This is a genomic window from Ottowia sp., assembly GCF_047601385.1.
GTDB lineage: Bacteria > Pseudomonadota > Gammaproteobacteria > Burkholderiales > Burkholderiaceae_C > Ottowia.
Genome location: NZ_JASGJP010000001.1, coordinates 450098 through 503260 on the forward strand (window position 1 = coordinate 450098; position 53163 = coordinate 503260).

At 68.7% G+C, this 53163-nt stretch carries 63 protein-coding genes and 1 pseudogene (1 of these 64 running past the window's edge); 30 read left to right on the forward strand and 34 right to left on the reverse strand.

Translation table 11 applies throughout. From position 1 onward, the window contains the following. Positions 1-1799, reverse strand: partial view of a chromosome segregation protein SMC gene (gene smc, locus QM772_RS02120; RefSeq protein WP_415133689.1) — the 5' portion only. It extends 1717 nt beyond the left edge of the window; the window shows 1799 of its 3516 coding nt (coding positions 1-1799); the start codon lies at positions 1797-1799; its stop codon lies off the left edge, out of view. A gap of 273 nt (positions 1800-2072) precedes the next feature. On the opposite strand from smc, the gene QM772_RS02125 reads away from it, so the two are divergent. Next, entirely contained in the window at positions 2073-2333 is a 261-nt protein-coding gene (locus QM772_RS02125; protein ID WP_415133691.1) for a DUF6364 family protein, read from the forward strand. Next, entirely contained in the window at positions 2330-2743 is a 414-nt protein-coding gene (locus QM772_RS02130) for a PIN domain-containing protein (RefSeq protein ID WP_415133693.1), read from the forward strand. The genes QM772_RS02125 and QM772_RS02130 overlap by 4 nt, the downstream gene beginning before the upstream one ends. 140 nt (positions 2744-2883) lie before the next feature. Here the strand turns inward: QM772_RS02130 and QM772_RS02135 are convergent, their stop codons facing one another. Continuing rightward, entirely contained in the window at positions 2884-3210 is a 327-nt protein-coding gene (locus tag QM772_RS02135) for a type II toxin-antitoxin system PemK/MazF family toxin (protein ID WP_415133695.1), read from the reverse strand. Then, on the reverse strand, positions 3207-3425 hold the full coding sequence (locus tag QM772_RS02140; protein ID WP_415133697.1) for an antitoxin MazE family protein: 219 nt from the start codon (positions 3423-3425) through the stop codon (positions 3207-3209). The genes QM772_RS02135 and QM772_RS02140 overlap by 4 nt, the downstream gene beginning before the upstream one ends. A 178-nt stretch (positions 3426-3603) precedes the next feature. On the opposite strand from QM772_RS02140, the gene QM772_RS02145 reads away from it, so the two are divergent. The 4 genes from QM772_RS02145 to QM772_RS02160 all read left to right on the forward strand — a co-directional run bounded on the left by QM772_RS02145 (position 3604) and on the right by QM772_RS02160 (position 4801). Next, a complete protein-coding gene (locus tag QM772_RS02145; protein WP_415133699.1) occupies positions 3604-3858 on the forward strand; it encodes a DUF4258 domain-containing protein in 255 nt (84 codons plus the stop codon). A gap of 3 nt (positions 3859-3861) precedes the next feature. Then, positions 3862-4059 (forward strand): DUF2283 domain-containing protein, encoded by a 198-nt coding sequence (locus QM772_RS02150; RefSeq protein ID WP_415133701.1) that lies wholly within the window; start codon positions 3862-3864, stop codon positions 4057-4059. A gap of 212 nt (positions 4060-4271) precedes the next feature. Further along, entirely contained in the window at positions 4272-4499 is a 228-nt protein-coding gene (locus tag QM772_RS02155; RefSeq protein WP_415133703.1) for an addiction module protein, read from the forward strand. A 5-nt stretch (positions 4500-4504) separates the two neighbouring features. After that, on the forward strand, positions 4505-4801 hold the full coding sequence (locus QM772_RS02160) for a type II toxin-antitoxin system RelE/ParE family toxin (RefSeq protein WP_415133705.1): 297 nt from the start codon (positions 4505-4507) through the stop codon (positions 4799-4801). A gap of 256 nt (positions 4802-5057) precedes the next feature. Here the strand turns inward: QM772_RS02160 and QM772_RS02165 are convergent, their stop codons facing one another. Further along, complete coding sequence (locus tag QM772_RS02165) at positions 5058-5450, reverse strand: DUF86 domain-containing protein (RefSeq protein ID WP_415133707.1); 393 nt, start codon at positions 5448-5450, stop codon at positions 5058-5060. Further along, on the reverse strand, positions 5447-5737 hold the full coding sequence (locus QM772_RS02170; protein WP_415133708.1) for a nucleotidyltransferase family protein: 291 nt from the start codon (positions 5735-5737) through the stop codon (positions 5447-5449). Before QM772_RS02170 ends, QM772_RS02165 begins: the two co-directional genes overlap by 4 nt. 314 nt (positions 5738-6051) lie before the next feature. Here QM772_RS02170 and QM772_RS02175 point away from each other — a divergent pair, with 314 nt between their 5' ends. Continuing rightward, positions 6052-6348, forward strand: a complete 297-nt coding sequence (locus tag QM772_RS02175) for a type II toxin-antitoxin system RelE/ParE family toxin (protein ID WP_415133710.1) — start codon at positions 6052-6054, stop codon at positions 6346-6348. A 153-nt stretch (positions 6349-6501) separates the two neighbouring features. Here QM772_RS02175 and QM772_RS02180 read toward each other — a convergent pair whose 3' ends face one another. Together QM772_RS02180 and QM772_RS02185 are read right to left on the reverse strand one after the other, a co-directional pair. Then, a complete protein-coding gene (locus tag QM772_RS02180) occupies positions 6502-6825 on the reverse strand; it encodes a hypothetical protein (RefSeq protein WP_415133712.1) in 324 nt (107 codons plus the stop codon). A gap of 114 nt (positions 6826-6939) precedes the next feature. Beyond that, positions 6940-7386 carry a pilin gene (locus tag QM772_RS02185; protein ID WP_415133714.1) on the reverse strand — a complete coding sequence of 149 codons (447 nt, stop codon included), beginning with the start codon at positions 7384-7386 and terminating at the stop codon, positions 6940-6942. Positions 7387-7637: 251 nt separating this feature from the next. On the opposite strand from QM772_RS02185, the gene QM772_RS02190 reads away from it, so the two are divergent. Further along, complete coding sequence (locus QM772_RS02190; RefSeq protein ID WP_415133716.1) at positions 7638-8141, forward strand: hypothetical protein; 504 nt, start codon at positions 7638-7640, stop codon at positions 8139-8141. A 14-nt stretch (positions 8142-8155) separates the two neighbouring features. Here the strand turns inward: QM772_RS02190 and QM772_RS02195 are convergent, their stop codons facing one another. Beyond that, a complete protein-coding gene (locus QM772_RS02195; protein WP_415133718.1) occupies positions 8156-8440 on the reverse strand; it encodes a HigA family addiction module antitoxin in 285 nt (94 codons plus the stop codon). A 14-nt stretch (positions 8441-8454) separates the two neighbouring features. Next, entirely contained in the window at positions 8455-8733 is a 279-nt protein-coding gene (locus QM772_RS02200; RefSeq protein ID WP_415133720.1) for a type II toxin-antitoxin system RelE/ParE family toxin, read from the reverse strand. Between the two features lie 167 nt (positions 8734-8900). On the opposite strand from QM772_RS02200, the gene QM772_RS02205 reads away from it, so the two are divergent. From QM772_RS02205 to QM772_RS02240, 8 genes are all read left to right on the forward strand, one after another. Next, positions 8901-9323 carry a DUF2501 domain-containing protein gene (locus tag QM772_RS02205; RefSeq protein WP_415133722.1) on the forward strand — a complete coding sequence of 141 codons (423 nt, stop codon included), beginning with the start codon at positions 8901-8903 and terminating at the stop codon, positions 9321-9323. A gap of 37 nt (positions 9324-9360) precedes the next feature. After that, on the forward strand, positions 9361-9600 hold the full coding sequence (locus tag QM772_RS02210; protein WP_415133724.1) for a hypothetical protein: 240 nt from the start codon (positions 9361-9363) through the stop codon (positions 9598-9600). An 82-nt stretch (positions 9601-9682) separates the two neighbouring features. Further along, positions 9683-10888 carry a succinyldiaminopimelate transaminase gene (gene dapC / locus QM772_RS02215; RefSeq protein WP_415133726.1) on the forward strand — a complete coding sequence of 402 codons (1206 nt, stop codon included), beginning with the start codon at positions 9683-9685 and terminating at the stop codon, positions 10886-10888. Positions 10889-10899: 11 nt separating this feature from the next. Next, positions 10900-11733 carry a 2,3,4,5-tetrahydropyridine-2,6-dicarboxylate N-succinyltransferase gene (gene dapD, locus QM772_RS02220; protein ID WP_415133728.1) on the forward strand — a complete coding sequence of 278 codons (834 nt, stop codon included), beginning with the start codon at positions 10900-10902 and terminating at the stop codon, positions 11731-11733. A gap of 25 nt (positions 11734-11758) precedes the next feature. Then, a complete protein-coding gene (locus QM772_RS02225; RefSeq protein WP_415133730.1) occupies positions 11759-13045 on the forward strand; it encodes a PilT/PilU family type 4a pilus ATPase in 1287 nt (428 codons plus the stop codon). Positions 13046-13074: 29 nt separating this feature from the next. Beyond that, positions 13075-14244: a succinyl-diaminopimelate desuccinylase gene (gene dapE, locus QM772_RS02230; RefSeq protein ID WP_415139422.1), complete on the forward strand. Its 1170-nt coding sequence runs from the start codon at positions 13075-13077 to the stop codon at positions 14242-14244. Positions 14245-14418: 174 nt separating this feature from the next. After that, entirely contained in the window at positions 14419-15297 is an 879-nt protein-coding gene (gene prmB, locus QM772_RS02235; RefSeq protein WP_415133732.1) for a 50S ribosomal protein L3 N(5)-glutamine methyltransferase, read from the forward strand. 112 nt (positions 15298-15409) lie between these two features. Then, complete coding sequence (locus QM772_RS02240) at positions 15410-15832, forward strand: hypothetical protein (protein ID WP_415133734.1); 423 nt, start codon at positions 15410-15412, stop codon at positions 15830-15832. 8 nt (positions 15833-15840) lie between these two features. Here the strand turns inward: QM772_RS02240 and QM772_RS02245 are convergent, their stop codons facing one another. Further along, positions 15841-16173 (reverse strand): type II toxin-antitoxin system RelE/ParE family toxin, encoded by a 333-nt coding sequence (locus QM772_RS02245; RefSeq protein WP_415133736.1) that lies wholly within the window; start codon positions 16171-16173, stop codon positions 15841-15843. Further along, positions 16170-16469 (reverse strand): type II toxin-antitoxin system ParD family antitoxin, encoded by a 300-nt coding sequence (locus QM772_RS02250; protein ID WP_415133738.1) that lies wholly within the window; start codon positions 16467-16469, stop codon positions 16170-16172. Before QM772_RS02250 ends, QM772_RS02245 begins: the two co-directional genes overlap by 4 nt. Before the next feature lie 194 nt (positions 16470-16663). Here QM772_RS02250 and QM772_RS02255 point away from each other — a divergent pair, with 194 nt between their 5' ends. From QM772_RS02255 to QM772_RS02285, 7 genes are all read left to right on the forward strand, one after another. Further along, on the forward strand, positions 16664-17698 hold the full coding sequence (locus tag QM772_RS02255; protein WP_415133740.1) for an ABC transporter ATP-binding protein: 1035 nt from the start codon (positions 16664-16666) through the stop codon (positions 17696-17698). A 33-nt stretch (positions 17699-17731) separates the two neighbouring features. After that, positions 17732-18991: an ABC transporter substrate-binding protein gene (locus QM772_RS02260; RefSeq protein WP_415133742.1), complete on the forward strand. Its 1260-nt coding sequence runs from the start codon at positions 17732-17734 to the stop codon at positions 18989-18991. A gap of 16 nt (positions 18992-19007) precedes the next feature. Continuing rightward, on the forward strand, positions 19008-19895 hold the full coding sequence (locus QM772_RS02265) for an ABC transporter permease (RefSeq protein WP_415133744.1): 888 nt from the start codon (positions 19008-19010) through the stop codon (positions 19893-19895). Positions 19896-19898: 3 nt separating this feature from the next. Then, positions 19899-20780: an ABC transporter permease gene (locus QM772_RS02270; protein ID WP_415133746.1), complete on the forward strand. Its 882-nt coding sequence runs from the start codon at positions 19899-19901 to the stop codon at positions 20778-20780. Continuing rightward, on the forward strand, positions 20777-21523 hold the full coding sequence (locus QM772_RS02275; protein ID WP_415133748.1) for an aspartate/glutamate racemase family protein: 747 nt from the start codon (positions 20777-20779) through the stop codon (positions 21521-21523). Before QM772_RS02270 ends, QM772_RS02275 begins: the two co-directional genes overlap by 4 nt. Before the next feature lie 32 nt (positions 21524-21555). After that, positions 21556-23535, forward strand: coding sequence for an ABC-F family ATP-binding cassette domain-containing protein (locus QM772_RS02280; RefSeq protein WP_415133750.1), 1980 nt, complete (start codon positions 21556-21558; stop codon positions 23533-23535). Positions 23536-23629: 94 nt separating this feature from the next. Beyond that, entirely contained in the window at positions 23630-23878 is a 249-nt protein-coding gene (locus QM772_RS02285) for a GlsB/YeaQ/YmgE family stress response membrane protein (protein ID WP_415133752.1), read from the forward strand. A 20-nt stretch (positions 23879-23898) separates the two neighbouring features. On the opposite strand, the gene QM772_RS02290 is transcribed toward QM772_RS02285, so the two are convergent. Beyond that, positions 23899-25119, reverse strand: coding sequence for a urate hydroxylase PuuD (locus QM772_RS02290; protein ID WP_415133754.1), 1221 nt, complete (start codon positions 25117-25119; stop codon positions 23899-23901). Positions 25120-25345: 226 nt separating this feature from the next. Between QM772_RS02290 and QM772_RS02295 the strand changes: the two genes are divergently transcribed. Then, positions 25346-25498, forward strand: coding sequence for a hypothetical protein (locus tag QM772_RS02295; RefSeq protein WP_415133756.1), 153 nt, complete (start codon positions 25346-25348; stop codon positions 25496-25498). Positions 25499-25713: 215 nt separating this feature from the next. On the opposite strand, the gene QM772_RS02300 is transcribed toward QM772_RS02295, so the two are convergent. Beyond that, positions 25714-26724, reverse strand: coding sequence for a helix-turn-helix transcriptional regulator (locus tag QM772_RS02300; protein ID WP_415133758.1), 1011 nt, complete (start codon positions 26722-26724; stop codon positions 25714-25716). A 200-nt stretch (positions 26725-26924) separates the two neighbouring features. Here QM772_RS02300 and QM772_RS02305 point away from each other — a divergent pair, with 200 nt between their 5' ends. The 3 genes from QM772_RS02305 (at position 26925) to QM772_RS02315 (ending at position 31950) form a co-directional block, all read left to right on the forward strand. Then, positions 26925-28430: a DUF1566 domain-containing protein gene (locus tag QM772_RS02305; protein WP_415133760.1), complete on the forward strand. Its 1506-nt coding sequence runs from the start codon at positions 26925-26927 to the stop codon at positions 28428-28430. Beyond that, a complete protein-coding gene (locus QM772_RS02310) occupies positions 28430-30958 on the forward strand; it encodes an Ig-like domain-containing protein (RefSeq protein ID WP_415133762.1) in 2529 nt (842 codons plus the stop codon). The genes QM772_RS02305 and QM772_RS02310 overlap by 1 nt, the downstream gene beginning before the upstream one ends. A 62-nt stretch (positions 30959-31020) precedes the next feature. After that, positions 31021-31950, forward strand: coding sequence for a DUF1566 domain-containing protein (locus QM772_RS02315; protein ID WP_415133764.1), 930 nt, complete (start codon positions 31021-31023; stop codon positions 31948-31950). A gap of 194 nt (positions 31951-32144) precedes the next feature. Here the strand turns inward: QM772_RS02315 and QM772_RS02320 are convergent. From QM772_RS02320 to tolB, 10 genes and pseudogenes are all read right to left on the reverse strand, one after another. Then, a pseudogene (locus tag QM772_RS02320) lies at positions 32145-32459 on the reverse strand (AraC family ligand binding domain-containing protein); the annotation flags it as partial. 79 nt (positions 32460-32538) lie between these two features. After that, positions 32539-33408: a 3-hydroxyacyl-CoA dehydrogenase family protein gene (locus QM772_RS02325; protein WP_415133766.1), complete on the reverse strand. Its 870-nt coding sequence runs from the start codon at positions 33406-33408 to the stop codon at positions 32539-32541. Between the two features lie 78 nt (positions 33409-33486). Then, positions 33487-34902 carry a replicative DNA helicase gene (gene dnaB, locus QM772_RS02330; RefSeq protein ID WP_415133768.1) on the reverse strand — a complete coding sequence of 472 codons (1416 nt, stop codon included), beginning with the start codon at positions 34900-34902 and terminating at the stop codon, positions 33487-33489. Positions 34903-35046: 144 nt separating this feature from the next. Next, positions 35047-35499: a 50S ribosomal protein L9 gene (rplI, locus tag QM772_RS02335; protein ID WP_415133770.1), complete on the reverse strand. Its 453-nt coding sequence runs from the start codon at positions 35497-35499 to the stop codon at positions 35047-35049. A 13-nt stretch (positions 35500-35512) separates the two neighbouring features. Next, a complete protein-coding gene (gene rpsR, locus QM772_RS02340; RefSeq protein ID WP_415133772.1) occupies positions 35513-35794 on the reverse strand; it encodes a 30S ribosomal protein S18 in 282 nt (93 codons plus the stop codon). Then, positions 35795-36133: a primosomal replication protein N gene (gene priB, locus QM772_RS02345; RefSeq protein WP_415139424.1), complete on the reverse strand. Its 339-nt coding sequence runs from the start codon at positions 36131-36133 to the stop codon at positions 35795-35797. Continuing rightward, positions 36130-36495: a 30S ribosomal protein S6 gene (gene rpsF, locus QM772_RS02350; protein ID WP_415133774.1), complete on the reverse strand. Its 366-nt coding sequence runs from the start codon at positions 36493-36495 to the stop codon at positions 36130-36132. Before rpsF ends, priB begins: the two co-directional genes overlap by 4 nt. A 107-nt stretch (positions 36496-36602) precedes the next feature. Then, the gene (gene ybgF, locus QM772_RS02355) at positions 36603-37397 is read right to left on the reverse strand and encodes a tol-pal system protein YbgF (RefSeq protein ID WP_415133776.1); all 795 of its coding nucleotides are present in this window, start codon (positions 37395-37397) and stop codon (positions 36603-36605) included. 12 nt (positions 37398-37409) lie between these two features. Next, complete coding sequence (gene pal / locus QM772_RS02360) at positions 37410-37949, reverse strand: peptidoglycan-associated lipoprotein Pal (RefSeq protein ID WP_415133778.1); 540 nt, start codon at positions 37947-37949, stop codon at positions 37410-37412. A gap of 55 nt (positions 37950-38004) precedes the next feature. After that, positions 38005-39303 carry a Tol-Pal system beta propeller repeat protein TolB gene (tolB, locus tag QM772_RS02365; protein WP_415133780.1) on the reverse strand — a complete coding sequence of 433 codons (1299 nt, stop codon included), beginning with the start codon at positions 39301-39303 and terminating at the stop codon, positions 38005-38007. Positions 39304-39468: 165 nt separating this feature from the next. On the opposite strand from tolB, the gene msbA reads away from it, so the two are divergent. Continuing rightward, positions 39469-41274 (forward strand): lipid A export permease/ATP-binding protein MsbA, encoded by a 1806-nt coding sequence (gene msbA / locus QM772_RS02370; protein WP_415133782.1) that lies wholly within the window; start codon positions 39469-39471, stop codon positions 41272-41274. 63 nt (positions 41275-41337) lie between these two features. On the opposite strand, the gene rng is transcribed toward msbA, so the two are convergent. From rng to QM772_RS02415, 9 genes are all read right to left on the reverse strand, one after another. After that, complete coding sequence (rng, locus tag QM772_RS02375; protein WP_415133784.1) at positions 41338-42828, reverse strand: ribonuclease G; 1491 nt, start codon at positions 42826-42828, stop codon at positions 41338-41340. 33 nt (positions 42829-42861) lie between these two features. Further along, a complete protein-coding gene (locus QM772_RS02380) occupies positions 42862-43458 on the reverse strand; it encodes a Maf family protein (RefSeq protein WP_415133786.1) in 597 nt (198 codons plus the stop codon). Between the two features lie 102 nt (positions 43459-43560). Next, the gene (locus tag QM772_RS02385) at positions 43561-44229 is read right to left on the reverse strand and encodes a phytanoyl-CoA dioxygenase family protein (RefSeq protein ID WP_415133788.1); all 669 of its coding nucleotides are present in this window, start codon (positions 44227-44229) and stop codon (positions 43561-43563) included. A 91-nt stretch (positions 44230-44320) separates the two neighbouring features. Further along, a complete protein-coding gene (gene rlmH / locus QM772_RS02390) occupies positions 44321-44791 on the reverse strand; it encodes a 23S rRNA (pseudouridine(1915)-N(3))-methyltransferase RlmH (RefSeq protein ID WP_415133790.1) in 471 nt (156 codons plus the stop codon). Further along, positions 44788-45459, reverse strand: coding sequence for a ribosome silencing factor (rsfS, locus tag QM772_RS02395; protein ID WP_415133792.1), 672 nt, complete (start codon positions 45457-45459; stop codon positions 44788-44790). Before rsfS ends, rlmH begins: the two co-directional genes overlap by 4 nt. Then, complete coding sequence (gene nadD, locus QM772_RS02400; protein WP_415133794.1) at positions 45460-46077, reverse strand: nicotinate (nicotinamide) nucleotide adenylyltransferase; 618 nt, start codon at positions 46075-46077, stop codon at positions 45460-45462. Positions 46078-46248: 171 nt separating this feature from the next. Next, a complete protein-coding gene (hemF, locus tag QM772_RS02405; protein ID WP_415133796.1) occupies positions 46249-47154 on the reverse strand; it encodes an oxygen-dependent coproporphyrinogen oxidase in 906 nt (301 codons plus the stop codon). A gap of 1 nt (position 47155) precedes the next feature. Next, positions 47156-48442, reverse strand: coding sequence for a phosphoribosylamine--glycine ligase (purD, locus tag QM772_RS02410; RefSeq protein WP_415133798.1), 1287 nt, complete (start codon positions 48440-48442; stop codon positions 47156-47158). Next, positions 48439-49167, reverse strand: coding sequence for a YebC/PmpR family DNA-binding transcriptional regulator (locus tag QM772_RS02415; RefSeq protein ID WP_415133800.1), 729 nt, complete (start codon positions 49165-49167; stop codon positions 48439-48441). Before QM772_RS02415 ends, purD begins: the two co-directional genes overlap by 4 nt. 66 nt (positions 49168-49233) lie before the next feature. Between QM772_RS02415 and QM772_RS02420 the strand changes: the two genes are divergently transcribed. Together QM772_RS02420 and QM772_RS02425 are read left to right on the forward strand one after the other, a co-directional pair. Then, entirely contained in the window at positions 49234-50754 is a 1521-nt protein-coding gene (locus QM772_RS02420; RefSeq protein WP_415133802.1) for a helicase HerA-like domain-containing protein, read from the forward strand. Positions 50755-50850: 96 nt separating this feature from the next. Continuing rightward, on the forward strand, positions 50851-51666 hold the full coding sequence (locus QM772_RS02425) for an esterase/lipase family protein (protein WP_415133804.1): 816 nt from the start codon (positions 50851-50853) through the stop codon (positions 51664-51666). Between the two features lie 22 nt (positions 51667-51688). On the opposite strand, the gene rsgA is transcribed toward QM772_RS02425, so the two are convergent. After that, positions 51689-52642, reverse strand: a complete 954-nt coding sequence (gene rsgA / locus QM772_RS02430; protein ID WP_415133806.1) for a ribosome small subunit-dependent GTPase A — start codon at positions 52640-52642, stop codon at positions 51689-51691. Beyond that, positions 52639-52980, reverse strand: coding sequence for a 4a-hydroxytetrahydrobiopterin dehydratase (locus tag QM772_RS02435; protein WP_415133808.1), 342 nt, complete (start codon positions 52978-52980; stop codon positions 52639-52641). Before QM772_RS02435 ends, rsgA begins: the two co-directional genes overlap by 4 nt. Between the last annotated feature and the right edge of the window lie 183 nt (positions 52981-53163).

The following is a 53163-nucleotide window of genomic DNA, read 5'->3' on the forward strand; positions in this document are numbered from 1 at the left end:
TGGCCCGCGTCATTCAGACGGAGCAGATCAGAAAGGCGCGGCAGGCCGCCCGCGCGCTCGGGCACGGCGGCGCTGGGCGGGCTGTAGAAGGCCAGCTTGGCGGGCGGCGCGTCGGCGGCGAAGGCGCGCACCATGTCCAGGCGGCTGACCTCCAGCGCCGACATGCGCTCGCGCAGCGCGGCTTCCAGCGCGTTCTCCCAGCCCGGCTCGACGTGGATGCGGCTCCACAGGCCCTGCAAGCCGTCCAGCCCGTGCCTGGCCAGCCAGGGCTGGAGCTTGCCGTCGGTCTTGACCTTGTCTTGCAGCGCCTTGAGCGCCTCCAGCCGCGCCGTCAAGTCGGCCTGCCTGGCGGACTCGGTGTTGACGGCCTGCTGCGCGGCGCGGCGCGTTTCGTCGAGCTGGGGCACGCTGTCCTGCAACTCGTGCAGGCGCGCATCGGCCACCTCGGCGGCCTCCTGCGCGCCAGCGAGCTGGCTTTGCAGATTCAGCAGCCGCTGCTCGTCCGGCGCGGCCAGCGCGTTGCGGTCGGCGCTCAGGCGCTCGTGCCGCGCGTTCAGCTGGCGCGCCTGCTCCTCGATGCCGCGCTGCTCGGCCGCCAGCACCTGGATCTGCTGCTGCACCTGCGCCACGGTGCCGCGCTGCTCGGCGGACTTGGCCTGCGCCTGGCGCTGCGCGTCTTCCAGGTCGGGCAGCGCCTGCTGCTGCTCTTCGAGCTGCGCGGCCAGCGTCATGGCCTGGTCCTCGGCCTGGGCGCCCTGCTCGGCCAGCTGCGCGATCTCGGCCTCGGCGTCCTGCTTGCGCGTGGCCCACTGGGCGATCTGCTCGGCCAGCTGCGCCAGCCGCGCCTCGGCACGCTGGCGGCCCTCGACGACGAAGCGGATCTCGGCCTCCAGCCGGCCGACCTCGGCGCTGGCCTCGTACAGCAGGCCCTGCGCCTGGTTCACCTGGTCGCCGGCGCCGTAGTGCGCCTGGCGGATGGTCTCCAGGTCGGCCTCGACGTGGCGCAGGTCGGCGATGCGCGCCTCCAGCTCGGTGGCGGCGCGCTCGGCCTCCTGCTTCAGGCGGCCCTGGCCTTCGTCGGCCTCGGCGCGCTTCAGGAACCACAGCTGGTTCTGCTTGAGCTGGGCGGACGATTGCAGGCCCTGGTACTGCTGGGCCACCTCGGCCTGCTTCTCCAGCTTGTCGAGGTTGCTGTTCAGCTCGCGCAGGATGTCCTCCACCCGCGTGAGGTTCTCGCGCGTGTCGGTCAGGCGGTTCTCGGTCTCGCGGCGGCGCTCCTTGTACTTGCTGACGCCGGCCGCTTCCTCCAGGAACAGGCGCAATTCTTCGGGGCGCGACTCGATGATGCGGCTGATGGTGCCCTGGCCGATGATGGCGTAGGCGCGCGGCCCCAGGCCCGTGCCCAGGAACACGTCCTGCACGTCGCGCCGGCGCACCGGCTGGTTGTTGATGTAGTAGCTGCTGGTGCCGTCGCGCGTGAGCACGCGCTTGACGGAGATCTCGGCGAACTGGCTCCACTGGCCGCCGGCGCGGTGATCGGCGTTGTCGAACACCAGCTCCACGCTGGAGCGGCTGGCCGGCTTGCGGCTGGTGGTGCCGTTGAAGATCACGTCCTGCATCGACTCGCCGCGCAGCTCGCTGGCCTTGGACTCGCCCAGCACCCAGCGCACCGCGTCCATGATGTTGGACTTGCCGCAGCCGTTGGGCCCCACCACGCCGACCAGTTGGCCCGGCAGCATGAAATTGGTGGGCTCGGCGAAGGACTTGAAGCCCGAGAGCTTGATCGAGTTGAGACGCACTGGCGCTGAAGGCCCGCAGGCCGTGAATTGCAAGGGACGGAAGGCGCCGATGATACCGTGCGGCGCTGTCGATCAGCCGCAGCGAATTGCTTCAATAAAAATAGCTGCCAGCGCTTGTGCATCAAGCGCTGGAGGCCGATTTGATGCCTGAACTGGCGAGGCACGATGGTACGCAATCACAAATCCTGCGTCTGGCGGGATATGCCCAACCCCGGCGGACACGAGTTCACGTGCCACACTTGTTTTCGTGCCATCATCTCGATGCCCCCCGCCATGACCAACCTGACCATCACGCTCGACGAAGCCATCGTCAAGAAGGCGCGGGTGCGCGCCATCCATGAAGGCACCTCGGTCAGCGCCAAGGTGCGCGAATTCCTGGCCGCCTATGCGCAAGAGGGCGAGGCGCAGCAGGCCGCCGCCCAGGCCTTCATCGCCGCCGCCCGGCGCAGCCAGGCCAACCGGGACGGCGCCCGCTGGTCGCGCGAAGACGCCTACGACCGCCCCTACCCAGGCCAGAGCGGCGGCGGCGCGTGATCTGCTTCTTCGACACCCACGTGCTGGTGTACGCCGTCGATGCCGGCGACCCCGCGCGGCGCGAACGCGCGCTGAGCCGCCTGGCGCGCGCCGCCAGCGAAGGCACCGTGGTCCTCAGCACCCAGGTGCTGCAAGAGTTCTACGCCATCGCCACGCGCAAGCTGCAACCGCCCCTGCCCGCGCCGGACGCCGCCGCGCAGGTGCAGCGGCTGTGCGCCTTCCAGGTGATGGGCAGCACGGCGCAGAGCGTGCAGGCCGCCATCGCGCCGGCACAGGAGCACCAATTGCAATGGTGGGACGCGCTGATCCTGGAAGCCGCGCTGCGCGCGGGCGCCGACGTGCTGATCAGCGGAGACGGCCAGGCCGGCCGCCGCTTCGGCCGGCTGGTGGTGGAGAACCCGTTTGCCTGATAGCACCCCTGCCTTGGCCACCGGATAAACCATCAAATCGGTCGGAAGCGTACGCCAGGCAAGCGGCGACAGCTATCTTTTCAGGAGATTCCGGCAATTTGTGTTCATCTGCCCCTCCGACCACTGATTTCCCCGGTCAGCTACTCGGCAATCCCCAAAAACAAGGCCAGGCACCGCTCGACCTCCACCAACGCCTCGTCCTCGATGCGGCCGAACGCTGGCCCGATTTTGGTGCGGAGCACGGTCATGGCCTTGTCCACCATCACCTGCGACGGTTGCCGCAGCCCGTTGGCCTCGCTGGGCTGCACCGCCACGCGCACCAGCGGTGCCGCGAGAAGCGTGCTGGTCACCGGCAATAACGTAACGGTGGGATGCTCGTCGAAGCGACTGGACTGAATGATCAACGCAGGCCGTGGCTTGCCAAAGTCACCCTGCATGACGATGGTGACCAGGTCACCCCGCCTCATGCCGTCCAGCCGTCGCCCAGATCAGCCCACGCCTCGTCCATGAACTGCTGCATGGCAGCGTCGTTCTTCTCGGCCTCCGCGATCAGGCGGCTTTGTCGCCTGCACTCCTCGGCAAAGTTCGGCAGGCGGGTGTCCGGCACCCAGATCTGCACCGGGCGCAGCCCGGCCATGCGCAAGGCATCACGCCTTTTCTGCACCCGCTGATTGACGGTCATGGCTGCCACAGAGGCCACCCCTTTCTGTTGCATGTAACGGTAACACAGGGCGGCATTGCAAGCAACGTCGGCCTGCAACGAGAGGTTGGCGGACTGAAGGGATTGATTTTCATCCGACCCTCATTCTTCTCTTCGATTCTTGCTTGCAATCCGTGAACATTCAATGTGCAATGACATCATGCGCAGTACACGGTTTCAGCGCCCGATCATCGTCACCCGCCATGCGGCCATCCGCATGGCAGAGCGCGGCATCAGTGACGCGCAACTGCTGGCGGTGATCGACACGGGCGAGACCCGCTACCGCGACGAGACCCATCTGTGGGCCTTCAAGCACTTGCCTGAGCGCCAGGACAACCTGATTTGCGCCGTGCTGGTGCTGGAAGATGCGGTGGTGGTCAAAACCGTCATGCACCATTTCGAGATCAAGGACTGAGCCATGAAAACGACCTACTTCGACGACGACGACACGCTGGTCATCCGCCTGTCCGACAAGCCCATCGTGCGCGAGGTCTCGCAGGACTGGAACACCCACATCAGCTACGCCGAGGACGGCACGGCGGTGGAAGTGGTGGTGCTCGAAGCGCGTGCGCGCGGCGCCCTGCCGATGGAAGTGGCGCATGCCGCAGCGCACTGATCTCCAACGCCACCGGCGAGTGCGATTCTCGGCCTTCAGCGGGCACCCAGTCAGCGGAGGCAGCTATTCTTTCAAGAGCGATCAGGATAAATTTTCATCCGACCCCGATTCCCCTCTAATTTTCATCTGACCCTATTTTTTCTTCCCTCATTTCCCGCAGCCTGAATTTCCCGGACAATACCTCATTGCTCAGCCCTCACCGCAAGGCGCCCATGTCCGCAACCGTTGAAGAACTCGCCACCCAGGCCAACGCCCTTTCGGCCGCTGATCGTGCCCGTCTGGTCGGCTTGCTGCTGGCCTCGCTGCCGGACGACGAAGACGCCGAAGCCGCCTGGGAACAAGAAATCCGGCAGCGCGTGGAAGCCATCGAGTCAGGCCACGCGCGCCTTGTTCCCGCGTCCGACGTGCATGCACAGGCCCGCAAGCTTTATCGGCAGTGAGGGCCGTGCGCTACCTCGGCGAAGCACGCGAGGAGTTTCTGCACGAAGTCCGGTACTTCTCGGCCATCAGCGCGCGCCTGGGTGAACAGTTCGACAAGGCGGTCCAGAAGGCAGAAACCCGCGCCGCCGCGCACCCGGAAATGGGTTCTCCCTACAGGAGGGGCACGCGCCGCGTCCTGACAGGAAAGTTCAAGTTCTCTCTCGTGTACCTGACGCGTCCCGATGAGATCGTCATCGTCGCCATGGCGGCGTTCGGCCGCAGGCCGGGCTATTGGCGCCACTGCCTCGGCGGCGACCGCTGATCGCACGAGGGCGCCAGCACCGGGAGCGCCACGGGGGCTGACACCGTATGGCTTTTGGAGCTGTTTCAGGCTCCAGCGCCCGCCCAGCAAGCAGCGGCAGCTATCTTTTCAGAAGCGATCAGAGGTAATTTTCATCTTGCTCTGGTTCTTCTACACCGCTGACACCAATGGAAAGTCATCAGGCTTGGGGAAAATCTTCATCTGACCCCGATTTTCTCCACCAGCGCCCGCCCAACCAGCGGTAGCAGCTATCGTTTCAGGAGAAATCGGAGAAGCCTTGATCCGCTCCCGACTGGCCCTCGGCATCCTGACGCACGGTGGGCAGTTGCTTCAGCAACTCCGGCAAGGCAGCCTGCACCGTGTCCCACACCACGTCGAGGTTGATGTCGAAATAGCCGTGGGCGATACGGTTGCGCATGCCGCGCATGCTGCGCCACGGCACCTGCGGGTGCGCCTGCGCGAACTCGGCATGCCCATCCATCACCTTGGTAACGGCTTCGCCAATGATGACGAGGGACATGATGACGGCCTGCTGGGTTCGCCTGTCGGCAAGAAAACCCTCTTTCGTCAAACCTTGCGCGAAGCCGCACGCCTCGCAAGCGGCCTGCCGCATGTGATCCAGATAGTCGATCAGGCGGCTATCGCTCACACCGGCCGCGCCTCCGCCAGCACCTTGGCCCTGAACTTCAGCGGCAGGTCGCCGGGTGTCAGCAGATCGACGCGCAGGCCCAGCAGCGCTTCCAGCTCGGCTTGCAGCCCCCCAAGGTCGAACAGCGTCGCGCCAGGCAGTGCATCGACCAGCAGGTCGATATCGCTGCCGTCGTGATCGGTGCCACGCGCCACCGAGCCGAAGACGCGCGGGTTCGCGCTGCGAAAGCGCTCCACCGCGTCACGCACCGCGCTTCGCTTCAAGTCAAGTGCAACAGATGGCCGCATGAGCCTATTGTCACCCAAACATGGAAATGCCCAATGTCCAAGCCCAGACCATGTGGCAAGCGCGCGCTGGCTGAGCCCCGTTCCCGGCGGCGCCCGTTGGGCATACAACTAATCTTCTTCTGACCCCGATTTCCGATTTCAGGCACCAGCGCGCACCCAGCAAGCGGTGGCAGCTATCTTTTCAGGAGTTATCAAGGAAAAATCTTCATCTGACCCTGATTTTCCCAAAAACCTCATCTGACCCCGATTCTTCACCTTGTTCCCGCGTCCGACGTGCATGCACAGGCCCGCAAGCTTTATCGGCAGTGAGGGCCGTGCGCTACCTCGGCGAAGCACGCGAGGAGTTTCTGCACGAAGTCCGGTACTTCTCGGCCGTCAGCGCGCGCCTGGGTGAACAGTTCGACAAGGCGGTCCAGAAGGCAGAAACCCGCGCCGCCGCGCACCCGGAAATGGGTTCTCCCTACAGGAGGGGCACGCGCCGCGTCCTGACAGGAAAGTTCAAGTTCTCTCTCGTGTACCTGACGCGTCCCGATGAGATCGTCATCGTCGCCATGGCGGCGTTCGGCCGCAGGCCGGGCTATTGGCGCCACCGCCTCGGCGGCGACCGCTGATCGCACGCGGGCACCAGCACGGGGAGCGCCACGGGGGCTGACACCGCCTGGCTTTTGGAGCCATTTCAGGCACCAGCGCGCACCCAGCAAGCGGTGGCAGCTATCTTTTCAGGAGTTATCAAGGAAAAATCTTCATCTGACCCTGATTTTCCTTCAGCCAGCCTTCTTTCGCGAAGGCTTACCAGGGTTGCGATAAGGCACTACTTCTTTCGCTTTTGATACCGCTCCATCGATCACACCAAATGCCTTCCTAGCTCCATCCTTCAGACCTTGCATATAAACAGCCTCCATCACCTGGGCAAGGCGTACGCCATGATAAATCGTCATATCCTCCGTGACCTCGGCTAGTGCCTTTGCGATCTTCGGGCTGGCATAAACCGCGACATCTTGCTTGCCAAGAGGAATGGTGTTCCGCACTTGGCGGGGCTTCCCTTTGGAACTCTTTGGCTCCCGGCTCTTATCTTCATTACTAGGCATTAATTTACCTCTTTCGTTAAAAATAAAAGCGGACTGTGCCTATTGGCCAGCCCGCTTCATAGGTTTATTGGAGTCAGAATCCGTCCGACTCCAATTCCTCAAGTCAGAAACCAATCATTGGCATTCTTTCGGTACCAAGCTGGTCTTGGTGACGTTCGAGGTGCAGGCCCAGGTAGCTTGAGCGGCTGCGGTATCGGCCGTGCGGGTCCAGGTGATGGTTTGTCCGTTCACCAGGGTGCTGCCAAGCATCGTGCACGCGATAGTGCCAGCGCCAGTCGCCGCGATGTTGACCGCAATTGCGCTGCAGCGCTTCGTGGAAGACGCCAGTCCCACGTCGGCAGCCGACGTAATAGCCGCAGTCAGACCAGCGGAGACCTTATCCTCGACATTCACCTTGCCGGGGGTGATTTCAGCCAGAGAGGCGGAAATTTGCGACTTGGCAACATAATCCTGATACGCCGGCAGTGCGATGGCCGCCAGAATACCAATGATCGCCACGACGATCATCAGTTCAATCAGGGTGAAACCGGCTTGAGCGCGGCGCAGAGCGGTGGATTTCATTTGACAGGACTCCTTTGAACTTGAATGAGAACTGGCGGTTGCCAGTCGGTTCAAATTCAGCAGTCGCCGTGCCAATGGTTTTCAGGGCGATTTCCGTGATGTATTTGGCATGCCCATCGTGGAATGATTCAAGCGCCGCCATGCCAGCCGCGCCGTGACACGGCATTCGGTGTGTCAAGAAACAGCGGGCGGTGGTTCACCGCATATTCCCCGCGCCCCTAGAATCATGCCGGAGCACAAAGGAAATCGGCATGGACATGATCAGTCTGGACGCGGCGGTGGCCCTCACGGGCATCAGCCGCAGCACGCTCTGGCGGCGGGTGACGGACGGGCGCATCGGCAAGGGCGGCAAGGACGCGCGCGGCCGCGCCACGCTGGCGCTGGCCGACGTGCTGCCATTAGTCAGCGTGCCGCTGGGGCCGGAGGATGTGCAGGTGCTGCTGCAAGCCGACGCCGGCGCGGCCGAGGCGCAGGCGGACCTGGGGGCGCTGTGCTACGTGGCGGGGGCCGAAAAGGCGGCGCTGTACTGGCTGAACGAGGCCGCCGCGCAAGGCCACGCGGACGCGATGCACTGGCTGGGCATCGCCCACTACGCAGGCTCGGGGGGGGGGGGGGGGGGGGGGGGCGAGAGTTTACGCGAGCGCGAGCGGCAGGACAACCTGGCCATCATGTGGATCGCCCGGGCGGCGGCGCTGGGGCACCCGCTGGCGCAGCGGCAGATGGCGGGGCTGCGGGGGCGCGGCGGGCGGGGTTGAGGGCGGCTGCGCGCTCAGGCAGCGGCTTGCAGCGGGCGCACAGGGGGTTGGGGGTGCTGCATGGCGCACCACAGGTCGTAATTGGCCTGCAGATTGGTCCAGAACCGGGCCGTGCTGACGCCGGCTTTTTCCAGCCGCAGCGCCAGATCGGGGCTGATGCCGGCCTTGCCGTTGAGTACGCGCGACAAGGCCACGCGCGACATGGCCAGCCGGGCAGCGGCTTCGGTGACGGACAGATCCAAGGGTTCGAAAACCATGTCCTTGAGCAATTCGCCGGGATGAGGGTGGGTGTGAATCATGGCCTTGGCTTTTGTCAGTGGTAGTCCTGGTAATCGACCAGTTCGACGTCGGTGCCAACGAATGCGAAGGTGACGCGCCAGTTGCCGTTGACCCAGACTGACCAGTGTCCTTTCAGGTCGCCCTTGAGAGCGTGGAGGCGCAGGGCGGGCACGCTCAGTTGCCGCGGCTCGGTGGCTGCTTCTAGCATCGCCAGAATCATGCCCAACTTACGCGCATGTACGGCCTGTATGCCCTTGGTGGTGCCGGTGCGGTAGAAGGCTTCGAGCCCCTTATGGCGGAAACCGACGATCATGACGTGATTGTATCTCGGTACGATACAGAGCGCGACCGGCGGCGAGAAAAATGCCCACCCTGCCGCGCCAGCGTGCCGCCGCGTCACCCAAGCGCATATTCGCGCGCGCCGTGGCGTGCTACCTTGCCGCGCGTCAATTTCCCCAATGCATCGTGAAAGGAACCCTCATGAACAAGATCGCCATTTCCACCCTGCTGGCCGGCCTGTGCGGGTTGAGCGGCCTGGTCGCGCACGCCGCCGGGCTGGGAGACGTGCTCAGGAGCAAGGCGGGCGGCGGCGCGGAGATGTCGGCGCTGTCGGCGGCGGGGCTGACGAGCTCGGGCACGGCGGGCAACGCGGCGGGCGTGATCACCTACTGCGTGAAGAACAACTACCTGAACGCCAACAAGGCCGCGCAGGTCAAGGACCAGTTGCTGGGCAAGATGGGCCTGGGCCAGAAGGAAGAACCCAAGGACGAGGGCTACCTGAGCGGCCTGTCGGGCATGGTGAAGGGATCGGGCGGCCAGACCTTCAGCCTCGGTAAGGTCAAGGGCAAGCTGAAGGAAAAAGCCTGCGACTTCGTGCTGGACAACGCCAAGTCGCTGCTTTGAAACAGCCGCGCGAGCCAGAACCGACTAGACTGCCCCCATGGAAAACATTGAGAACCTGTTGCTGGAGCACCTGAAGCGCTTTCAGGAAGCGCAGGTGCGTGTGGAACGCAAGCTGGAGGAAATCACGCGGCGGCTGTCGAATCTCGAAGCCGGGCAAGGCTCGCTGATCCAGCACATCGGGCACATGGCAAGTTCGATAGCGCAAGGACAGGTGCAGGCCGATCACTTCGACCAGCGCCTGGAGCGCATAGAGCGGCGGCTGGAAATCAGCGGCTGACGGAAACCGCCCTGGGGCGGTTTCTTTTTGTCCGAAGCGGCCCTACGCCGTCGGCAAGGAACCGCGCCGATAATCGCCGGCCATGAACCCCCTGCTCTCCCGGTTGCAGCCTTACCCGTTCGAGCGGCTGCGCAAACTGATGGCGGATGTCACGCCCAACCCCGCCCTGCGCCCCATCAGCCTGGGCATCGGCGAGCCCAAGCACCCCACGCCGCGCTTCATCCAGGACGCGCTGGCGGCCGACCTGCCGACCGGCCTGGCCGGCTACCCGCCCACCGCCGGCGCGCCCGCGCTGCGCGCGGCCTGCGCCGGCTGGCTGCAACGGCGCTACGGCGTGGCGGTGGACGCGGACACGCAGGTGCTGCCGGTGCTGGGATCGCGCGAGGCGCTGTTCGCGCTGGCGCAGACGGTGATCGACCCGACGCGGGCTGGCGCCACCGTGGTCTGCCCCAACCCGTTCTATCAAATCTACGAGGGCGCGGCGCTGCTGGCGGGCGCCCAGGCGCACTACGTGGCGAGCGACCCGGCGCGCAACTTCGCGCCGCGCTGGGATTTGGTGCCTGACGAGGTGTGGGCGCGCACGCAACTGGTCTACGTCTGCTCGCCCGGCAACCCGACGGGCGCGGTGATGCCGCTGGACGAATGGCGGCTGCTGTTCGAGCTGAGCGACCGGCACGGCTTCGTCATTGCGTCCGACGAGTGCTACAGCGAGATCTACTTCCGTGACGAGCCTCCGCTGGGTGGCCTGGAGGCGGCGCACAAGCTGGGCCGCGGCGACTTCCGCCGCCTGGTCATGCTGACCAGCCTGTCCAAGCGCAGCAACGTGCCGGGCATGCGCTCGGGCTTCGTGGCGGGGGATGCGGCCCTCATCAAGCAATTTCTGCTCTACCGCACCTACCACGGCAGCGCCATGAGCCCGGTGGTGGCGGCGGCCAGCATCGCCGCCTGGGACGACGAGGCGCACGTGCAGGACAACCGGCGCCAGTACCGCGAGAAGTTCGCCGCCGTCACGCCGCTGCTGTCGCGGGTGATGGACGTGAAGCTGCCCGACGCCGCCTTCTACCTGTGGGCTGGCGTGCCGCCAGCGTGGAAAAGTAGCGATACCGGCTTCGCCCGGGAGCTGCTCGCTCAATACAATGTAACGGTGCTGCCCGGCAGCTACCTGGCGCGCGAGGCGGGCGGCGTCAACCCCGGCCAGGGCCGCGTGCGCATGGCCCTGGTGGCCGACACCGCCGAATGCGTGGAGGCCGCCGGGCGCATCGCCGAGTTCATCCAATCCAAGACCTGACCCTTTTCTTCATGACCCAACAACTGCAACAGATCATCGACACCGCCTGGGACAGCCGCGCCGACATCTCTCCCACGGCCGCGCCCAGGGAAGTGGCCGAGGCGGTCGAGCACGTCATCGCCGACCTCAACGCCGGCCGCCTGCGCGTGGCCACGCGCGAGGGCGTGGGCCGGTGGACGGTGCACCAGTGGGTCAAGAAGGCGGTGCTGCTGTCCTTCCGCCTGCGCGACAACGAATGCATCCGCGCCGGCGAGCTGGGCTTCTTCGACAAGGTGCCCACCAAGTTCGCCGACCTGAGCGAGGCCGAGCTGCGCGCCAGCGGCGTGCGCGTGGTGCCGCCGGCGGTGGCGCGGCGCGGCAGCTTCGTCGCCAGGGGCGCGGTGCTGATGCCCAGCTACGTCAACATCGGCGCCTACGTCGATGAAGGCACGATGGTCGATACCTGGGCCACCGTCGGCTCCTGCGCGCAGGTGGGCAAGAACGTGCACCTCTCGGGCGGCGTGGGCCTGGGGGGCGTGCTGGAGCCTTTGCAGGCCAACCCGACCATCATCGAGGACAACTGCTTCATCGGCGCGCGCTCGGAGGTGGTCGAGGGCGTGATCGTGGAAGAGAACTCGGTGCTGGGCATGGGCGTGTACATCGGCCAGAGCACCCCGCTGTTCAACCGCGAGACGGGCGAGATCAGCTACGGCCGCGTGCCCTCGGGCAGCGTGGTGGTCAGCGGCAACCTGCCCAAGCAGACCAAGGACGGCCAGCCCTACAGCATGTACGCCGCCATCATCGTCAAGACGGTGGACGCGCAGACCCGCAGCAAGACCAGCATCAACGACCTGCTGCGCCCCTGACCCCCCACCGCACTGGACACACGCCATGAGCGCACAACCCGCCCCGCCCACCACCATGATGGAGCGCATCCTCCACCTGATGGCGGACAAGAAAGCCTCGGACGTGTACCTCTCGTCGCACGCGCCGGCCACCATCAAGATCAACGGCCAGTGCGTGCCCATCAACAGCGCGCCGCTGCCGCCCGACGCGGTGATGAACCTGCTGATCGACGTGGTGCCCCCCAACCGCATCGAGGAGCTGCGCGAGACGGGCGAGCTGAACATGGCCATCCCGATGTACGGCGTGGGCAACTTCCGCCTGTCGGCCATGCGCCAGCGCGGCACCTACGCGGCGGTGGTGCGCTTCATCAGCCCCGACATCCCGACGCTGGACTCGCTCCACCTGCCCGACATCCTGCAGCACCTGGTGATGGAAAAGCGCGGCCTGATCCTGATGGTGGGCGCCACCGGCGCCGGCAAGTCCACCACGCTGGCCGCCATGCTGGACCACCGCAACAGGAACGCGCCCGGGCACATCCTGACCATCGAGGACCCGATCGAATACGTCTTCACCAACCGCCGCTCCATCGTCAACCAGCGCGAGGTCGGCACCGACACCTCGGCCCTGCACGTGGGCCTGAAGAACGCGCTGCGCCAGGCGCCCGACGTGATCATGATCGGCGAGATCCGCGACCGCGAGACCATGTCCGCCGCCATCGCCTACGCGCAGTCGGGCCACCTGTGCCTGGCCACGCTGCACGCCAACAACAGCTACCAGGCGCTCAACCGGGTGCTCAGCTTCTACCCCGTCGAGGTGCGCCCCACGCTGCTGGGCGATTTGGCGGCGGCGCTCAAGTCGGTCGTCTCGCAGCGCCTGATCCGCACCGTGGAGGGCGGCCGCGTGCCGGCGGTGGAGGTGATGCTGAACACCAAGCTGGTGTCCGAGCTGATCGAGAAGAGCGACTTCACCGGCGTGAAGGAGGCCATGGACAACTCCATCGCCGAGGGCTCGCAGACCTTCGAGGAAGACCTGGCGCGCCTGATCGTCTCCGGCCGCATCGACCGCAAGGAGGGCCTGGCCAACGCCGACTCGCCCACCAACCTGCTGTGGCGCCTGCAGAACGACGTCGAGCGCTACAACGCCAACAGCGCGCAGGCCGAGGAGGACAAGCTCGGCGACGAGCCCTCGTTCACCGAGATCACGCTCGACGTGCGCCCCAGCGGCTTCGGCGGGTTCGCGCGCTCGGGCTTCGGCCACAGCGGCTTCCGCAACTCGGGCTTCCAGGATTCCAAGGTGGGCGGCTTCGCGGACTCGCGCATCGGCGGCGCATGAGCACCGCTCGGCCGCGCGAAGGCGATTCCATCACCCCGACCCGCCAACTGGCCGAGGCGCTGATCGCCCGGCCGTCCGTCACGCCGCACGATGCCGGCTGCATCGACCTCATCGCCGCGCGCCTCGCGCCGCTGGGCTTCGCCAGCGAGGTCATCGACAGCGGGCCGCCGGACTTCCGCGTCCACAATTTATGGTCAATTCGGGCTCCAGCGCTTGCTGGGCAATCGCCGGCAGCTATTAAAACCGTAGTATTCGCCGGCCACACCGACGTCGTGCCCACCGGCCCGCTGGAGCGCTGGACGAGCGATCCGTTCACCCCCACCGAGCGCGACGGCAATCTCTACGGCCGCGGCGCCAGCGACATGAAGACCTCCATCGCGGCCTTCGTCGTGGCGGTGGAGGAGTTCCTGGCCGCCCGGCCCGGCGCGCCCCTGGCCATCGCCCTGCTGCTGACCAGCGACGAGGAAGGCCCCGCCCTCGACGGCACCGTGGTCGTGTGCGAGCGGCTCAAGGCGCGCGGCCAGCGGCTCGACTGGTGCATCGTCGGCGAGCCCACGGCCGTCGAGCGCATCGGCGACATGATCAAGAACGGGCGGCGCGGCACGCTGTCGGGCAGGCTCACCGTCAAAGGCATCCAGGGCCACATCGCCTACCCGCACCTGGCGAAGAACCCCATCCACGACCTGGCGCCCGCGCTGGCCGAGCTGGTCGCCATCGAGTGGGACCGGGGCAATGCCTTCTTCCCGCCCACGAGCTGGCAGGTCAGCAACGTGCACGGCGGCACCGGCGCCAGCAACATCATTCCGGGCGAGGTGGTGGTGGATTTCAACTTCCGCTTCTGCACCGAGTCCACGCCCGAAAGCCTGCAACAGCGGCTGGAGGCGGTGCTGCGCAAGCACGGCCTCGACTACGACCTGAAGTGGACGCTGGGCGGCCGCCCCTTCCTCACCACGCCCGGCCCGCTGGTGCAGGCGGTGCAGGCCGCCATCCGCGCCGAGACCGGCATCGACACCGAGCTGTCCACCACCGGCGGCACCAGCGACGGCCGCTTCATCGCCCAGATCTGCCCCGAAGTGATCGAGCTGGGCCCGCCCAACGCCAGCATCCACAAGATCGACGAGCACATCGCCGTGGCCGACATCGAGCCGCTGAAGAACATCTACCGCCGCGTGCTGGAAAACCTGAGCGCCGTGAAATGACCCACCCCCAGGTCTCCACGCGCTGCGCGCTGTTGCGCCTCCCCCCTCAAGGGGGCGCGCCCGCTGACCGGGGGAACCCCGGCCAGGAGCGCACTGGCATGGCCTGCTCCGCGGCCTTTGGGCTCTTGGAATTTGATGCGATGCAGGTGGTATGCAGCGCCATCTACCATTGACATGACCTTTGGCGAAGCGCTGGCCGACGCCGAGCGGCAGTTGCGGGCCGCCGGCGTCGCCTTCGGCCACGGCACCACCAACGCCCGCGACGAAGCCGCCTGGCTGCTGCTGCACGCGCTGGGCCTGCCGCTGGACACCGACCTGGGCGATAAATATTGGTCGAATCGGCCTCTAGCACCCGCCCAGCAAGCGCTGGCAGCTACGATTTTGAAAGCGCGCATCGAGCAGCGCCAGCCCACAGCCTACCTCACGCGCGAGGCCTGGCTGCAAGGCGTGCCCTTCTACGTGGACGAGCGCGCCATCGTCCCGCGCAGCCTGATCGCCGAATGCATCGCCGATGGCAGCATCGACCCCTGGCTGACCGAGCGCACCCACAGCGTGCTCGACCTGTGCACCGGCAACGGCAGCCTCGCCTGCCTGGCCGCGATGGCCTGGCCCGACGTGCGCGTAACAGGCGCCGACATCTCGCCCGACGCCCTGGCCGTGGCGCGCATCAACGTCGAGCGGCACGGCTTGCAGGACCGCATCGCTCTGGTCGAGAGCGACGGCCTGGCCGCCTGCCCCGGCCCGTGGGACCTGATCCTGTGCAACCCGCCCTACGTCAACTCGGGCAGCATGGCCGCGCTGCCGCCCGAGTTCCGCGCCGAGCCCGCGCTGGCGCTGGACGGCGGCGCCGACGGCATGGACTTCATCCGCCCGCTCCTGCGCGAACTGCCCGCGCGCCTGTCCGCCGACGGCGTGCTGGTGCTGGAGATCGGCCACGAGCGCGCCCACTTCGAGGCCGCCTTCCCGCGCCTGCACCCCGTGTGGCTGGACACCAGCGCCGGCGGCGACCAGGTGCTGCTGCTCACGCGCGAGGCGCTGGAGTGCCTTGGCTAGCACCCTCACCGGGACAGGCTCAGGAGAGAAAAGTCTTTACAAATCAATAAGTTAATGAGTAAAACTATGCTCAGCCGCCCGCATTGACGCGCTCGGATTCAGCCCTGATGCGATGGCGCAGCGCCGAGCCGAATTGCTGGCGCTGATTCGCCAGACCGTTCCCGAAGTCGCCAGCGACAACCAGATCGACCTTGAGCGGCTCAAGGATGCCTACGACTGTGTGTTGAGTGACAGCGATGTGGAAAGCCGCTTCGCGCAGGATTGCTCCAACGATGAGCGCGTGCGGTTTTTCTTCAAGCTGCCGGGTAAGTTCAGGATCGACACGCCGCTGGGCACCTACAACCCGGATTGGGCGGTGGTGTTCGAGAACGATGCGCGGGTGTATTTCGTCGCCGAAACCAAGTCCAGCACGGTGGAGGCTGACCGGCTGCGTGATGAGAACCTGAAGATCGAATGCGGACGCAGGCATTTCGCGCTGGCGCAGGATGTGGAATGCAAGGTAGCCACCTCGTTGCAGGAACTGACAGCGCCCTGACTGCCACCTTATTCCGCCAGATGAGCGGCCAAATCCATGCTGTCGTGCAGCAAGCGCAATACGTCAATGGTCTGCGGGTCACCGATACGAAAAACGATGAAGTGGCGGCCTTTGCGCTCGTTGCATGCAACGTGCAGGGTATGGATGCCGTTGCCGAGGTCATCACGCTTTTTGATGCCCACACTATCTGGGCCATTGCGCAAGGCAGCAAGCGCCAGCGCGATGGTTTCGGCGTAAGTTCCAGCCTGATCAGGGCCAAAGTGTTTGATGGTCCAGCGGATGATGGCCGTGCGATCTTGTCTGGCGGGTTGGGTTTGCCTGACTTTCCACGCGCCACTCATGCGTTGATCTCGGCTCTCGCTTCGGCGATGAGGCTCGCGGCCTCCGCTCTGAAATCATCCGCCAGGGCCTGGGCACTTTCAAACTCCGTGAAATCACCCGCCTCGATGGCGTGAATGCCCACCTGAACGGCAGTGCGCAGGGCTTCCAACTTGGCGGCATGTGCGGCGCGGCGTTCTTCCACCAGCCGCAAGCCTTCGCGCAGCACTTCGCTGGCGTTCTGGTATTCCCCGCCGACGACCAGTTGCTCGATGAAGGCCGCCTGACGGTCGGTGATGACGACATTGCGTGTCGGCATGTTCTTTACTCCCGCTGAGTCGATGGCAGATTATGCCAATGATGTCAGTGTCGCCCAGTCCCAGGTGCTGCTGCTCACGCGCGAGGCGCTGACGGGCGCTGCCTGAAGATTCGCATCACTCTGGTGCGCACCACCCTCGAAACAGCCCGGAGTTGGTGCGCCAAGCTGGCACGGCCATTGCATTTAGCCAGGGCATGCCAGATGCCACGCTCTCCCCCGCCGCCATCGAAGTTGTCGCGCTGACCAAGCGCTACGCCCAGGGCCGTCCGGCGGTGGACGGCATCGACCTGCGCATCGACGGCGGCAGCTACTGCTGCCTGCTGGGCCCCTCGGGCTGCGGCAAGAGCACCACGCTGCGCATGATCGCGGGGCACGAATCGGTGACCAGCGGCGACGTGCTGCTGGACGACCGCAACATCACCGACCTGCCCGCCGCCGAGCGCGGCACGGCCATGATGTTCCAGAGCTTCGCGCTGTTCCCGCACCTCTCGGCGCTGGACAACGTGGCCTTCAGCCTGAAGATGAAGGGCATTGCCAAGGCCGAGCGCCACCGCCGCGCGCAGGATCTGCTGGAGCGCGTGGCCATGGGCCACCTGGCGCAGCGCAAGCCGGCCGAGATGTCGGGTGGCCAGCAGCAGCGCGTGGCGCTGGCGCGCGCGCTCATCACCCAGCCGCGCGTGCTGCTGCTGGACGAGCCGCTGTCGGCGCTCGACCCGTTCCTGCGCATCCAGATGCGCGCCGAGCTGCGCCGCTGGCAGAAGGAGCTGGGCCTGACCTTCATCCACGTCACCCACAGCCAGGAAGAGGCGATGGCGCTGGCCGACACCATGGTGGTGATGAACCACGGCGTGATCGAGCAGGCCGGCCCGCCGCGCGAGGTCTACAACCACCCCGTCAACGAATTCGTGGCGCGTTTCATGGGCGGGCACAACGTGATCGACACGCCCGCCGGCAAGGTCGGCGTGCGCACCGACCATGTGCAGGTGCTGCCCCCCGGGCACGCGGCCACGGGCGAGGCGGCCAGCCTGCCCGCCGTGGTGACCGACGTGGAATACCAGGGCACCTACGTGCTGCTGGGCCTGCAGAAGGCGGGTGCCGCGCTGGCCGCGCACGCCACGGCGGAGTACGCCGCCATGCTGCCCGAATCCACCTATGCCGCCCAGCCCTTCCAGGTGGGCGAGTCCGTGCAGATGTGCTGGGCGCCGCAGCGCGCGCACGCGCTGGCCTGACGTTCCCTTTTCTTCACCCAAGGAGTCTTTCCGATGAACGAAACCGAACTCTCCCTCCACCGCCGCACGCTGCTCAAGGGCACGGCGGGCATCCTGGCCACGGGCCTCGCGCCCTTCGTGCACGCGCAGGACAAGGTCGTGCTGCGCTACCTGGGCACGGCCACCAACCAGGACAAGGCCATCGCCGACAAGTTCGAGAAGGACACGGGCATCAAGATCCAGTACGTGGCCGTGACCACGGACGACGTGACCAAGCGCGCCGTCACCGCGCCCAACAGCTTCGACCTGATCGACACTGAATATTTCTCGCTCAAGAAGATCGTGCCCACGGGCAACCTCAAGGGCATCGACGTCAAGCGCGTGAAGAACGCCGGCAAGATCACCTCGCTGTTCACCGAAGGCACCGTGGCCGGCAAGGCCGTGGGCGACCAGGGCATGGCGCCCAAGAAGGTGATGTACCTGCAGGCCGAGCGCAGCAAGGCGTTCTCGAAGGCGCCCACCGGCTGGATGACGCTGATCCCCACCACCTACAACGCCGACACGCTGGGCATCCGCCCCGACCTGATCAAGCGCCCCATCGAGAGCTGGGCCGAGCTGCTCAACCCCGAGTTCAAGGGCAAGGCCGCGATCCTGAACATCCCCTCCATCGGCATCATGGACGCGGCGATGGCCGTGGAAGCCAAGGGCATCCACAAATACGCCGACAAGGGCAACATGACCAAGGCCGAGATCGACCTGACGATCAAGGCACTGATCGACGCCAAGAAGGCCGGCCAGTTCCGCGCGCTGTGGAAGGACTTCAACGAGTCGGTCAACCTCATGGCCTCGGGCGAGGTGGTGATCCAGTCGATGTGGAGCCCCGCCGTCACCGCCGTGCGCAGCAAGGGCATCGACTGCGTGTTCCAGCCGCTCAAGGAAGGCTATCGCGCCTGGGCCTCGGGCTTCGGGCTGCCCGCCACGCTCTCGGGCAAGAAGCTGGACGCGGCCTACGAGTTCATCAACTGGTTCCTCGACGGCTGGGCTGGCGCCTACCTCAACCGCCAGGGCTACTACAGTGCCGTGCTGGAGACGGCCAAGGCCCACATGGAGCCCTACGAGTGGGCCTACTGGATGGAAGGCAAGCCCGCCGCGCAGGACATCAAGAGCCCGCAGGGCGCGGTGATCGCCAAGGCCGGCAGCGTGCGCGACGGCGGCAGCTACGAGCAGCGCATGGGCGGCATCGCCTGCTGGAACGCGCTCATGGACGAGAACGAGTACATGGTGCGCAAGTGGAACGAGTTCGTGGCCGCATGACGCACGGATGAATGCCATGAACACCGCCGCTCCAACCCAGCAAGGCATCGCCGCCTGGTGGCAGGCGCTGCCGCTCACGGCGGTGTTCGCGCTGTTCTTCATCGTCCCGCTGGGGCTGATCGCCATGGTCAGCCTGTGGAACTTCAACGACTACGAGCTGCTGCCCGCCTTCAGCCCCCGGAACTACCTGACGGTGTTCGAGGGCTGCGGCAACCTGGCCGAGCCCTGCGTCACGTTCAAGACCTACCTGTCCACCCTCAAGTTCAGCCTGCTGGTATGGGCCATCACGCTGGTGCTGGGCTTCGCGGTGGCGTACTTCCTGGCGTTCCACGTGCGCTCCTCCAGCATGCAGACGCTGCTGTTCGTGCTCTGCACGGTGCCGTTCTGGACGTCCAACGTCATCCGCATGATCTCGTGGGTGCCGCTCTTGGGCCGCAACGGCCTGGTGAACCAGACGCTGCAGGATCTGCACCTGATCGACACGCCCATCGAGTGGCTGCTGTTCTCCGACTTCTCGGTGGTGCTGGCCTTCGTGCACCTCTACACCATGTTCATGATCGTGCCCATCTTCAACAGCATGATGCGCATCGACCGCAGCCTGATCGAGGCCGCCGCCGACAGCGGCGCGAGCGGCTGGCAGACGCTGTGGAACGTGATCGTGCCGCTGTCCAAGACCGGCATCATCATCGGCTCGATCTTCGTCATCACCATCGTCATGGGCGACTTCGTCACCATCGGCGTGATGGGCGGGCAGCAGATCGCCTCGGTCGGCAAGATCATCCAGGTGCAGACCTCGTACCTGCAATTCCCGCTCGCGGCGGCCAACGCGGTCATTCTGCTGACCGTGGTGCTGATGATCATCTGGGGCCTCACGCGCCTCGTCGATATCCGCAAGGAGCTGTGAGCCATGCGTGTGCGTGAACCCCGCCCCGCCAGCTTCTGGCCGCTCGCCATCGTCTTCGCGCTGTTCGTGCTGTTCATGTACGGGCCGATGGCGGTGATCTTCGTGCTCAGCTTCCAGGGGCCGGAAGGCGGCCTCACCTTCCCGATGCGCGGCGTGTCGCTGCACTGGTTCCGGCAACTGGCAGAGGGGCTGGGCACGGTGGACATCGCCGCCGCGCTGCGGCGCTCGCTGGGGCTGGGCCTCGCGGTGATGGCCTGCACCGTCGTCTTCTCGGTACTCGCGGGCCTGGCCTTCCGCAAGAAGCTGGCGGGCGCGGGCACGCTGTTCTACGTGGTGGTGGCCAGCCTCATCATGCCGTCCATCATCGTCTCGCTGGGCATCGGACTGGAATTCCGGCTGCTCGATACCGGCGTCAAGGCGCTGCTGGAGCGCATGGGCTGGCAGGACCAGCTCGACAACTACGGCACCGCCCTGGGCCTGTTCACCTCCGCGCTGGGCGCGCACCTGACGTGGACGCTGCCCTTCGGCCTGCTCATCATGTTCGCGGTGTTCAACCGCTTCAACCCGGCCTACGAAGAGGCCGCGCGCGACCTGGGCGCCACGCCGTGGCAGACCTTCCGCCACGTGGTGCTGCCGCTGATCGCGCCCTCGGTCGTGGGCATCGGCATGTTCGGCTTCACGCTGAGCTGGGACGAGATCGCGCGCACCTCGCAGGCCATCGGCGACGTGAACACGCTGCCGCTCGAACTGCAAGGACTGACCAGCACCGTCACCACGCCCGCCATCTATGCGCTGGGCACGGTGACGACGGTGGTGTCCTTCGTCGTCATCGGAGTGGCGCTGGCGCTGGGCGGCGCCTTGAGCCGGCGCAAGGGCGCGGCTTGAGGACCTTGCTCGTCATCAACCCCAACACCTCGGCGCACGTCAGCGCCCTGCTGCAACGGCACGTGCAGGCCGCCGCCGGCTCCGGGGTGAGCGTGCGCACCGTCACCGCCCGCTTCGGCGCGCCCTACATCGCCTGCGAGGCCAGCTACGCCGTGGCCGCGCACGCCACGCTGGACGCCTGGGCGGCGGCGCTCGCCGGCGGCGCGCCCGCGCCCGACGCCGTGCTGGTGGGCTGCTTCGGCGACCCGGGCCTGTTCGCCCTGCGCGAGTGCAGCCCCGTGCCGGTCACCGGCCTGGCCGAGGCCGCCTTCGCCACGGCGGCGCGCCATGGGCGCTTCGGCGTCGTGACCGGCGGCGAGCGCTGGCGGCCCATGCTCCAGCGGCTGGCGCAGGCGCTGGGCCTCGGCGAACGGCTGGCGGGCATCCACACCGTCGCGCCGACGGGCGCCCAGCTCGCGGCCGACCCCGCCGCCGCGCAAAGGCTGCTGGCCCAGGCCTGCCGCGACGCGGCGCGGCAAATGCAGCTGCAGGCCGTCATCCTGGGCGGCGCGGGACTGGCCGGCATGGCCGCCGCCATCCAGCCCGAGGTGGACGTGCCGGTGATCGACAGCGTGATGGCCGGCGCGCACGAGGCGCTGCACGCCATGGCGCCCGCGCCACGGCGCGAGCGGCCGGGCTGCGACGTGCCATGGGCCGGCGTGTCGCGCGAGCTGGCGGCGCTGGGCTTGCCCACGCCGGGCTGAAACCGGCGGCACCCGATAATCCCGGGCTGCCCATGATCCAACTGCAAGACGTCACCCTGCGCCGCGGCGCCAAGCTGCTGCTCGACGGCGCCAGCGCCACCATTCACCCTGGCGAGAAGGTCGGCCTGGTGGGCCGCAACGGCGCCGGCAAGTCCACTCTGTTCGCCCTGCTGGACGGCTCGCTGCACGAGGACGGCGGCGACTTCAGCCTGCCGCGCGGCTGGCGCATTGCCCAGGTGGCGCAGCATATGCCCGAGACCGCCGAGCCGGCCACCGATTTCGTGCTTTCGGGCGACCAGCGCTTGCTGGACCTGCGCCAGCAGCTATCGAATGCAGAGCAGTCGGGCGACGGCCTGGCCATCGCCCAGGCGCACAGCGACCTGCAGGACGCCGGCGCGCACGACGCCCGCGCGCGCGCCGAGGCGCTGATCCTGGGCCTGGGCTTCACGCCCGAGCAGCTGGCCCAGCCCGTGGGCAGCTTCTCGGGCGGCTGGCGCATGCGCCTGCAACTGGCGCGCGCGCTGATGGCGCCCAGCGACCTGCTGCTGCTCGACGAGCCCACCAACCACCTCGACCTGGACGCGCTGGTATGGCTGGAAGGCTGGCTGGCGCGCTACCCCGGCACGCTGATCGTCATCAGCCATGACCGCGACTTCCTGGATGCGGTGACGCGCGTCACCCTGCACATCGAGACCGGGCGCCTCGCGCGCTACGGCGGCAACTACAGCGCCTTCGAGGAGCTGCGCGCCGGGCAATTGGCCTTGCAGCAAGCAGCCTACGCCAAGCAGCAGGACAAGATCGCACACCTGCAGAAGTTCATCGACCGCTTCAAGGCCAAGGCCACCAAGGCGCGCCAGGCGCAGAGCCGCGTGAAGGCGCTGGAGCGCATGGAAAAGATCGCCCCGGTGCTGGCGGACGCCGAGTTCCAGTTCGAGTTCCGCGAGCCCGCCAGCCTGCCCAACCCCATGCTGTCGGTGCAGGACGGGCGCTTCGGCTACCAGGACGACGCCGGCGCCGAGAAGACCATCCTCAGCGGCGTGGACCGCACCGTGCTCGCCGGCCAGCGCATCGGCATCCTGGGTGCCAACGGCCAAGGCAAGTCCACCTTCGTCAAGACCGTTGCGCGCGCGCTGCCGCTGCTGGGCGGGCGCCTGACCGAAGGCAAGGGCCTTTCCATCGGCTACTTCGCCCAGCAGGAGCTGGACGTGCTGCGCCCGCAAGACACGCCGCTGGAGCACATGGTGCGCCTGGCGCGCGAGACCGGCCAGGCCGACGCCGAGGCCGCGCGCGAGCAGCAGCTGCGCAACTTCCTGGGCATGTTCCACTTCCCCGGCGAGATGGCGGCGCAGCCCGTGGGCCGCTTCAGCGGCGGCGAGAAGGCGCGCCTGGTGCTGGCCATGCTGGTCTGGCAGCGCCCCAACCTGCTGCTGCTGGACGAGCCCACCAACCACCTGGATCTCGCCACGCGCCAGGCGCTGGCCGTGGCCCTGAACGAGTTCGAGGGCACGCTGATGCTGGTCAGCCACGACCGCGCGCTGCTGCGCAGCGTGTGCGACGAGTTCTGGCTGGTCGGCCGCGGCCGCGTGGCGCCCTTCGACGGCGACCTGGAGGATTACCAGCGCTACCTGCTGGACGAAGCGCGGCGCCTGCGCGAAACTGCCGGCGCTACCAAAACAGAAGCTGCCAGCGCTTTCCTGGCGGGCTCCGCAGGCCAAAATAACTCGAAAACCGCGCCCAACCCCGCCGAGCAGCGCCGCCTGGAAGCGCAGCGCCGGCAGCAGTTGGCCGAGCGCTCGCGGCCGCTCAAGCGCGCGCTGGAGCACGCCGAGCGCCGCATGCAGCAGCTCGGCGACGAGCGCGGCGCGCTGGAGCAGCGCCTGGCGACCCCATTGGCGCCGCCCGACATCGCCGAAGCCGGCCGGCGGCTGAAGGCGGTGGGCGACGAGATGGCCGCGCTGGAAGACGAATGGCTGCGCCTGTCGGGCGAGATCGAGGCCATCGCCGGCGCGTAGGCCAAGACCCCGAAATCAGCCGCGTGGCGGCCGTGGTCATGTTTCCGCGCTACAGTCCCGCCGTCATCAACCTATCCGGGAAGGAAATAACGCCATGGGCATTATCGTCACCATCATCGTCGGCTTCATCGTGGGCCTGATCGCGCGCGCCATCATGCCGGGCGACCAGAAGATGGGCTTCATCATGACCACCATCCTGGGCATCGTCGGCGCCCTGCTGGCCAGCTACGGCGGCGCCGCGCTGGGCCTGTACGCGGAAGGCACGCCGGCCGGCTGGATCGCCTCGGTGGTCGGCGCGCTGATCGTGCTGTTCCTCTACGGCCTGGCCACCAAGAAGCGCTGAGCCGCTCCAGGAGCGCCCGCTCAGGGGCGCTTGCCGCCCTGCCCTTCGAACCAGCGCGCCACCAGCGCGCGCTCGTCGTCGGTCATCTGCGTCGCGTTCGACAGCGGCATCTGCCGGGTGAGCACCACCTGCTGGTAGATCTGCTGCGCGTGCGCATTCGCTTGCTCGGGCGAATCGACGCGGATGCCCTTCTGCTGCACGGCCTCGCCGTGGCAGATGGCGCAGCGCTGCGCCAGCACCGGCTGGATCCGGGCGTAGTCCACCGTCTCAGGCATGGCGGCGGAGGGGGCGCTGGGCGCCGGCTTGAGCCAGGCGATCATGCCCAGCAGGATCGCCACGCCGGCGGCCGCGAACGGCCACGGATTGCGCGCGCGGCCCAGGTGCCAGCCGTGCCGCTGCACGAAGAACTGGCGGATCAGCGCGCCGGCCAGCATCAGCAGCAGCAGCACCGCCCAGCGCTGCGGATGGCTGTAGAGAAAGCTGTAGTGGTTGCTGAGCATGGCGATCAGCACCGGCAGCGTGAAGTAGGTGTTGTGCACGCTGCGCTGCTTGCCGCGCTTGCCGTGGATGGCCAGGCCATCGGCGTCGCAGGGCTGGCCGCCGGTCATGGCGGCCACCACCTTGCGCTGGCCGGGGATGATCCAGAAGAACACGTTGGCGCTCATGGTGGTGGCCAGCATGGCGCCGATGATCAGGAACGCCGCCCGCCCCGAGAACAGCTGGCAGGCCAGCCAGGTCGCCGCCGCCACCACCACGATCAGCAGCGCCGCCACGATGCGCTCGCCGTTCCGGCGGAAGCCGAAGGCCCTGCAGATGGCGTCGTAGACGAACCAGAACACCACCAGGAAGCCCACCGCCGCGAAGCCCGCGGCCATCGGCGACCAGTCGAGCACCTGCTTGTCGATCAGGAACGCGCTGGCGTTCCACAGGTAGAGCACGCAGAACAGCGCGAAGCCCGACAGCCAGGTGCTGTAGCTCTCCCAGTAGAACCAGTGCAGCTTGCTGTCGATGGTGCCGCCCTGCGGCGCCACCATGTACTTCTGCGGGTTGTAGAAGCCGCCGCCGTGCACCGCCCACATGGCGCCGTCGACGCCTTTCTTCTTCAGGTCCTCGGCGGTGGGCGCGAGCAGGTTGTTGTCGAGAAATACGAAGTAGAACGAGGAACCGATCCAGGCGATCGCCACGATCACGTGCAGCCAGCGCAGCAGCAGGTTGGCCCAGTCGAGCAGGTAAGCGTCCATCAGAGCATGTCCTATCGAAGGGCCTGCCACTGCGGGCGCTGCAAGCCGGTCAAGGAGGGATCGCGCATCGGCGGGCGCTTTCTTGTGCGCCCGCCCGTGGGCACCGCTGCGATCAGCGTGAATTGTATACAAAGCTGTGTGCAAAAACCAGCGAATGCCTGCGAGCGCAAATCATGGACAATATCGGGTTTTCCGCCAACACACTCAGCACCCGAAGGATCACATCATGGGCAAGAAACTCGTCACCGAAGCCATGCGCAAGGCCACCCCGCCGCTGCCCGGCGCCACCGTGCGCAAGGAAGGCACCGGCCAGAAGCGCAGCCTGGAGCGCGGCTCGCACACGCGCAGCAAGAAGAACCCCGGCAAGCGCCCGCACTGAACAGGCCCCCACGCTCCCCCGCCGCGCCCGGTCCGCTGCCCTCCGAGGGAGCTCCGGCCGCCTTGGGACCGGCCCGGCGGCGGCCGGAACGGCCTCATACCCTCTCGACGAAGCGCCCTGCGGGGCGCTTTTTTCATCTTGGGGCGGCCCGGCGATGAAAAGCCCCCTCGGGGGCAGCGGACCGGGCGCAGCGGGGGAGCGTGGGGGCTATTTCCTCACCCCGCCGCGCCAACCCATGCCTGCCGGTGCCAGTCGGACGGCGACAGGCCGAAGCGCGCCTTGAACAGCTTGCTGAAGTCCGACTGGCTCGCGAACCCGCAGCGCCACGACAGCGCGCCCACGTGCAGCCTGCGGTCCTGCTCGATCAGCGCCCGCGCGCGCTGCAGGCGCAGCTCGCGCAGCGTGCCCATCACCGTCTGGCCCCGCTCGGCGAAAGCCTCGTACAGCCGCGAGCGCGAGCAGCCGGTGCCGCGCGCGATGGCGGCGACGTCCAGGCCGTGGCGGTGGACCTCGCGCTCCATCCAGCGCAGCGCCGCCGCGTAGCGGCCCGCGTGCAGGTCTTCGTGCACGTCCGGCAGGTCCACGGCCTCGCCCTGCCGCCCCAGGTTGCGCAGCGTCAGCAGGGCCAGGGCGCGCGTGGCGTCCAGCAGGCCCGCGTACTCCTGCGCGCTCACGCGGCCGGGCTGGCGCGCCAGCAGCCCCAGGTGGGCCAGCTGCGCGGCCAGCGCCGGGGCCAGCGCGCAGCGCCGCGGCGCCAGCAGCAGGTTGCCCGGCTCGCGCCCTAGCGCACCCAGCACCAGGCTGCGCGGCAGCGCCACGTAGGTCTGGCGCGCGCCCTCGCCCCAGCGGTAGCAGCCTTCCTGCCGGGGCGCGTACAGGCCCAGCATGCCCGCCGTGGCGTGCTGGTGCTCGCCCGGCGCGGCGTTCAGCCGCATCTCGCCGGCCTCCAGCAGCGACAGCACCACCATGTCCTCGCCCGGCGGCACATGCCTGGGGCTGGTGCGCATCTCGTAGGCGGTGGAGCGCTTGGTGCCGAAGAAGCAGTCCTCGCCGCGCAGCAGCGACCACGAGGCATCGAGCGCATCGCCCGGCGACAGGGGCTGCACGTCCACCCAGTTGTGCGCCACGTCGCGCCAGTAGTCCAGCCGGATCGACGGATCGACCTCGCGGGAGGACCAGTGCTCCGGCACGCAGGGCGGCGTTGGCGGTGGCGGGGTGGATCGCATGGCGTGGGATTGTAGGGACGCGGGACGCATTCCCCACACCTGGGACGCCCGCACACAAGACCACGGTGCCGGCAGGGGCGATGGTAACTAAACTTTTCGGAAGCCGCGTCCGGGTCCGCTGGATTAGAAGTGTTTTTGGCTCCCAGTGACCGTCATTCAAGCGCCAGCAGCTATCAAAAACATAGTTTCCAGATTCATCCATGAAACCCATCCCGCACCTTGCCGCGCTGGCGCTGATGCTGGTTCTGAGCACGGCCCACGCGCAACTGAACGACACCGGCCAGACCGCCTGCACCGACAGCGCGGGCGCGGCCATCGCCTGCGCCGATCCGGGCGACCACTCCGGGCAGGACGGTCGCTTTGGCCGCGACGCGCAGGCCGGCGGCGCGGCGTTCAGCTTCTCCTCGCTCGACGGCGGCTGTCTGCAAGACGGCATCACCGGCCTCATCTGGTCGGGCGAAACGCTGACCGGCCCCTGGGCCAGCTTCAGCGGCCTGGCCTACGACCGCTGCGGCATCGCCACCGGCTGGCGGCTGCCTACGCGGCGCGAGCTGCTGTCCATCGTGCACCACGGCGCCAGCCAGCCCGCCAGCGCTTTCCCCGGCACGCAAAGCGCGCCGTACTGGAGCAGCGACACGCAGGGCGGCAATGCCTGGGCGGTGGACTTTGCCGATGGCGACACGAAGCAGATCGACCAGGCCGAAACCCACGCCGCCCGCCTGGTGGTGCGCCCCGCCAACCAGCCGCCCACCATCACCCTGGGCGCGAACATCGTGGTGCCGCAAGGCGACAAGCCCGGCCCGCGCACCTACCCCGCCTGGGCCACCGGCATCAGCCCCGGCCCTGCGCGCGAGGCGGGGCAGCACCTGACGGCAACGGTGGAGCTGCTGCCCTTGCAACCCGGCGATCCCAAGGCGCTGGAGTTCGAGACACCGCCCGCCATCGACCCGGCCACGGGCGATTTGACATTCACCCTGAAGCACCGCATCGCCAACTACGACGCCCAGGCCCGCCCCACCCATGACTATTGGGTCTCCTCCGCCGGGCTGGCGCGCCTGCGCGTCACGCTGCAAGACGACGGCGGCACGGCAGGCGGCGGGCACGACAGCACCAGCGCCGACTTCACCGTTTTTCTCGACCCCGTGCCCAGCGTGTTCAGCCCCAACATCAAGCACGCCTGGAAGCCCGCCTGCGTCCCCTTCACCATGCTCGCGATGGACCCGGACACCGACTGGGTCATCCCCGACGACTGGTACCACGGCGCGCCCTGGTGGCCGTACCCCACGTTCAAGTTCCTCACCTACCCGTCCCAGGGCTTCATCACCGACTACGTGTCGTTCCGCACCCCCGATGGGGACGAGGCCATCCGCTTTGCCAGCGCACGCGGCAGCTTTGACTACGTGCTGCCCAAGACCGGCATGGTCAAAGTCGGCACCCAGGCCGCCAGCGCGCAGGCCGCCGTCAAGGCCGTCGTGCAAGACCCCCTGCCCGGCATCCAGGCCGTGATGGAGCCGCGCCCCGCGCACATCACCTGGATCGACGAGGACACCCCCGGCCTGAGCTTCAACTTCGCCATGACCTGGTGCTACGTGCCCTTCAGCAGCACCTTCACCGGTTCCGACACCTTCACCTACCAAGTCACCGACCCGGACGGCAACGTCAGCCAACCTGGGGTGGTCAGCATCGAAATCTTTGAGCTCAAGTGATGGCGATAACTATCAAAAACATAGCTGCTCGCGCCCGTCCAGCAGGCGCTACAGCCCCAAAATTCTTCAAACTCCTGCTGGCCTGCCTGCTGCCCTGGCTGTTCGCCAGCGCCGCCCTGGCCCAGCCCGTCACCGCCCAATCGCAGGCCGTGCAGACCGCCTTCAACCAGGTCGTCTTCGTCGCCCTGCAAGCGGCGGACGCCACGCCCGGCGGGCCGCATGCGCTGACCTACGCCATCACCAGCGGGCCGTCGCACGGCAGCTTCTTCGGCAACTCGCTCAACCTGCAAACCGGCACCTTCTCGTACCAGCCCGCGCCCGACTACTACGGCAGCGACAGCATCACCTTCACCGCCAGCAACGCCCACGGCACCTCGGCCCCGGCCACGGTCAGCATCACCGTGGCCGCGCCGCTGCCGCCGCTGGCGTATGACAACCAGCATTTCAGCGTGCCCTTCAACACCACGCGCGACCTGCTCCTGGCCTATTCCAACGTCAACTTCAGCCTGACGCAGACCAACTACGCGCCCACGTTCGAGTTCGTCACCCCGCCCGCGCACGGCAGCGCCACGTTCCACCTCAACGCCGCCACCTACACGCCCACCATCAACTACAGCGGGCCGGACAGCTTCACCTACCGCATCGTCGGGCGCTACGGCACCTCGGCCACCGTCACCGCCACCATCGACGTGGCCGCCGCCGGGCTGCCCGTGGCGCAGCCGGGCCACCAGTTCGTGCCGCACGGCACGGCCACCGCCATCCCCCTGGCGGCGCAGGACGGCAACCCCGGCGGTCCCTGGCCGCTGACCTACGCCGCCGCCGACCAGCCCGCGCACGGCGGCGTCACCGTCAGCGGCAGCACGGCCACTTACACACCCGCCAGCGGGTATTGGGGCGAAGACAGCTTTACCTACACCGCCACGTCGGCCAACGGCACATCGGCCCCCGCCGCCGTGCGCGTGCTGGTGGGCCAGCCCGTCACGCTGGGCGTGGCAGGCGGGCGCGGCGACACGGGCCAGATCGCCTGCACCGACAGCACGGGCGCGGCCCTGCTCTGCGCCGCGCCATCGGCCCACCCCGGCCAGGACGGCCGCTTTGGCCGCGACGCGCAGGCGGGCGCGGCGGCGTTCGACCTGGTGGCCGACAGCGGCTGCGTGCAGGACCGCGTGACCGGCCTCACCTGGTCGGACGAAACGCTGACCGGCCCCTGGGCCAGCTTCAACGGCATGGCCTACACCCGCTGCGGCATCGCCAGCGGCTGGCGGCTGCCCACGCGGCGCGAGCTGCTGACCACCGTGCACCACGGCGCCAGCCACCCCGCCAGCACGCTGCCCAACACCCAAAGCGCGCCGTACTGGAGCAGCGACGCGCAGGGCGCGAACGCCTGGGCGGTGGACTTCACCGACGGCAACACCACAAAGATCGCCCAGGCCGAAAGCCACGCCGCCCGCCTGGTGGCACTGCCCGCCAACCAGCCGCCCACCATCACCCTGGGCGCGGCGGAAATCGTGCTGTCCAACAACGAAATGCCCGGCCCGCGCCGCTACCCCGGCTGGGCCACCGGCATCAGCCCCGGCCCGGCGCGCGAGGCCGGGCAGCAGCTCATCGCCACCGTGCGCCTGCTGCCCGTGCCGGGCGAAAAGACGCTGACCTTCGACGTGCCCCCCGCCATCGACCCGGCCACCGGCGACCTGACCTTTACCGTGGAGCACCGCATCTACCCCAAAGGCCAGTTGCCCGTCTATGACCCGGACACCCCCCTGAACACACCCCCGGATCAATGGCCGGTGCGCGACGTTTTCTACTGGGCCTCCGCCGCCGGGCGCGTGCGCGTCGAAGTGACCCTGCAAGACGACGGCGGCACCGCAGGCGGCGGCGCGGACACCACCGTCCAGACCTTCGACATCGCCATCTCGCCCGTGCCCCTGGCCTTCGACATCGACATCAAGCACCCGTGGAAGGCCGCCTGCATCCCCGTCACCATGCACGCGCAGGACATCGACACCGACACCGAGGTCAGCGTCACCTACCCCCTGCGCTACGCGCCGCTGTTCCGCATCAAGACGTACTCGAACGAAGGCTTCCTGACCGACTACGTAGCGCGCCGCACGCCCGACGGCGACGAGGCGATCCGCTTTGCCAGCGCACGCGGCAGCTTTGACTACGTGCTGCCCAAGACCGGCATGGTCAAAGTGGGCACGCAAGCCGCCGCCAGGGTCGTGCCCAGCCCCGCCCGCGCCGCCGCCCTGTCCACCAAATCCGCCACGTCCACCGCATCCACCAGCGGCATCAGCGTGCCCCTGGGCGACACGGTGGACTCCGTACCCGACCACGTCGGCATCACCGGCAGCCGCGCGCCCGTGCCCGGCCCCGTCAGCCCCTGGGGCTTCTTCGCCGACACCCTCTGCTACGTGCCCTTCAGCAGCACCTTCGTCGGCTCTGACGTCTTCACCTACACGGTGGTGGACGTGGATGGCAACGAAAGCGCGCCCGCCAGCGTGAGCATTGAAATCTACGAGGTGAAATGATGAGCGCTATCAAAAACAAAGCTGCCAGCGCTTGCCAGACGGGCGCTACAGGCCAAAAAGGCTTGAAACTTTTGCTGATCCCCGCAGCCCTCGCCGCCGTCGTTGCCCACGCCGAGCCCCTGCAATGGGACACCTGCGCCTGGGGCCAAACCGAATCGGGCAACGCCTGCACCGGCACGCCCGCCGCCCTCACCTGGCAGCAGGCCCTGCAAGCCGCGCAGCAGGCCAACGGCGCGGGCCACCAGGGCCACAGCGACTGGCGCGTGCCCAACCGCACCGAGCTGGAATCCACCGTCGATCTGGCCGCGCCGCAAGCGGGCGCGTACTGGTCCTCCACCAGCTACCACCCCGCCCCCGCCCAGGCATGGGGCGTGGACTTCGCCGACGGCAGCTCCAGCCCCGCCGCCAAGACCAGCGCGCAGGCCCTGCGCCTGGTGCGCGGCGGCGACGACTACCGCGCGCCCGGCCCCGCCACCACGCCGCCGCTGCCCCTGCCCAGCAACCCCGGCGAGACGGCGCAGGCCGCCGTGACGGGCGGCGGCAGCACCTGCGGCTTTGCCAGCGCGGGCTTCATCAGCGCCGCCACGCTGCCCGCGCCGCCCGCCCACGTCACGCTGGCGGCGGACCCGTTCGACTTCGTGCTCGACGGCTGCACGCCCGGCAGCACGGTGCAGATCACCATCACCTACCCGCAGCCGCTGCCCAGCGGCGCGCAGTTCTGGAAGCACGGCCCGCGCCCCGGGCAGGCGGCGGGCTGGTACGCCTACCCCCATGCCGCCGTCAGCGGCAACACCGTGGTGCTCACGCTGACCGACGGCGCCCTGGGCGACGACGACCTGGACGCCACCAACGGCCGCATCGTGGACGCGGGCGCGCCGGCGGTGATGGCCATGGCGGCCGGCGGTGTGGCGGCGATCCCCACGCTGTCGCAGTGGGGCATGCTGCTGCTGTCGGCCCTGCTGGGGCTGGTGGCGCTGCGCCGCAGGGCTTGACCTGCGCCGGCAAGCCGGCGCCTAGGGTGCAGGGGCATCGTGGGCGTAGATGTCCCGGTAGAGCCGCAGCGCGGCCGCGCGCAGTTCATCCCTGGGCCGATCGGCGCGGCTTGTGAAAACAGCAGCGCGTTGAGCTCGCAGAAGCGCGCGTAAACGGCTGCGTGCGCACGATGCGGACAAGGCTCAGCCGAAGCGGGCCGCACCCCCAGCGAGGCCCGCACGGCACGTAGCCAGCCGGCATCCAGATGCAGCATCTGGTAGCCCCACGCCGTGCCGCGCAAGGGGTTGCAGGCGTGCACGCGACCGGCCGGCACGAGGATGACGGCACCCGGGTGCAGCAGCACGGGGCCGTCGCCCGCGTCGGCGAACACGCTGGTGCCTTCATCGACCGCGCCGATGGAAAACGTGGGATGGCTGTGCAGCCGGCAGCAGGCCCGGCTGCGGCAGGCGCGCCGGCTTTCGGCATACGGCAGCACGGGGTCGCGCCAGAACCGGGCGGTGCCATCCATGCATCTTTTCGACTATGTTTTCAATAGCGCCTTGCGTTTGTTCGGCGCCCGCTGGCAGCCTAAAGCACCGCGATCACGTCTACGCCTTCGGGTAGTCGTCGTACAGCCCGCGCCCGTTCTTGCGCCCCAGGCGCCCGTCGGCCAGCAGTTGCCGCAGCAGCACGCGCGGCCCTTCCGGCAGGCCGGCGCGCTTCTGGGCATAGTTCTCCTCGATGTCCAGCACCACGTCCAGCCCCACCAGATCCATCAGCCGGCAGGGGCCCGCCGCCATGCCGGTGGCCTGGGTGTAGATGGCATCCACCTCGGCCGGCGTGGCCACGCCCTCGGCCACCACGGCCAGCGTCTCGCGCTTGATGGCGGCCCAGATGCGGTTGAAGATGAAGCCCGTGCTCTCGCGCCGCACCACGTAGGGCGTCAGGCCGTAGCGCGGCAGCAGTTCGGCCAGCAGCGGGATGATGGCCGGGTCGGTCTGGCCGCAGGACATCAGCTCCACCGGGGGCATCTCCGGCGGCTGAAGGAAGTGGGTGTTCAGCAGGCGCGCCGGGTTGCGCACGCTGTCCGAGAACTCGCTGGAGGCGTAGGACGAGGAGTTGCTGGCCAGGATGGCGTCGGGCTCGGCCAGCGCATCGACCTGGGCGAAGATTTCCCTCTTCAGCGCCAGCTGCTCGGGCACCGATTCGAACACCAGCCACGCGCCCTTCAGCGCGTCGGCCAGGTTGTCCACGGCGACGATGCGGCCGGCGGTGCTGCCGGGCAGCTTGGCAAGCATGGCGGGCAGCTGCTCGCGCGCCCAGGCCACGCCGGCGTCGCGCGTGGCGGCGCTGCGGGCGTACAGGCGCACCTCGGCGCCGCGCGTGGCCATCATCAGCGCGATGCGGCGGCCCAGGGTGCCGGCGCCCAGCACGGCGATGGGGCGGGTGTCGATGCGGTCGGGAAGGGTAAAACTCAAGGCATGTCTCCAGGGGTGGTTACTCTTATATTCATAGCTGCTCGCGCTTTCTGCAAGCGCGCTACAGGCCAAAAACACTTAAAAATCATCACTGGCGCCGACGGCCAGACTCTCGAAGCGCGTCAGCGGCTTGATGAAGGCGAGCTTGACGGTGCCGGTGGGCCCGTTGCGCTGCTTGCCGATGATGATCTCGGCCACGCCGGGCTCGCGCGAGTCCTTGTTGTAGTAGTCGTCGCGGTAGATGAACATGATGATATCGGCGTCCTGCTCGATGGCGCCGGACTCGCGCAGGTCGCTCATCATGGGCCGCTTGTCGGTGCGCTGCTCCACGCTGCGGTTGAGCTGCGAGAGCGCGATCACCGGGCATTGCAGCTCCTTGGCCAGCGCCTTCAAGCCGCGCGATATCTCGCCCAGCTCGGTGGCGCGGTTCTCGTCGCCGCTGCTGCTGCCGCTCATCAGCTGCAGGTAGTCCACCACGATCAGGCCCAGCTTGCCGCACTGGCGCGCCAGCCGGCGCGCGTTGGCGCGCAGCTCGCTGGGCGTGAGGCCGGGCGTCTCGTCGATGTGCAAGCTGACGTTGCGCAGGCGCTCGATGGCCTCGGTCAGGCGCGGCCACTCCTCGTCGGTGAGCTTGCCGGTGCGCAGGTGGCTCTGATCGATGCGCCCGATGGAGCCGACGATGCGCACCGCCAGCTGCGAGGCGCCCATTTCCATCGAGAACACGGCCACCGGCAGCCCTTCGTTCAGCGCCGCGTGCTCGGCGATGTTGATGGCGAAGGCGGTCTTGCCCATCGACGGGCGCGCGGCCAGCACCACCAGGTCGCCGGCTTGCAGGCCGGCGGTCATGCGGTCGAGGTCGTAGAAGCCCGTCGGCACGCCGGTGACGTCGTTCGGGTTGTCGGCCATCTCCTGCACGCGGTCGAGCAGCTGCACCACCAGGCTGTCCATGGCCTGGAAGCCCTGCTTCATGCGCGAGCCTTCCTCGCCGATGTGGAAGATCTTGGCCTCGGCTTCGTCCAGGATCTTGTCCACCGCGCGGCCCTGCGGGTTGAAGGCGCTGGTGGCGATCTCGTCGCTGGCGCTGACCAGCTTGCGCAGCACCGAGCGCTCGCGCACGATCTCGGCGTAGCGGCGGATGTTGCTGGCGCTGGGCACGTACTGCGCCAGCGAGTTCAGGTAGGCCAGCCCGCCCGCGTCCTCGGCCTTGCCCTGGCGCTGCAGTTCCTCGTGGACGGTGATGACGTCGGCCGGCTTGGTCTCGTTGACGAGCTTGCCGACGGCGGCGTAGACCAGGCGGTGTTCGTAGCGGTAGAAGTCGCTGTCGATCAGCAGGTCGCCCACGCGGTCCCAGGCGCCGTTGTCCAGCAGCAGGCCGCCGAGCACGCTGGACTCGGCCTCGATCGAATGCGGCGGAATGCGCAGCTGCGCCACCTGGCGGTCGGTCGGCAGGTCGTCGCCGAGGTCGGCGTAGCTGGGGGGGAAAACGGAGGACATGCAGCGGAAGAAGCGTCGGCGCCCATGCTACGCCTCCGGGCGGCGCGTGTCATGGGAAAAGGCTGTGGAAAAGCGGTGCGCAAATCGGCGCGCCAAACGACAAGGCCGCCCATGGGGCGGCCTTGCGCGCGGGATCAACAGGCGTCAGGCGGTTTCGCCGTAGACGGCCACGGTGATCTCGGCGTCCACATCGGTGTGCAGGGACACGGACACGGTGGTGTCGCCCACGGTCTTGATCGGGCCGCTGGGCAGGCGCACCTGCGACTTGTGCACGTCGAAGCCCTGCTTCTTCAGCTCGTCGGCGATGTCGTGGTTGGTGACCGAGCCGAACAGGCGGCCGTCGACGCCGGCCTTCTGCGTCAGCTTGACGGTCTGGCCGTTCAGCTTCTCGCCCACGGCTTGCGCGGCGGCCAGCTTCTCGGCGGCCTGCTTCTCCAGCTCGGCGCGGCGGGCCTCGAACTCGGCCTTGGCGGCCTCGGTGGCGCGGCGGGCGCGGCCGCTGGGGATCAGGAAGTTGCGGGCATACCCGTCCTTGACCTTGACGATCTCGCCCAGGTTGCCCAGGTTGACAACCTTGTCCAGAAGAATGACTTGCATGGTGGCTTCTCCTTCAGACGCGGTGCTGGTCGCTGTAGGGCAGCAGCGCCAGGAAGCGCGCGCGCTTGATGGCGGTGTTGAGCTGGCGCTGGTAGATGGCGCGCGTGCCGGTCAGGCGCGCGGGCACGATCTTGCCGTTCTCGCCGATGAAGTCGCGCAGGGTGTCGACGTCCTTGTAGTCGATCTCCTCGACGCCGGCGACGGTGAAGCGGCAGAAGCGCTTGCGCTTGAACAGCAGCGACTGGGTGTTGCGCTTGGGGCGCCGATCCTTGTTGAATTTCTTGAACGTGGCCATTTAAGAGCCTCCTTGAAACTGGTCTTGCTGAAAATCCTGGATGTGGAGCACCACTGACTTGCCGTTGCGCGGGCTGGCCAGAAAGCCGGTGAAGCACCAGCTGGAGCCGACCGCCTGCCTGCCGAGCCGCTCGGCGACGGCGCCCAGCGCCACCGCCTTGAGCGCCACCTTCGCCTGCCGGCCCTGCCCCGCCTCCTCCACCGCCGACTCGTGTTCGAGCCGCAGATCGAGGGCGGGCAGCCCGGCGGGCGTGAGGCGCGGCGCGCCCAGCTCGGCGATGCAGGCCGTGATGCGGAGCTGGTTCGCCCCGCCGGCCCGCGCGCCGGGTTCGGTCGTCAGTGGCTGGCCTCCGCCTGCTGGGCCTTGCGGGCCTCTTCGCGCTCGACGGTCTTCATCATCGAGGACGGGCCGGTGTCGGCCTTCTTGCGCAGCACCGTCAGGTGGCGCAGCACGGCGTCGTTGAACTTGAAGGCGTGCTCCAGCTCGCCCATCACGGCCTGATCGGCCTCGATGTTCAGGCACAGGTAGTGGGCCTTGGCCAGCTTGTTGATCTGGTAGGCCAGCTGGCGGCGGCCCCAGTCTTCCTCGCGGTGGATCTTGCCGCCGCCGGCGGTGATCATGCCCTTGTAGCGCTCCAGCATGGCCGGAACCTGCTCGCTTTGATCCGGGTGGATCAGCAGAATGATTTCATAGTGACGCATGGACTCTCCTTGTGGATGAAGGCGCTTTGAGCTTTCGCGCAAAGCAAAAGCCGCCCCCGGCGTCAGATCGGGGTGCGGCAAGGGAACCCGGGATTATAGCCGGGCCGTCATTTCAGGCGCGACAGGCGTTCGCGGCCGGCCTGCGCGGCCTCGGACTGCGGGTACGTCTTGACCAGCGAATCCAGCGTGGCGCGGGCGGCGCGCGTGTCCTTCAGCTCGATCTGGCAGTTGGCGATGGACAGCATGGCCTCGGGCGCGCGCTGGTGGTTGGGCGCGGCCGTCAGCAGCGAGCGGAAGTTGGTGATGGCTTCCTTGTAGTCGCGCGTGGCGTACTGCGCATTGCCCAGCCAGAACAGTGCCGACGGCGCCAGCGTGCTGCGCGGGTAGCGCTTGATGAAGTTGGCGAAGCCGGTCTGCGAGCCCTTGAAGTCACCCGCACGGAACACCGCCAGCGCGGCGTCGTACTCCTGCTTCTCGCCGCCGGACGCGGCAGCGGGTTCGCCGCCCTGCGGGGGCGCCGACGCCTGGGCCGACGGATCGGCGGCGCGCGCCGCCTCGCCGGCCTCCAGCTTCTGCAGGCGCTCCTCCAGCGTCTGCTGCGCGGTCAGCTTCTGGCGCAGCTCGCCGATGTCGCGCGTGAGCTGCTCCTCCTGGCCGCGCGAGCGCGCCAGCTCGCCGCGCAGCGACTCGATCTGCTGCTGCAAGTCGAGCATGCCGCGGCGCAACTGCGCGTTCTCGTCCACCAGCCGGTTCTGCGCCGTCACCGCCTGGTCGAAGCGCTGGCGCAGGTCCAGGATGGCCTGGCGCGCCTGGTCGTCGCCGAAAAGCTGCGCCTGCGCGCCCTGCGCGGCGGCCAGCGCCGCCACGGCCAGCACGCCGGCCCTGAGCGAAGTCCTGATCATGGAAGCCTTCGCTCAGCGGTAGCGCAGCTCGACGCGGCGGTTCTGCGAATAGGCGTCCTCGCTGGAGCCGGTGGCGGCGGGCTTCTCCTCGCCGAAGCTCACGGCCTCGATCTGCGCGTCGCCGGCGCCCACCAGGGTCAGCGCGCGGCGCACGGCCTCGGCGCGCTTCTGGCCCAGCGCCAGGTTGTATTCGCGGCTGCCGCGCTCGTCGGTATGACCTTCCAGCGACACGCCGCGGCCCTTGTTGGCCTGCAAGAAGCGAGCGTGCTGGTCCACCAGGCCCTGGTATTCGGGCTTGACGGTGAAGCTGTCGAAGTCGAACAGGATCACGCGACCCACGCCCACCGGACCCTGCGCGTCGGCACCAGGGCCGCCGGCCTGCACCTGCGTGACGGTGCTCTCGCCCGTGCCCTGCCCGGTTGCGCCTGCACCGGCGCCCGCGCTGGCGCCGGTGGTGGGGCTGCCCTCGACGGGCGGGTCCATCTTGACGTTGGAGCCGCAACCGGCCAACACCACGGCCAGCGCGGCCACCATCAGATAACGCTTCATCATCTCTGCTCTCCTGGATTGATACGAAATGGAAGGCCCGCCCCGCGGGCCCGGAAATTCAACGCTGGAACGGCCCCCACGAGGGCTCGCGGATGTCGCCGCCCTGCCCGGCCAGGCGGGCCTTGATCTTGCCGTCGAGCGTAGTGGTCATCAGGGCCTCGCGGCCGCCCTGGCGGGTGGCGTAGACGATCAACCGGCTGTTGGGCGCGAAACTGGGGTTCTCGTCCTCGGCGGTGTCGGTCAACGCGGCCACGTTGCCCGAAGAGAGTTCCATCACGTGCAGTTTGTAGCCGCCGGTGCGTGAGATGTAGGCCAGCCAGCGGCCGTCGGGGCTGATGGCGGGCGACACGTTGTAGCCGCCGCTGAAGGTGACGCGCTGCGCATTGCCGCCGCTGGCCGGCATGCGGTAGATCTGCGGCGCGCCGCCGCGGTCGCTGACGAAGTAGATGGTGCTGCCGTCGGGCGAGAAGGCGGGCTCGGTGTCGATGCTCTGCGACTGCGTGAGCCGGCGCGGCTCGCCGCCGCTGGCGCTGATCAGGTACAGCTGCGAGCCGCCGTCGCGCGACAGCGTAACGGCCAGGCTGCGGCCGTCGGGCGACCAAGCGGGCGCGCTGTTGGAGCCCTTGAAGTTGGCCAGCAGGCGCCGGCGCCCGGTGGACACGTCGTGCACGTAGATGACCGGCTTGCGCGACTCGAACGACACGTAGGCCAGCTGCGCGCCGCTGGGCGACCAGGTGGGCGAGATGATGGGCTCGGGGCTGGAGAGCGCGGGCTGGGCGTTCTCGCCGTCGGAGTCGGCCACCCACAGCGTGTAGCGGCTGCCGCCCTTGGTGACGTAGGCCAGGCGGGTGGAGAACACGCCCTTCTCGCCGGTGAGCTTCTCGTAGATGTAGTCGGCGATCTTGTGCGCCGCCAGCCGCAAATCGGCCTGCGGCACTACGTAGCCCTGGCCGCCCAGGTCCTGGCCGCGCACCACGTCCCACAGGCGGAAGCGCACGTCCCAGCGGCCGTCGGGCAGGCGGCTGGCGCTGCCGCCGGCCAGGGCGTCGGCGGTGCGCTGGCGCCAGACCGACATGTCGGGGCGGGTGGTCTCGTCCATCGACTGGCCGGCGGCATCGACGGGGCGGAACCGGCCGCTGCGCTCCAGGTCGGCGCGGATGATGGCGCTGATCTTCTGCGGCGCGGCGTCCTCGCCGCGGAACGGCACCAGCGCGATGGGCAGCTGCGTCAGGCCGACGCCGGACACTTCGACGCGGAACTGCGCCCAGGCCGGCAGCGCGGGCGCCACGGCCAGCGCGCCCAGCAGGGCGCGGCGAACAGGGTTGGGGGGGGAAATCGGATCGGATGGCAAGTTCATGTCCAGAATGCGGCGGATCGGTCCCGGCAGGAGAGAAGGGGCGCCGCCCTGCCCTGAAAAGCCGCCAATGGTAGCAAGCCGGCATGTCGCCGCGTTTCAAACTGTGCATTGGTCCATGGGCGCACGGCCGAAGTTCCCGCCGCGTTCGTAGAATCGCCGCAGCCGATGCCCGACCACCCCGCCCCGCCCCCACCATCGACCGCCGCCGAGCGCCCGCTCAAGGACCGCCTGCTGCGGCTGTGGACGTATTTCCGCGAGTACCGGCTGGGCTGGGCCATCGCCGTCATCGGCTCGCTGGTCAGCGCGCTGACCGAGGCGTCGGTACCGATGCTGCTCAAGCCGCTGCTGGACGAGGGGTTCACCCAGGGCAGCCTGCCGGTCTGGGCGGTGCCGCTGGCCATCGTCGGGCTGTTCGCGCTGCGCGGCTTCGCCCACTTCGGCAGCCAGTACGCGCTGGCGCGCATCGCCAGCGAGGGCATGGTCAAGCTGCGGCGCCAGCTGTTCGACCGCCTGCTGACGGCCGACCTCGCGCTGTTCTCACGCCAGTCGGCCAGCCAGCTCTCCAACACCATCGTGTACGAGGTGCAGACCGGCGCCACCCTGCTGGTCACCGCGCTGCTCAACCTGGCGCGCGACAGCTTCACCGTGCTGGCGCTGCTGGCCTACCTGTTCTATTTGAACTGGTCGCTGACGCTGATCGTGTTCCTGCTGGTGCCGATCGTCGCCTGGATCATGAAGACCATGTCGCGGCGCCTGTACCGCTACACGCGCCAGAGCCAGGCCACCACCGACGAGCTGGCCTACGTGGTGGAAGAAAACGTGCTGGCCCACCGCATGGTGCGGCTGCACGGCGCGCAGGCGCAGCAGGCGCGGCGCTTCGACGAACTCAGCCGCAAGCTGCGCGGCCTGACCGTGAAGGCCGCCAGCGCTTCGGCCGGCGCCATGCCGCTGGCGCAGATGGCGGCGGCGGTGGCGCTGTCGGTGGTGATCGGCATCGCGCTCTACCAGGGCCAGAGCAGCGACGGGCGCAGCATCACGGTGGGCGGCTTCGTGGCCTTCATCAGCGCCATGCTGATGCTGGTCCAGCCGCTGCGCCGGCTGACCGACGTGATCGGCCCCGTCACGCGCGGCCTGACGGCGCTGGAGCGCGGCCTGGACCTGATGGCCGAGGTGCTGCCGGAGCCCGGCGCCGAGGCCGATGCGGGCGGCCCGGCCCCACGCGCGCGCGGCGACATCGCGCTGCGCGGCGTCAGCGTGGCCTACGCGGCCGACGGCGCGCCGGCATTGGACCAGCTCGACCTCGAAGTGCGCGCGGGCGAGACGGTGGCGCTGGTCGGCCCCTCCGGCGCCGGCAAGACGACGCTGGTCAACCTGCTGCCGCGCTTCGTGGCGCCCAGCGCCGGCCAGGTGCTGCTGGACGGCCGCGACGCGGCCGACTGGCCGCTGCCCGCGCTGCGCGCGCAGATGGCGCTGGTCAGCCAGGACGTGGTGATGCTCAACGACACCGTGGCCGCCAACGTGGCGCTGGGCGCGCCCGCCATCGACCGCGCGCGCGTGCAGCGCTGCCTGGAAGACGCCAACCTGGCCGCCCACGTCGCCACCCTGCCGCAGGGCATGGACACGGTGCTGGGCCACAACGCCACGCAGCTCTCGGGCGGGCAGCGCCAGCGCCTGGCGATCGCCCGCGCGCTGTACAAGGATGCGCCGGTGCTGCTGCTGGACGAGGCCACCTCGGCGCTGGACACCGAGAGCGAGCGCCTGGTGCAGCAGGCCATGGCGCGCGCCATGGCCGGCCGCACCACGCTGGTCATCGCGCACCGGCTCTCGACCATCGAGCACGCCGACCGCATCGTCGTGATGGAGCGCGGCCGCATCGCCGAGCAGGGCACGCACGCGGCGCTGCTGGCCCAGGGCGGGCTGTACGCGCGCCTGCACAGCGCGGCGAGGCTGACGCCCGGCCCCGACCTCTGATGCTACTTATTGCATAGCTTCCAGCGCTTGTCTGGCGGGCGCTGGAAGCCTCTTTTATGGAAACTACAACAGCACGATGTCGTAGCGGTCCGGCCCGATGCTGCTCTCGGCTTGCAGCGAGATGGGCTTGCCGATGAAGTCCGACAGCCCCGCCAGGTGCGTGCTCTCCTCGTCCAGCAGCATGTCCACCACGGCGGGCGCGGCCACCACGCGGAATTCCCTGGGGTTGAACTGGCGCGCCTCGCGCAGCAGCTCGCGCAGGATGTCGTAGGCCACGGTGCGCGCCGTGCGCACGCGGCCGGCACCCTGGCACTGCTCGCAGGGCTCGCACAGCAGCTGCGCCAGCGATTCGCGCGTGCGCTTGCGCGTCATCTCCACCAGGCCCAGCGGCGAGAAGCTGCCCACCTGCGTCTTCACGCGGTCGCGCGCGAGCTGCTTGCGGAACTCGGCCAGCACGGCCTGCTGATGCTCGGGCTGCGCCATGTCGATGAAGTCGATGATGACGATGCCGCCCAGGTTGCGCAGCCGCAGCTGGCGGGCGATGGCCTGCGCCGCCTCCAGGTTGGTCTTGAAGACCGTGTCGTCGAAGTTGCGCGCGCCGACGAAGCCGCCGGTGTTGACGTCGATGGTGGTCAGCGCCTCGGTCTGGTCGATGATGAGGTAGCCGCCCGACTTCAGGTCCACACGCCGGCCCAGTGCCTTGGTGACTTCCTCGTCCACCGAATACAGGTCGAAGATCGGCCGCTCGCCCTTGTAGTGCTGCAAGCGCGCGGCGGCGGCGGGCATGTATTCGCGCCCGAAGGCCATCAGCACGTGGAACTGCTCGGTGGAGTCGATGCGGATGGTGCTGGTGTGCTCGCCCGCCATGTCGCGCAGCACGCGCTGCAGCAGGCTCAGGTCCTGGTGCAGCAGGCTGGCGGGCGGCTGCTGCACCGAGGCTTCGCGGATGCGCGCCCAGGCCTTGCGCAGGTAGGCGATGTCCTCGGCCAGCTCGGCGTCCTCCGCATCCTCGGCGTTCGTGCGCAGGATGTAGCCGCCCGGCTTGGCACCCTCGGCCGCCGCCTGGGCCAGCGCCTGCACGCGGGCGCGCAGCGCGTCGCGCTGGGCGGCGGGGATCTTCTGCGACACGCCCACATGCTCGTCCTGCGGCAGGAACACCAGCATGCGCCCGGCGATGCTGATCTGCGTGGACAGGCGCGCGCCCTTGGTGCCGATGGGGTCCTTGATGACCTGCACCATCAGCGTCTGGCCCTCGAACACCTGCTTCTCGATCGGGCGCGGCGGCGCGCCGTGGCGGTGCGCCGGCAGCGTCTCGCCCTCCAGCGGGCGCTGCCACAGGTCGGCCACGTGCAGGAAGGCCGCGCGCTCCAGCCCGATGTCGACGAAGGCCGACTGCATGCCCGGCAGCACGCGCGCCACCTTGCCCAGGTAGATGTTGCCGACCAGCCCGCGCTCCAGCGTGCGCTCGACGTGCACCTCCTGCACGGCGCCGTTCTCGACGATGGCCACGCGCGTCTCCTGCGGCGACCAGTTGATGAGGATCTCTTGCTGCATTTTGAATAGCTGCCCGCGCAGGTCTGGTAAGCGCTAGCGCCTGATTTCCTTCAGAAGCGCGGCCGTCTCGAACAGCGGCAGCCCCATGATGCCGCTGTAGCTGCCGCTGATGTGGCATGCGAAGGCCGCCGCGCGGCCCTGGATGCCGTAGGCGCCGGCCTTGCCCTGCCATTCGCCGCTGGCCACGTAGGCGGCGATGTCGGCTTCAGCGAGGCGGGCGAAGCGCACGCGCGATTCGCTCAGCGCCTCGTGCCGCGCGTCGCCGGCCTGCACGGCCACGAAGGTGAGCACGCGGTGCGTGCCGCCCGACAGTGCGCGCAGCATGTCGGCGGCCTCCTCCGCATCTGCCGGTTTGCCCAGGATGCGGCGGCCCAGCGCCACCGTGGTGTCGGCGCACAGCACCGGCGCGGGCGTGCGCTGCTGGCGCGCCAGGCGCTCCACCGCGTCCGCCAGCTTCAGGCGCGTGACGCGCCGCACGTAGGCGGCCGGCGCCTCGCCGGGGCGCACGGCCTCCAGCGCCTCGGCGGCCTCGGCGTCGTCGGGCGGCAGCAGGGCCAGAGCAACGCCGATCTGCTCCAGCAGTTGGCGGCGGCGCGGGCTTTGCGAGGCGAGGTAGATGAAATCAGACACTTGAACCCATGTAGCGGAAAAGCGGACACGGAAGCACCACGCGCCCAACGCCCCAGGCAGGGCCGCGCGTGAATGACCCGCGAGCCACGCACTTCGGAACCGTCAGCATGCCACGGCCCAACGCAAGCCCGCCGGCAATGCTGGCGGCGCAAAGACGAAATGCAGCACGCGCCGGCGCCGGCCAGCGGCTGCCTGGGCGTCCGCGCCCTGCGGCGCCATGCGCGAGGAAGCATGCACGAGCAAGGGGCGCATCAGCAAGGCGTCCCCCGCCGCGGCCGTGCAGGCCACTTCGCCCAACCGGGTGCGCAACGTGCGGATGATGCGCTGGTCGGCCGGCAAGCGGCCCAAACGGTGTGACGCGGGCAATACCCGCAATGGCCCGTGGCCCGCTCCGCAGGAATCGATGTGCACGCGCACGGCCAGCAGGCTTTGCAGGAAATCTGCGGGCGGCTGGCAGAAAGCACCCCCCTGCTTGACCGACCAGCCGCGCCAGCCCGGTGCGTTGGTTTTACCCTGCATGGGCACCGACAGGTCCTGATGCCAGGCCACCAGCCAGTTGCGCGCGGGGGATTTGTCGAACAGCGTGCACTGCACGGCCAGCGCATCGTCCGCCAGCACGCCTTGCGCCGCCAGGCGCCGCCGCACGCGGGCCGCCAGCGCCGCGCACCAGGGCTGCGCCAGCAGGTCGCGCTGGCCCGCGTGGGGCAAGGGGTGGCGCAGCAGGCGCTTCAGCGCACGCGTTTCACGCGCCAGAAGCAGCGACGAGGCCAAGGCATAGCCTTGCGCGCTCAGATCCACCGTCAAAACCGATGGCTCCGGCGCAGCGCGGCAGCCGGAATCGGCGGGCCGATGATGCGGATCGCTATTCACGGTGGTACGGATGCCCGGCGTTCACCGACCAGGCGCGGTAGAGCTGCTCGACGAGCAGCACGCGCACCATGGCGTGCGGCAGCGTCAGGTCGGACAGGCGGATGCGCTCGTGCGCGGCCTGGCGCAGCGCCGGCTCCAGGCCGTCCGGGCCGCCGATGAGCAGCGCCACGTCGCCGCCCTGCCCCTGCCAGCGCGCCAGCGCGGCGGCCAGCGCGGGCGTGGTCAGCGCGGTGCCGCGCTCGTCCAGCGCGACGATGTGCGCGCCCCTGGGGATGGCCGCCTCGATGCGCGCGCGCTCGGCCGCCATCACCTGCGCGGTGGTCTTGCCGCCGCTGCGCGGCTCGGTCTTGAGGGCTTTCAGCTCCACCCGCAGCTCGGGCGGAAAGCGCTTGGCGTAGTCGTCCCAGGCCGCCTGCGCCCAGCCGGGCACCCGCTGGCCGACGGCGGCGACGACGAGCTTCATCGGGCCTTGCTGGGCGCAGCCTTGCGCGGAGCGGCTTTCCTGGCCGGTGCGGCCTGGCGCGGCGCGGCCTTCTTGGCGGGCGCGGGCTTGTTCACGGCCAGCACCTTCTGCGGCGCCGCCTTCTTGGCGGCGGTCTTGCGCGGCGCGGATTTCCTGGCGGGCGACTGCTTGGCCGCGACCGGCTGGGCGGCGTTTTTCTTGCCCGCAGCGGCGGATGCCGGCGCTTTCCTGGCAGCTACTTTTTTCGTAGCTGCGGGCGCTTGGCTGGCGGGCGCTGGAGTCGTTTTCTTCTTGATTTCAGGCGCAGCGGAGCGCAGCCGCACCGGCTTCTCGCCCCAGATCTCTTCCAGGTGGTAGTACTGGCGGATGGCCGGCTGCATGATGTGCGCCACGGCGGCGCCGCAGTCCACGATGATCCACTCGCCGTTGTCCTCGCCCTCGATGCGCGGCTTGGGGAAGCCGCCTGCGCGCACCTTGTCGCGCACGCTGGAGGCCAGTGCCTTGGTCTGCCGGTTGGAGGTGCCGCTGGCGACGATCACGCGCTCGAACAGCGGCGAGAGGTGCTCGGTGTTGAACACGCGGATGTCCTGGGCTTTGACGTCTTCCAGGCCATCGACGATGGCGCGCTGGAGTTTCTGGACGTCTTTCTTGGCGGCGGTTTCGCTCATCTAGGCAGGTGTGTAGAGGTGGTGGTCGGCAATATACCCGGCGACCGGGGCGGGAACCAGATGGCCGATGCCCTGCCCCGCGGCCGCCAGGCGGCGCACCTCGGTGGCGCTGTGCGGCATGGCGGGCAAGGGGAGCACGCGCACGCGGGCCGGATCGACGGCCAGGCCGGGCAACGGGTTTTTTAGATCAAATTGGCCCTCAGCGCCCGTCTGTCCTGCGCGAGCAGCTATGGATACCGTAGCTATGGCGACGATCTCACGGGCCCGCCGCCAGGTGTGAAAGGCCGCTGCCTGGTCGGCGCCGATCTGCAGGAACAGCGCGGCGCCGGGGTATTGGGCGCGCAGCTCGGTGAGCGTGTCGATGGTGTAGGTGGGGCCGTCGCGGCGCAGCTCGCGGTCATCGACGAACACGCGCGGCAGGCCGCCGAAGGCCAGCCGGCACATCGCCAGGCGGTCGGCGGCGGGGCTCAGGGGGCGCGACTTGTGCCAGGCGTCGCCCGTGGGCACGACGTGCAGGCGGTCCAGCGCCAGCTCGGCCACGGCCGCGCGCGCCAGCGCCACGTGGGCGTCGTGCGGCGGATCGAACGCGCCGCCGAATAAACCGGCATTCAAGCCCATATCAATCCGCAGCGCTGCACATCACCCGCAGCGCATGAACCCCAAAGAGCCCAAAGGCCGCGGAGCAGGCCATGCCAATGCGCTCCTGGCCGGGGTTCCCCCGGCCAGCGGGCGCGCCCCCTTGAGGGGGGAGGCGTAACAGCGCGCAGCGCGTGGAGCAACGGGGGTGGGTCATATCCATGCGCGCGGCGGCAGGAAGCGCTCGGTCAGCGCGGCCTCGGGCGAGCCGGGGTGGGGCTGGTACTGGTAGCGCCACGCCACCTGCGGCGGCATGGAGAGCAGGATGGATTCGGTGCGCCCGCCCGATTGCAGGCCGAAGTGCGTGCCGCGGTCCCACACCAGGTTGAACTCGACGTAGCGGCCGCGCCGCACGCGTTGATGGTCGCGCTCGCGCTCGCCCCAGGGCATGGCGCGGCGGCGCTCCACGATGGGCAGGTAGGCGGGCAGGAAGGCATCGCCCACGGCGCGGATCAGCGCGAAGCCGTGCTCCGCCCCACCCTCGGCGAAGTCGTCGAAGAAGATGCCGCCGATGCCGCGCGGCTCGCCGCGATGCTTGTTGAAGAAGTACTCGTCGCACCACTGCTTGAAGCGCGGGTACTTGTCGCCGCCGAAAGGCGCCAGCGCGTCGCGGCAGACGGCGTGGAAGTGCACGCAGTCGTCCTCGAAGCCGTAGTACGGCGTCAGGTCCATGCCGCCGCCGAACCAGCAGGCGTCGGCGGCCGCGATCATGCGCACGTTCATGTGCACGGTGGGCACGTAGGGATTGAGCGGATGGAACACCAGCGACACGCCCATCGCCTCGAACGGCGCGCCGGCCAGTTCGGGCCGATGCTGCGTGGCCGAGGGCGGCAGCCGGGGGCCGCGCACGTGCGAGAAGCCGACGCCGGCGCGCTCGAACACGGCGCCGCCTTCCAGGATCTTCGTGACGCCGTCGCCCTGCAGCGGCTCGCCGGGCGCCTTCTGCCAGCGGTCTTCGAGGAACCGGGCCGGGCCGTCGAGGGCTTCGATGGCGCCGGTGATGCGGTCTTGCAGGCCGGCCAGCCAAGCGCGCACGGCGCCGGTATCGATCGTCGGCATATCAGTGATTGGCCTTGATCGCACGATGGCCAATGTCTCGCCGGTACTGCATGCCGTCGAAGTGGATGCCGCGCGCCACGTCGTAGGCGCGCGCCTGCGCCTGCTTGACCGAATCGGCCAGCACGGTGACGCACAGCACGCGGCCGCCCGCCGTTTTGACCTGCTCGCCCTCGGCCACGGTGCCGGCGTGGAAGACCACGGCGTCGTCGACCGGCTTGGGCAGGCCGGTGATGAGGTCGCCCTTCTTGGGGTTCAGCGGGTAGCCGCCCGCCGCCATCACCACGCCCAGGGCGGCGCGGCGGTCCCATTGCAGCTCGACTTCATGAAGCCTGCCGCTGGTGGCGGCCAGCAGCACGTCCACCAGGTCGGACTTCAGCCGCATCATGATGGGCTGCGTCTCGGGGTCGCCCATGCGGGTGTTGAACTCCAGCGTCTTCGGCCGGCCTTCGGCGTCGATCATCAGGCCGGCGTACAGGAAGCCGGTGAAGGGGATGCCGTCCTTGTCCATGCCGCGGATGGTGGGCAGGATCACGTCGCGCATCACGCGCGCGTGCACGTCGGGCGTGACCACGGGCGCGGGCGAGTACGCGCCCATGCCGCCGGTGTTGGGGCCCTCGTCGCCGTCCTTCAGGCGCTTGTGGTCCTGGCTGGTGGCCAGCGCCGCCACGTCCTTGCCGTCGCACAGCACGATGAAGCTGGCCTCCTCGCCCGCCAGGAACTCCTCGATCACCACGCGCGCGCCGCCTTCGTTGTGCGCCACGCCCAGCGTGTTGCCGCCCAGCATGTCGTCGATGGCGGCATGCGCTTCTTCTTTTGTAGCAGCCACCACCACGCCCTTGCCGGCGGCCAGGCCGTCGGCCTTGACGACGATGGGCGCGCCCAGGCGATCGACGTAGGCATGCGCGGCGGCCGGGTCGCTGAAGGTCTCGTAGGCCGCGGTGGGAATGCCGTGGCGCTTCATGAAGTCCTTGCTGAAGGCCTTGGAGCTTTCGAGCTGCGCGGCCGCCCGGGTGGGGCCGAAGATGCGCAGGCCGTGCGCGCGGAAATCGTCCACCACGCCGGCGGCCAGCGGCTGCTCGGGGCCGACCACGGTGAGGCCGATCTTTTCCTTCAGCGCCCAGTCGCGCAGCGCGGCCACGTCGGTGAGGGGCACGTTCTTCAGGGTAGGCGACAGCGCCGTGCCGCCGTTGCCGGGGGCCACGTACACCTGCTGCACCTTGGGCGATTGCGCCAGCTTCCAGGCCAGCGCGTGTTCACGGCCGCCGCCGCCGATCACCAGGACTTTCATGCCAGCTCGATGTTGGCGTTGTGGAACACGTCCTGCACGTCGTCCAGGTCCTCGATCATGTCCAGCAGCTTCTGCATGCGCGCGGCGTCCTCGCCGGCCAGGTCGATGGTGTTCTCGGCGCGCATCGTCACCTCGGCCACCTCGGGCTTCAGGCCGGCGGCCTCCAGCGCGTTCTTCACGGCCTCGAACTGCGCCGGGTCGGTCAGCACCTCGATGGCGCCGTCCTCATCGGCGATCACGTCGTCGGCACCGGCTTCCAGCGCCACTTCCATCACCTGGTCCTCGCTGGCGCCGGGGGCGAACACGAGTTGGCCCACGTGCCTGAACTGGAACGCCACCGAGCCCTCGGTGCCCATGTTGCCGCCGTACTTTGAAAAGACGTGGCGCACCTCGGCCACGGTGCGCACGCGGTTGTCCGTCATGGTGTCCACGATGATGGCGGCGCCGCCGATGCCGTAGCCCTCGTAGCGGATCTCTTCATAGCTCACGCCTTCGAGGTTGCCGGTGGCCTTGTCGATGTTGCGCTTGACCGTGTCGGCCGGCATGTTGGCGGCCTTGGCCTTCTCGATGGCCAGGCGCAGGCGCGGGTTGGCCGACGGGTCGCCTCCGCCGGTGCGCGCCGCCACCATGATCTCGCGCACCACGCGCGTCCAGATGCGCTGGCGCTTCTCGTCCTGGCGCCCCTTGCGGTGCTGGATGTTCGCCCATTTGCTGTGGCCGGCCATGAAACCCTGCTTTCTCTAGAAGTCGTCTGATAATCGAGCGATTTTACTTTTCATGGACACGACACCATGGCCGACCCCCTGCTGATCGCCAAGCACGGCGACATCGAATCCCTGCTGCTGCCCGGCCTGGCGAACCGCCACGGCCTGATCACCGGCGCCACCGGCACCGGCAAGACGGTGACCTTGCAGAAGATGGCCGAGGAATTCAGCCGCATCGGCGTGCCGGTGTTCATGAGCGACGTGAAGGGCGACCTCTCCGGTATCAGCCAGGCCGGCAGCATCCAGGGCAAGCTGGCCGAGGTGCTGAAGGAGCGCGGCCTGCCCGCGCCCGAGCCCATGGCCTGCCCCGTCACCTTCTGGGACGTGTTCGGCGAGCTGGGCCACCCGGTGCGCGCCACCATCAGCGACATGGGGCCGCTGCTGCTGGGCCGCATGCTCGACCTGAACGACACCCAGGCCGGTGTGCTGAACCTGGTGTTCAAGATCGCCGACGACAACGGCCTGCTGCTGCTCGACCTGAAGGACCTGCGCGCCATGCTCACCCACGTGGGCGAGAACGCCAAGGACTTCACCACCCAGTACGGCAACATCAGCACCGCCAGCGTCGGCGCCATCCAGCGCGGCCTGCTGCAACTGGAGAGCCAGGGCGCCGACAAGTTCTTCGGCGAGCCCATGCTCGACATCGCCGACCTGATGCAGACCGTGCAGGGCCGGGGCGTGGTCAACATCCTCTCGGCCGACAAGCTGATGACGGCGCCGCGCCTGTACGCCAGCTTCCTGCTGTGGCTGCTGTCCGAGCTGTTCGAGCACCTGCCCGAGGTGGGCGACCCCGAGAAGCCCAAGTTCGTCTTCTTCTTCGACGAGGCGCATCTGCTGTTCGCCGACGCGCCCAAGGTGCTGCTGGAGCGCATCGAGCTGGTGGTGCGCCTGGTGCGCTCCAAGGGCGTGGGCGTGTATTTCGTCACGCAGAACCCCATCGACGTGCCCGACACCGTGCTGGCGCAGCTGGGCAACCGCGTGCAGCACGCGCTGCGCGCCTTCACCCCGCGCGACCAGAAGGCGGTGAAGGCCACCGCGCAGACCATGCGCGCCAACCCGGGGCTCGACATCGAGAGCGCCATCACCGAGCTGGGCACCGGCGAGGCGCTGGTGAGCTTCCTCGACGCCAAGGGCCGCCCAGGCGTGACCGAGCGCGTATTCGTCATCCCGCCCGGCAGCCAGATCGGCCCGATCACCGACGCCCAGCGCGCCGAGGTTGTGAAGGGCTCGCTGGTGGCCGGCGCGTATGACCAGGCGGTGGACCGCGAATCGGCCTACGAGCTGCTGGCCGCGCGCGGCGGCGCGGCCACCGCCGCACCGGGCGCCCCCGCCAAGCCGGGTGCCCCCGCGCCCGCCCCGGCCGACGACGGCGGCCTGCTGGGGAGCGCCGGCGCCGCCCTCAAGGAAGCCCTGTTCGGCCGCACCGGCCCGCGCGGCGGCCAGTACGACGGCATCGTGCAGAACGTGGTCAAGGGCGAGATGCGCCGCATGGGCCGAGAGCTGGTGCGCGGCGCCCTGGGCAGCCTGCTGGGCGGCAAGCGGCGCTGAATGCGCCGCGTCGCCAAGGTGAATCGGCTCGAAGCATCCGATCCCTAGAATCCGCTTTCACGAACACCTCTCCACCCTTTCAACCGATCCGAGCACATGGCAACCCAACACCCCCACACCGGCCATCCCAGCCCGCTCCACTCTTGGCTGGAGATGCGCGTGTTCAACGAAATCGCCACCCTGCCCATGGCCTGGCCGATGCTCATGCAAACGCCCAAGGGCGACGGCCACCCGGTGCTGCTCTCGCCCGGCTTCATGGGCGACGAAGGCTCGCTCTTCGCGCTCAAGCGCTTTCTCGAAAGCCGGGACTACGAGGTGCACACCTGGGGCATGGGCCGCAACGTCGGCTTCAAGACGCGGCACGCCCAGGCGCTGGAGCAGAAAATCCGCCACCTGCATCACCACACGGGCCGCAAGGTCAGCCTGATCGGCTGGAGCCTGGGCGGCCTGTTCTCGCTCTACGGCGCGCTGGAGGCGCCCGAGTGCGTGCGCCAGCTGATCACGCTGGGCAGCCCCGTCACGATGGACCCCGAGCACGGCAGCCAGTCGGCGCCTTTCGTGCGCAAGCTGTACCGCATCATCGCGCACCCCATGGGCCCCAGCGTGCACCTGATGCAGCCGCGCTCCAAGAAACTGCGCAACCGGCAGTTGCCGCCGGTGCCCATCAGCTGCCTGTACTCGATCAGCGACGGCGTGGTGCCCGCGCAGGAGGCGACCATCACCGGCGACCCCAGCCATTGCGAGAACATCCGCGTCTACGGCAGCCACGTCGGCCTGGGCTTCAACGCGATGGTGCTGGCCATCGTCGCCGACCGCCTGGCCCAGCCCGAGGGCGAGTGGAAGCCCTTCGAGCCCACCGGCGTGAGCGGCATGGCCTACCGCATGGCGACGCACGACGCGGTGCTGATCTGAGCACGCCGCGCTCTCCCGCGGCTCACCTCCCCGCCATCAGTTCCCGCGCCAGATCGCTGTAGATTCTATAGCGGCTGGCGTTGATCGCTCCTGGGCTGGAGGCCGATTCGACCATTGAAATCACCCCGCAGCCCGGCTCGTGCAGGTGGGTGCAGTTATAGAACCGGCATGCGGCCACGTGGGGGTTGATGTCGGGCATGTAGGCGGCCAGCTGCGCCGGCTCGATGTGGCGCAGGCCGAACTCCTGGAAGCCAGGGGAGTCGATCAGGGCGCTCGCGCGCGCATCGTCCAGCCAGTACCAGGTGGTGCTGGTGGTGGTGTGGCGGCCGCTGTTCAGGGCCTGCGAGATCTCGCCCGTCTGCGCGCCGGCGCCGGGCACCAGGCGGTTGATGAGGGTGCTCTTGCCGGCGCCCGAGGGGCCCAGGATCAGCGTGGTGCGGCCGTGCAGCCGCCGGGCCAGGGCGTCGATGGATTCAATGGGCACGTCCACCGCCTGGCGCGGCTTGGCGGCCAGGCCCAGCACGGCATAGCCCATGGCGCGGTAGGGCGCCAGCCGCGCCCAGGCGCGCGCGAAAGGCACCCCCAGGTCGGCCTTGTTCAGCACGATCAGCGGCGCGATGTGCTCGGCCTCGCAGGCGATCAGGGCGCGGGCGAGCTGGTGCTCGGAGAACTCGGGCTCGGCGGCGACCAGGATCAGCACCTGGTCCAGGTTGGCGGCGAAGGACTTGGTGCGCACCTCGTCCTGGCGGTACAGCAGGTTGCGGCGTTCCACCACCTGCTCGATGGTGCCCTCGTCCTGCGAGGGCAGCCAGCGCACGCGGTCGCCCACCACCACGGCCAGCTTCTTGCCGCGCGGGTGGCAGATGACGCGCTCGCCGCCCGGCGTCTCGACCACGCAGTGGCGCCCGTGGGCGCTGACGACCAGCCCGTCCTGCAGGCGAGCGTCAGCGGCAGAAGGAGAGCGTGGGCGGCTCAAGGCGTGGCGCGGGGCTGGGCGCGAGCAGCGTCGGCCAGTTCGTCAGTGGCGCGCGCGGCGCGCACGTCGAGCGCGGTCACGCCGCCGGCGTCGTGCGTGGTCCAGACCACGGCCAGGTGGCCCCAGCCGACGTGCAGGTCGGGGTGGTGGTTCAGGCGCTCGGCCAGCCCGGCCACGGCCTGCGCCAGTGCCATCGCCTGGGCGAAGTCGGGCAGGCGCCAGCGCTTCTCCAGCGCCGGCACGCCGCCGCGCACGACCTGCGCCCAGCCGGGCGGCGGCGCGTCGATTGCTCCGGATTCAGGAGCTGCTGGCGCAGGTGGGACGGGCGCTGGAGCCATATTTTTCTTAGAAGATCAGTTGTTCAAGGCGCACTGCACAAGCTGCGGCACATCCAGCACCTCGGCACGCAAGGCCGCGGAGCAGGCCAAGCCAGCGCACCCGTGGCCGGGGGCCCCCCGGCCAGGGGGTGCGCCCCCTTGAGGGGAGATGCCGCAACATCGCGCAGCGAGTGGAGCAACGGG

Bases quoted from the DNA above. Each gene is read 5' to 3' on its own strand.
- QM772_RS02125 (WP_415133691.1), top strand. From the start codon at position 2,073: ATGACCAACCTGACCATCACGCTCGACGAAGCCATCGTCAAGAAGGCG.
- QM772_RS02135 (WP_415133695.1), bottom strand. From the start codon at position 3,210: ATGAGGCGGGGTGACCTGGTCACCATCGTCATGCAGGGTGACTTTGGC.
- QM772_RS02140 (WP_415133697.1), bottom strand. From the start codon at position 3,425: ATGACCGTCAATCAGCGGGTGCAGAAAAGGCGTGATGCCTTGCGCATG.
- QM772_RS02145 (WP_415133699.1), top strand. From the start codon at position 3,604: ATGCGCAGTACACGGTTTCAGCGCCCGATCATCGTCACCCGCCATGCG.
- QM772_RS02150 (WP_415133701.1), top strand. From the start codon at position 3,862: ATGAAAACGACCTACTTCGACGACGACGACACGCTGGTCATCCGCCTG.
- QM772_RS02155 (WP_415133703.1), top strand. From the start codon at position 4,272: ATGTCCGCAACCGTTGAAGAACTCGCCACCCAGGCCAACGCCCTTTCG.
- QM772_RS02170 (WP_415133708.1), bottom strand. From the start codon at position 5,737: ATGCGGCCATCTGTTGCACTTGACTTGAAGCGAAGCGCGGTGCGTGAC.
- QM772_RS02180 (WP_415133712.1), bottom strand. From the start codon at position 6,825: ATGCCTAGTAATGAAGATAAGAGCCGGGAGCCAAAGAGTTCCAAAGGG.
- QM772_RS02185 (WP_415133714.1), bottom strand. From the start codon at position 7,386: ATGAAATCCACCGCTCTGCGCCGCGCTCAAGCCGGTTTCACCCTGATT.
- QM772_RS02190 (WP_415133716.1), top strand. From the start codon at position 7,638: ATGGACATGATCAGTCTGGACGCGGCGGTGGCCCTCACGGGCATCAGC.
- QM772_RS02195 (WP_415133718.1), bottom strand. From the start codon at position 8,440: ATGATTCACACCCACCCTCATCCCGGCGAATTGCTCAAGGACATGGTT.
- QM772_RS02200 (WP_415133720.1), bottom strand. From the start codon at position 8,733: ATGATCGTCGGTTTCCGCCATAAGGGGCTCGAAGCCTTCTACCGCACC.
- QM772_RS02205 (WP_415133722.1), top strand. From the start codon at position 8,901: ATGAACAAGATCGCCATTTCCACCCTGCTGGCCGGCCTGTGCGGGTTG.
- QM772_RS02210 (WP_415133724.1), top strand. From the start codon at position 9,361: ATGGAAAACATTGAGAACCTGTTGCTGGAGCACCTGAAGCGCTTTCAG.
- dapC (WP_415133726.1), top strand. From the start codon at position 9,683: ATGAACCCCCTGCTCTCCCGGTTGCAGCCTTACCCGTTCGAGCGGCTG.
- dapD (WP_415133728.1), top strand. From the start codon at position 10,900: ATGACCCAACAACTGCAACAGATCATCGACACCGCCTGGGACAGCCGC.
- QM772_RS02225 (WP_415133730.1), top strand. From the start codon at position 11,759: ATGAGCGCACAACCCGCCCCGCCCACCACCATGATGGAGCGCATCCTC.
- prmB (WP_415133732.1), top strand. From the start codon at position 14,419: ATGACCTTTGGCGAAGCGCTGGCCGACGCCGAGCGGCAGTTGCGGGCC.
- QM772_RS02240 (WP_415133734.1), top strand. From the start codon at position 15,410: ATGGCGCAGCGCCGAGCCGAATTGCTGGCGCTGATTCGCCAGACCGTT.
- QM772_RS02245 (WP_415133736.1), bottom strand. From the start codon at position 16,173: ATGAGTGGCGCGTGGAAAGTCAGGCAAACCCAACCCGCCAGACAAGAT.
- QM772_RS02250 (WP_415133738.1), bottom strand. From the start codon at position 16,469: ATGCCGACACGCAATGTCGTCATCACCGACCGTCAGGCGGCCTTCATC.
- QM772_RS02255 (WP_415133740.1), top strand. From the start codon at position 16,664: ATGCCAGATGCCACGCTCTCCCCCGCCGCCATCGAAGTTGTCGCGCTG.
- QM772_RS02260 (WP_415133742.1), top strand. From the start codon at position 17,732: ATGAACGAAACCGAACTCTCCCTCCACCGCCGCACGCTGCTCAAGGGC.
- QM772_RS02265 (WP_415133744.1), top strand. From the start codon at position 19,008: ATGAACACCGCCGCTCCAACCCAGCAAGGCATCGCCGCCTGGTGGCAG.
- QM772_RS02270 (WP_415133746.1), top strand. From the start codon at position 19,899: ATGCGTGTGCGTGAACCCCGCCCCGCCAGCTTCTGGCCGCTCGCCATC.
- QM772_RS02280 (WP_415133750.1), top strand. From the start codon at position 21,556: ATGATCCAACTGCAAGACGTCACCCTGCGCCGCGGCGCCAAGCTGCTG.
- QM772_RS02285 (WP_415133752.1), top strand. From the start codon at position 23,630: ATGGGCATTATCGTCACCATCATCGTCGGCTTCATCGTGGGCCTGATC.
- QM772_RS02290 (WP_415133754.1), bottom strand. From the start codon at position 25,119: ATGGACGCTTACCTGCTCGACTGGGCCAACCTGCTGCTGCGCTGGCTG.
- QM772_RS02295 (WP_415133756.1), top strand. From the start codon at position 25,346: ATGGGCAAGAAACTCGTCACCGAAGCCATGCGCAAGGCCACCCCGCCG.
- QM772_RS02300 (WP_415133758.1), bottom strand. From the start codon at position 26,724: ATGCGATCCACCCCGCCACCGCCAACGCCGCCCTGCGTGCCGGAGCAC.
- QM772_RS02305 (WP_415133760.1), top strand. From the start codon at position 26,925: ATGAAACCCATCCCGCACCTTGCCGCGCTGGCGCTGATGCTGGTTCTG.
- QM772_RS02310 (WP_415133762.1), top strand. From the start codon at position 28,430: ATGGCGATAACTATCAAAAACATAGCTGCTCGCGCCCGTCCAGCAGGC.
- dnaB (WP_415133768.1), bottom strand. From the start codon at position 34,902: ATGTCCTCCGTTTTCCCCCCCAGCTACGCCGACCTCGGCGACGACCTG.
- rplI (WP_415133770.1), bottom strand. From the start codon at position 35,499: ATGCAAGTCATTCTTCTGGACAAGGTTGTCAACCTGGGCAACCTGGGC.
- rpsR (WP_415133772.1), bottom strand. From the start codon at position 35,794: ATGGCCACGTTCAAGAAATTCAACAAGGATCGGCGCCCCAAGCGCAAC.
- rpsF (WP_415133774.1), bottom strand. From the start codon at position 36,495: ATGCGTCACTATGAAATCATTCTGCTGATCCACCCGGATCAAAGCGAG.
- ybgF (WP_415133776.1), bottom strand. From the start codon at position 37,397: ATGATCAGGACTTCGCTCAGGGCCGGCGTGCTGGCCGTGGCGGCGCTG.
- pal (WP_415133778.1), bottom strand. From the start codon at position 37,949: ATGATGAAGCGTTATCTGATGGTGGCCGCGCTGGCCGTGGTGTTGGCC.
- tolB (WP_415133780.1), bottom strand. From the start codon at position 39,303: ATGAACTTGCCATCCGATCCGATTTCCCCCCCCAACCCTGTTCGCCGC.
- msbA (WP_415133782.1), top strand. From the start codon at position 39,469: ATGCCCGACCACCCCGCCCCGCCCCCACCATCGACCGCCGCCGAGCGC.
- rng (WP_415133784.1), bottom strand. From the start codon at position 42,828: ATGCAGCAAGAGATCCTCATCAACTGGTCGCCGCAGGAGACGCGCGTG.
- rlmH (WP_415133790.1), bottom strand. From the start codon at position 44,791: ATGAAGCTCGTCGTCGCCGCCGTCGGCCAGCGGGTGCCCGGCTGGGCG.
- rsfS (WP_415133792.1), bottom strand. From the start codon at position 45,459: ATGAGCGAAACCGCCGCCAAGAAAGACGTCCAGAAACTCCAGCGCGCC.
- nadD (WP_415133794.1), bottom strand. From the start codon at position 46,077: ATGGGCTTGAATGCCGGTTTATTCGGCGGCGCGTTCGATCCGCCGCAC.
- hemF (WP_415133796.1), bottom strand. From the start codon at position 47,154: ATGCCGACGATCGATACCGGCGCCGTGCGCGCTTGGCTGGCCGGCCTG.
- purD (WP_415133798.1), bottom strand. From the start codon at position 48,442: ATGAAAGTCCTGGTGATCGGCGGCGGCGGCCGTGAACACGCGCTGGCC.
- QM772_RS02415 (WP_415133800.1), bottom strand. From the start codon at position 49,167: ATGGCCGGCCACAGCAAATGGGCGAACATCCAGCACCGCAAGGGGCGC.
- QM772_RS02420 (WP_415133802.1), top strand. From the start codon at position 49,234: ATGGCCGACCCCCTGCTGATCGCCAAGCACGGCGACATCGAATCCCTG.
- QM772_RS02425 (WP_415133804.1), top strand. From the start codon at position 50,851: ATGGCAACCCAACACCCCCACACCGGCCATCCCAGCCCGCTCCACTCT.
- QM772_RS02435 (WP_415133808.1), bottom strand. From the start codon at position 52,980: ATGGCTCCAGCGCCCGTCCCACCTGCGCCAGCAGCTCCTGAATCCGGA.